The sequence below is a fragment of the Pseudomonas sp. GW821-FHT02A08 genome, from assembly GCF_059422045.1.
The window spans coordinates 124,101-180,667 of the sequence record NZ_JBWKWD010000003.1; the positions used below are offsets into that span (position 1 = coordinate 124,101).

The 56,567-nt window shown below is 59.3% G+C and carries 54 protein-coding genes, 1 tRNA gene and 1 pseudogene (2 of these 56 cut by a window edge); 29 read left to right on the forward strand and 27 right to left on the reverse strand.

The genetic code is table 11. From position 1 onward, the window contains the following. From AC07W4_RS03795 to AC07W4_RS03825, 7 genes are all read right to left on the reverse strand, one after another. On the reverse strand, positions 1–934 hold the 5' portion of the coding sequence (locus AC07W4_RS03795) for an ABC transporter substrate-binding protein (protein WP_495031541.1). The gene continues 473 nt to the left of window position 1, outside the view; the window shows 934 of its 1,407 coding nt (coding positions 1–934); the start codon lies at positions 932–934; its stop codon lies beyond the left edge, outside the window. Positions 935–1,171: 237 nt separating this feature from the next. Continuing rightward, positions 1,172–1,417: a 4Fe-4S dicluster domain-containing protein gene (locus AC07W4_RS03800; protein ID WP_008050632.1), complete on the reverse strand. Its 246-nt coding sequence runs from the start codon at positions 1,415–1,417 to the stop codon at positions 1,172–1,174. 26 nt (positions 1,418–1,443) lie between these two features. Next, complete coding sequence (locus AC07W4_RS03805) at positions 1,444–3,174, reverse strand: fumarate reductase/succinate dehydrogenase flavoprotein subunit (RefSeq protein WP_495031542.1); 1,731 nt, start codon at positions 3,172–3,174, stop codon at positions 1,444–1,446. Beyond that, complete coding sequence (locus tag AC07W4_RS03810) at positions 3,171–3,923, reverse strand: GntR family transcriptional regulator (RefSeq protein ID WP_008050630.1); 753 nt, start codon at positions 3,921–3,923, stop codon at positions 3,171–3,173. The genes AC07W4_RS03805 and AC07W4_RS03810 overlap by 4 nt, the downstream gene beginning before the upstream one ends. A 220-nt stretch (positions 3,924–4,143) precedes the next feature. Next, entirely contained in the window at positions 4,144–5,112 is a 969-nt protein-coding gene (locus AC07W4_RS03815; RefSeq protein WP_495031543.1) for a Gfo/Idh/MocA family protein, read from the reverse strand. Positions 5,113–5,128: 16 nt separating this feature from the next. Next, positions 5,129–6,016: a Dyp-type peroxidase gene (locus AC07W4_RS03820; protein ID WP_008050628.1), complete on the reverse strand. Its 888-nt coding sequence runs from the start codon at positions 6,014–6,016 to the stop codon at positions 5,129–5,131. Between the two features lie 108 nt (positions 6,017–6,124). Continuing rightward, entirely contained in the window at positions 6,125–7,165 is a 1,041-nt protein-coding gene (locus AC07W4_RS03825) for an AraC family transcriptional regulator (RefSeq protein WP_495031544.1), read from the reverse strand. 208 nt (positions 7,166–7,373) lie between these two features. Here AC07W4_RS03825 and AC07W4_RS03830 point away from each other — a divergent pair, with 208 nt between their 5' ends. Next, positions 7,374–8,318 carry a SphA family protein gene (locus AC07W4_RS03830; RefSeq protein WP_495031545.1) on the forward strand — a complete coding sequence of 315 codons (945 nt, stop codon included), beginning with the start codon at positions 7,374–7,376 and terminating at the stop codon, positions 8,316–8,318. 105 nt (positions 8,319–8,423) lie between these two features. On the opposite strand, the gene AC07W4_RS03835 is transcribed toward AC07W4_RS03830, so the two are convergent. The 3 genes from AC07W4_RS03835 to AC07W4_RS03845 all read right to left on the reverse strand — a co-directional run bounded on the left by AC07W4_RS03835 (position 8,424) and on the right by AC07W4_RS03845 (position 11,507). Next, positions 8,424–9,632, reverse strand: a complete 1,209-nt coding sequence (locus AC07W4_RS03835) for a DSD1 family PLP-dependent enzyme (protein WP_495031624.1) — start codon at positions 9,630–9,632, stop codon at positions 8,424–8,426. Positions 9,633–9,706: 74 nt separating this feature from the next. Then, the gene (locus AC07W4_RS03840) at positions 9,707–11,101 is read right to left on the reverse strand and encodes a D-arabinono-1,4-lactone oxidase (RefSeq protein WP_495031546.1); all 1,395 of its coding nucleotides are present in this window, start codon (positions 11,099–11,101) and stop codon (positions 9,707–9,709) included. A gap of 22 nt (positions 11,102–11,123) precedes the next feature. Continuing rightward, the gene (locus tag AC07W4_RS03845) at positions 11,124–11,507 is read right to left on the reverse strand and encodes a c-type cytochrome (protein WP_495031547.1); all 384 of its coding nucleotides are present in this window, start codon (positions 11,505–11,507) and stop codon (positions 11,124–11,126) included. A 265-nt stretch (positions 11,508–11,772) separates the two neighbouring features. On the opposite strand from AC07W4_RS03845, the gene AC07W4_RS03850 reads away from it, so the two are divergent. The 8 genes from AC07W4_RS03850 to AC07W4_RS03885 all read left to right on the forward strand — a co-directional run bounded on the left by AC07W4_RS03850 (position 11,773) and on the right by AC07W4_RS03885 (position 19,439). Next, the gene (locus tag AC07W4_RS03850; protein ID WP_495031548.1) at positions 11,773–13,398 is read left to right on the forward strand and encodes an NADP-dependent glyceraldehyde-3-phosphate dehydrogenase; all 1,626 of its coding nucleotides are present in this window, start codon (positions 11,773–11,775) and stop codon (positions 13,396–13,398) included. 166 nt (positions 13,399–13,564) lie between these two features. Beyond that, positions 13,565–14,788 carry a tyrosine-type recombinase/integrase gene (locus AC07W4_RS03855; RefSeq protein WP_495031549.1) on the forward strand — a complete coding sequence of 408 codons (1,224 nt, stop codon included), beginning with the start codon at positions 13,565–13,567 and terminating at the stop codon, positions 14,786–14,788. A gap of 634 nt (positions 14,789–15,422) precedes the next feature. Next, complete coding sequence (locus AC07W4_RS03860) at positions 15,423–15,731, forward strand: helix-turn-helix transcriptional regulator (protein ID WP_495031550.1); 309 nt, start codon at positions 15,423–15,425, stop codon at positions 15,729–15,731. An 83-nt stretch (positions 15,732–15,814) separates the two neighbouring features. Further along, positions 15,815–17,482, forward strand: a complete 1,668-nt coding sequence (locus AC07W4_RS03865; RefSeq protein ID WP_495031551.1) for a primase-helicase family protein — start codon at positions 15,815–15,817, stop codon at positions 17,480–17,482. After that, positions 17,475–17,945 (forward strand): hypothetical protein, encoded by a 471-nt coding sequence (locus AC07W4_RS03870; protein ID WP_495031552.1) that lies wholly within the window; start codon positions 17,475–17,477, stop codon positions 17,943–17,945. Before AC07W4_RS03865 ends, AC07W4_RS03870 begins: the two co-directional genes overlap by 8 nt. Next, complete coding sequence (locus AC07W4_RS03875) at positions 17,938–18,231, forward strand: hypothetical protein (RefSeq protein ID WP_495031553.1); 294 nt, start codon at positions 17,938–17,940, stop codon at positions 18,229–18,231. Before AC07W4_RS03870 ends, AC07W4_RS03875 begins: the two co-directional genes overlap by 8 nt. Further along, entirely contained in the window at positions 18,228–18,455 is a 228-nt protein-coding gene (locus tag AC07W4_RS03880; protein WP_495031554.1) for a hypothetical protein, read from the forward strand. Before AC07W4_RS03875 ends, AC07W4_RS03880 begins: the two co-directional genes overlap by 4 nt. A gap of 135 nt (positions 18,456–18,590) precedes the next feature. Then, on the forward strand, positions 18,591–19,439 hold the full coding sequence (locus AC07W4_RS03885) for a TIR domain-containing protein (protein ID WP_495031555.1): 849 nt from the start codon (positions 18,591–18,593) through the stop codon (positions 19,437–19,439). A 201-nt stretch (positions 19,440–19,640) separates the two neighbouring features. Here the strand turns inward: AC07W4_RS03885 and AC07W4_RS03890 are convergent, their stop codons facing one another. The 8 genes from AC07W4_RS03890 to AC07W4_RS03925 are packed head-to-tail and all read right to left on the reverse strand — an operon-like array spanning position 19,641 to position 26,571. After that, positions 19,641–19,880, reverse strand: coding sequence for a hypothetical protein (locus AC07W4_RS03890; RefSeq protein WP_495031556.1), 240 nt, complete (start codon positions 19,878–19,880; stop codon positions 19,641–19,643). Position 19,881: 1 nt separating this feature from the next. Next, on the reverse strand, positions 19,882–20,871 hold the full coding sequence (locus AC07W4_RS03895) for a hypothetical protein (RefSeq protein ID WP_495031557.1): 990 nt from the start codon (positions 20,869–20,871) through the stop codon (positions 19,882–19,884). Then, positions 20,871–21,431, reverse strand: a complete 561-nt coding sequence (locus AC07W4_RS03900) for a hypothetical protein (protein ID WP_495031558.1) — start codon at positions 21,429–21,431, stop codon at positions 20,871–20,873. The genes AC07W4_RS03895 and AC07W4_RS03900 overlap by 1 nt, the downstream gene beginning before the upstream one ends. Beyond that, the gene (locus AC07W4_RS03905; protein ID WP_495031559.1) at positions 21,428–21,682 is read right to left on the reverse strand and encodes a hypothetical protein; all 255 of its coding nucleotides are present in this window, start codon (positions 21,680–21,682) and stop codon (positions 21,428–21,430) included. Before AC07W4_RS03905 ends, AC07W4_RS03900 begins: the two co-directional genes overlap by 4 nt. Continuing rightward, a complete protein-coding gene (locus AC07W4_RS03910) occupies positions 21,679–25,044 on the reverse strand; it encodes a hypothetical protein (protein WP_495031560.1) in 3,366 nt (1,121 codons plus the stop codon). The genes AC07W4_RS03905 and AC07W4_RS03910 overlap by 4 nt, the downstream gene beginning before the upstream one ends. Continuing rightward, positions 25,044–26,039, reverse strand: a complete 996-nt coding sequence (locus AC07W4_RS03915) for a hypothetical protein (protein ID WP_495031561.1) — start codon at positions 26,037–26,039, stop codon at positions 25,044–25,046. The genes AC07W4_RS03910 and AC07W4_RS03915 overlap by 1 nt, the downstream gene beginning before the upstream one ends. A gap of 35 nt (positions 26,040–26,074) precedes the next feature. Continuing rightward, positions 26,075–26,299 (reverse strand): hypothetical protein, encoded by a 225-nt coding sequence (locus tag AC07W4_RS03920; protein WP_495031562.1) that lies wholly within the window; start codon positions 26,297–26,299, stop codon positions 26,075–26,077. After that, a complete protein-coding gene (locus tag AC07W4_RS03925; protein WP_495031563.1) occupies positions 26,296–26,571 on the reverse strand; it encodes a hypothetical protein in 276 nt (91 codons plus the stop codon). The genes AC07W4_RS03920 and AC07W4_RS03925 overlap by 4 nt, the downstream gene beginning before the upstream one ends. 584 nt (positions 26,572–27,155) lie before the next feature. On the opposite strand from AC07W4_RS03925, the gene AC07W4_RS03930 reads away from it, so the two are divergent. Further along, positions 27,156–28,196: an FUSC family protein gene (locus AC07W4_RS03930; protein ID WP_495031564.1), complete on the forward strand. Its 1,041-nt coding sequence runs from the start codon at positions 27,156–27,158 to the stop codon at positions 28,194–28,196. A 15-nt stretch (positions 28,197–28,211) separates the two neighbouring features. On the opposite strand, the gene AC07W4_RS03935 is transcribed toward AC07W4_RS03930, so the two are convergent. Next, positions 28,212–29,105 (reverse strand): DMT family transporter, encoded by an 894-nt coding sequence (locus tag AC07W4_RS03935; protein ID WP_495031565.1) that lies wholly within the window; start codon positions 29,103–29,105, stop codon positions 28,212–28,214. A gap of 136 nt (positions 29,106–29,241) precedes the next feature. On the opposite strand from AC07W4_RS03935, the gene AC07W4_RS03940 reads away from it, so the two are divergent. Together AC07W4_RS03940 and AC07W4_RS03945 are read left to right on the forward strand one after the other, a co-directional pair. Beyond that, complete coding sequence (locus tag AC07W4_RS03940) at positions 29,242–29,679, forward strand: Lrp/AsnC family transcriptional regulator (protein ID WP_007973356.1); 438 nt, start codon at positions 29,242–29,244, stop codon at positions 29,677–29,679. 56 nt (positions 29,680–29,735) lie between these two features. Next, positions 29,736–30,065, forward strand: a complete 330-nt coding sequence (locus tag AC07W4_RS03945) for a YceK/YidQ family lipoprotein (protein ID WP_495031566.1) — start codon at positions 29,736–29,738, stop codon at positions 30,063–30,065. Positions 30,066–30,125: 60 nt separating this feature from the next. Here AC07W4_RS03945 and AC07W4_RS03950 read toward each other — a convergent pair whose 3' ends face one another. Beyond that, complete coding sequence (locus AC07W4_RS03950; protein WP_008050608.1) at positions 30,126–30,797, reverse strand: Bax inhibitor-1/YccA family protein; 672 nt, start codon at positions 30,795–30,797, stop codon at positions 30,126–30,128. A gap of 123 nt (positions 30,798–30,920) precedes the next feature. Here AC07W4_RS03950 and AC07W4_RS03955 point away from each other — a divergent pair. From AC07W4_RS03955 to AC07W4_RS03980, 6 genes and pseudogenes are all read left to right on the forward strand, one after another. Next, a tRNA-Ser gene (locus AC07W4_RS03955) sits at positions 30,921–31,008 on the forward strand. Positions 31,009–31,215: 207 nt separating this feature from the next. Beyond that, complete coding sequence (locus AC07W4_RS03960) at positions 31,216–31,425, forward strand: hypothetical protein (protein WP_495031567.1); 210 nt, start codon at positions 31,216–31,218, stop codon at positions 31,423–31,425. A 794-nt stretch (positions 31,426–32,219) separates the two neighbouring features. Then, positions 32,220–32,952: pseudogene (dapF, locus tag AC07W4_RS03965) on the forward strand (diaminopimelate epimerase). A gap of 214 nt (positions 32,953–33,166) precedes the next feature. Continuing rightward, positions 33,167–34,579 carry an NAD(P)-binding protein gene (locus AC07W4_RS03970; RefSeq protein WP_495031568.1) on the forward strand — a complete coding sequence of 471 codons (1,413 nt, stop codon included), beginning with the start codon at positions 33,167–33,169 and terminating at the stop codon, positions 34,577–34,579. A gap of 16 nt (positions 34,580–34,595) precedes the next feature. After that, positions 34,596–35,567, forward strand: a complete 972-nt coding sequence (locus tag AC07W4_RS03975) for an alpha/beta fold hydrolase (protein ID WP_495031569.1) — start codon at positions 34,596–34,598, stop codon at positions 35,565–35,567. A 134-nt stretch (positions 35,568–35,701) separates the two neighbouring features. Continuing rightward, the gene (locus AC07W4_RS03980; protein WP_495031570.1) at positions 35,702–37,129 is read left to right on the forward strand and encodes a GGDEF domain-containing protein; all 1,428 of its coding nucleotides are present in this window, start codon (positions 35,702–35,704) and stop codon (positions 37,127–37,129) included. A gap of 212 nt (positions 37,130–37,341) precedes the next feature. On the opposite strand, the gene AC07W4_RS03985 is transcribed toward AC07W4_RS03980, so the two are convergent. Both AC07W4_RS03985 and AC07W4_RS03990 read right to left on the reverse strand, forming a co-directional pair. After that, complete coding sequence (locus tag AC07W4_RS03985) at positions 37,342–38,820, reverse strand: DASS family sodium-coupled anion symporter (RefSeq protein ID WP_495031571.1); 1,479 nt, start codon at positions 38,818–38,820, stop codon at positions 37,342–37,344. Between the two features lie 54 nt (positions 38,821–38,874). Beyond that, on the reverse strand, positions 38,875–39,822 hold the full coding sequence (locus AC07W4_RS03990) for a lactate/malate family dehydrogenase (RefSeq protein WP_495031572.1): 948 nt from the start codon (positions 39,820–39,822) through the stop codon (positions 38,875–38,877). Positions 39,823–40,374: 552 nt separating this feature from the next. On the opposite strand from AC07W4_RS03990, the gene AC07W4_RS03995 reads away from it, so the two are divergent. Continuing rightward, a complete protein-coding gene (locus AC07W4_RS03995; RefSeq protein ID WP_495031573.1) occupies positions 40,375–41,271 on the forward strand; it encodes a serine hydrolase domain-containing protein in 897 nt (298 codons plus the stop codon). 66 nt (positions 41,272–41,337) lie between these two features. Here the strand turns inward: AC07W4_RS03995 and AC07W4_RS04000 are convergent, their stop codons facing one another. From AC07W4_RS04000 to nirB, 4 genes are all read right to left on the reverse strand, one after another. Then, on the reverse strand, positions 41,338–41,859 hold the full coding sequence (locus AC07W4_RS04000) for a DUF3016 domain-containing protein (RefSeq protein WP_495031574.1): 522 nt from the start codon (positions 41,857–41,859) through the stop codon (positions 41,338–41,340). 86 nt (positions 41,860–41,945) lie between these two features. After that, the gene (locus AC07W4_RS04005; protein WP_495031575.1) at positions 41,946–42,386 is read right to left on the reverse strand and encodes a CBS domain-containing protein; all 441 of its coding nucleotides are present in this window, start codon (positions 42,384–42,386) and stop codon (positions 41,946–41,948) included. A 64-nt stretch (positions 42,387–42,450) separates the two neighbouring features. Next, on the reverse strand, positions 42,451–42,837 hold the full coding sequence (gene nirD / locus AC07W4_RS04010) for a nitrite reductase small subunit NirD (RefSeq protein ID WP_495031576.1): 387 nt from the start codon (positions 42,835–42,837) through the stop codon (positions 42,451–42,453). Then, entirely contained in the window at positions 42,837–45,398 is a 2,562-nt protein-coding gene (nirB, locus tag AC07W4_RS04015) for a nitrite reductase large subunit NirB (protein ID WP_495031577.1), read from the reverse strand. The genes nirD and nirB overlap by 1 nt, the downstream gene beginning before the upstream one ends. Positions 45,399–46,335: 937 nt before the next feature. On the opposite strand from nirB, the gene AC07W4_RS04020 reads away from it, so the two are divergent. The 10 genes from AC07W4_RS04020 (at position 46,336) to AC07W4_RS04065 (ending at position 56,186) form a co-directional block, all read left to right on the forward strand. Further along, positions 46,336–46,896: a lipid-binding SYLF domain-containing protein gene (locus AC07W4_RS04020; RefSeq protein WP_008050579.1), complete on the forward strand. Its 561-nt coding sequence runs from the start codon at positions 46,336–46,338 to the stop codon at positions 46,894–46,896. Between the two features lie 224 nt (positions 46,897–47,120). After that, positions 47,121–48,335: a sodium/glutamate symporter gene (gltS, locus tag AC07W4_RS04025; protein ID WP_495031578.1), complete on the forward strand. Its 1,215-nt coding sequence runs from the start codon at positions 47,121–47,123 to the stop codon at positions 48,333–48,335. Positions 48,336–48,501: 166 nt separating this feature from the next. Then, positions 48,502–48,813: a hypothetical protein gene (locus AC07W4_RS04030; protein ID WP_495031579.1), complete on the forward strand. Its 312-nt coding sequence runs from the start codon at positions 48,502–48,504 to the stop codon at positions 48,811–48,813. A 160-nt stretch (positions 48,814–48,973) separates the two neighbouring features. Further along, positions 48,974–50,713 (forward strand): dipeptidase, encoded by a 1,740-nt coding sequence (locus tag AC07W4_RS04035; RefSeq protein WP_495031580.1) that lies wholly within the window; start codon positions 48,974–48,976, stop codon positions 50,711–50,713. Between the two features lie 352 nt (positions 50,714–51,065). Beyond that, positions 51,066–51,557, forward strand: coding sequence for a (R)-mandelonitrile lyase (locus AC07W4_RS04040; protein WP_495031581.1), 492 nt, complete (start codon positions 51,066–51,068; stop codon positions 51,555–51,557). A gap of 75 nt (positions 51,558–51,632) precedes the next feature. Then, the gene (locus AC07W4_RS04045) at positions 51,633–52,418 is read left to right on the forward strand and encodes a carboxymuconolactone decarboxylase family protein (RefSeq protein WP_495031582.1); all 786 of its coding nucleotides are present in this window, start codon (positions 51,633–51,635) and stop codon (positions 52,416–52,418) included. A gap of 2 nt (positions 52,419–52,420) precedes the next feature. Then, entirely contained in the window at positions 52,421–53,491 is a 1,071-nt protein-coding gene (locus AC07W4_RS04050) for an alpha/beta hydrolase (protein WP_495031583.1), read from the forward strand. Positions 53,492–53,544: 53 nt separating this feature from the next. After that, positions 53,545–54,600 (forward strand): alpha/beta hydrolase, encoded by a 1,056-nt coding sequence (locus AC07W4_RS04055; protein ID WP_495031584.1) that lies wholly within the window; start codon positions 53,545–53,547, stop codon positions 54,598–54,600. Positions 54,601–54,682: 82 nt separating this feature from the next. Next, positions 54,683–55,576, forward strand: a complete 894-nt coding sequence (locus AC07W4_RS04060) for a LysR family transcriptional regulator (RefSeq protein WP_495031585.1) — start codon at positions 54,683–54,685, stop codon at positions 55,574–55,576. Between the two features lie 124 nt (positions 55,577–55,700). Further along, positions 55,701–56,186: a DUF6130 family protein gene (locus AC07W4_RS04065; RefSeq protein ID WP_495031586.1), complete on the forward strand. Its 486-nt coding sequence runs from the start codon at positions 55,701–55,703 to the stop codon at positions 56,184–56,186. Between the two features lie 79 nt (positions 56,187–56,265). On the opposite strand, the gene AC07W4_RS04070 is transcribed toward AC07W4_RS04065, so the two are convergent. Next, positions 56,266–56,567: the end of a LysR family transcriptional regulator gene (locus tag AC07W4_RS04070; RefSeq protein WP_495031625.1), read on the reverse strand. The gene runs 649 nt beyond the window's last position; 302 of the gene's 951 nt are visible here — the last part of the coding sequence; its start codon lies off the right edge, out of view — the gene reads right to left on this strand; its stop codon occupies positions 56,266–56,268.

Sequence of the window (56,567 nt, forward strand, 5' to 3'; positions counted from 1 at the left end):
ACTTGAGGGTATCGATGGCGGTGCCGACCGCCTGGCGATATTCCGGCTTCCAGCTCAGGTCGCGGGTCTGCACACCGAGGGGGCCATGGAACAGGTAATTGACCTCGGCGTCGACCCCGGTGACCTTGGCGATCAGCTCGCTGTATTTCTCCGGCTCAGCCGCCAGCAGCTGGTTCGCTTCGATACTCGCCCGCAGGTAAGCGACGACGATTTCCGGATATTTTTTCGCATAGGCCTGATCGACCAGCGCACCGTGGAAGGTCGGCGCATCGGCCTGGGAGCCGTCATAGATCTTGCGGGCGAAACCCCGGCTGGGGAACAGCTCGGCGAAGGGCACGAAGTCGGCGTGAGCATCGATCTTGCCGGCCTGCAACGCGGAACCGGCGACTTCCGGCGGCTGGGCGATGATGTTCACGTCCTTGAGCGGGTCCCAGCCCTGGGCCGCGACGGCGCGCAGCAACAGGCCATGGGCGGTGGAAGCGAACGGTACGGAGATGGTCTTGCCTTTGAGCTCTGCCAGCGACTGCACGCCCGATGCGCTTGGCACCACGATGCCGTTGCCGCTGCCCTTGGTGCTGCCCGATAGCACGCTGATGAACAGGCTATGCTTGCCTGCCGTTTCGAACGCCACGCCGTTGAACGCGCCGGGGAAATCGGCCATGGCGCCGAAGTCGAGTTTGCCGGCCACCATTTCGTTGGTCAGGGGAGCGCCGCTGGTGAAGTTTTTCCACTGTACGTCGTAGGTGGCGTCCTTGTAGGGGCCATCGTGGGGCAGGTATTTGTCCAGCAGCCCGAGTTCGCGAATCAACAATCCGCCGGCGGCGCAGTTGATGGTGGTGTCCTGGGTGCCGATGGCAATGCGGATGGTTTCGGCCGAGGCCGACAAGGTGAATGAAGCCAGTACCAGACCGGCCAATGCTGCACGCAACATCATGAGTGTTTCCCCTCGAATCATTTATAGGATGTTCGTCTCCGCCACGATCAGGGCGTGGTGGGAAACGAGGGGTGTTCTGGATCAGGCGTCCGGTGGTTGCCGGATGGCGTTTTGGGTTGTCAGGGCTGGCCTCATCGCTGGCAAGCCAGCTCCCACAGGTTTCTCTGGTGTCTGCAAAATCAAGGTTCACCACAAATCCCTGTGGGAGCTGGCTTGCCAGCGATGGCGTCCTTTCAATCAGCGCAATAAATAAGGGATCTCCACTTTCACGGCCCCGGTCGGGCAATCCTTTTCACAGGGCATGCAGTACCAGCATTCATCGAACGCCATGTAGGCCTTTTGCGTGGCCGGGTTGATCGCCAGCAGGTCCATCGGGCAAACGTCGACGCACACAGTGCAGCCTTTGTGGGCGATGCATTTGTCCTCGTCGACGGTGACGGGGGCGTTGGAACGAAAGAAGATTTCCTGGGCTTGATAGGCCATTTCACGGTCTCTCTCTTGGGTGATGCTCAGGCGGCATCCGCGCCGACCCGCAGCCGGTCGTAGGCCTGCATCTCGTCGGCATCCAGCGCGATGATGTAAGGCTCGACGGCTTTCTTGAAACTGCTCATCAAACCGTTTTCGTCTTTCTTCAGGTGGCAATGGCAGAACCAGTCGCGGTCGTTGCGTTGCGGGTGATCGACGCGGTGGTGGTAAAGCCCCCAGCGACTTTCGGCGCGGAACAATGAAGCCCGGGCAGCCATTTCGGCGCAGTCGCGGATCATGCTGACTTCCATGGCGCGCATCAGCTCGTGGGCGTTGTGGGCCTTGATCTGGTCGAGATCACGCTGGATGTCGCTGAAGCGTTGCAGACCGATCTGCATCTTCTTGGTCACTTTCGGCGGTTGCAGGTAGTCATTGACGAAGCGTCGCAGCTTGTATTCGACCTGGGCCGGTGGCAGGCCGTGTAAACGATCCAGCGGTGCGTAGACCCGTTGTTTTTCGGTTTCGATCTGCCGGGCATCCAGCGCTGAAAACTCGCGCCCGGCGACAAAATCCGCTGCGTTGTTGCCAGCGAACCAGCCGTAGGTGAACGCACCGAGCATGTAGTTGTGCGGCACCGCGGCCATGTCACCGGCCGAGTACAAGCCCTTGACCGAAGTTTCGGCCTTCTCGTTGACCCACACACCCGAGGCCGAATGCCCGCTGCAAAAGCCGATCTCGGAGATGTGCATTTCGACCATCTGCGTGCGGTAGTCGGTGCCGCGATTGGCGTGGAACTGGCCGCGACTCGGACGCTCGTTGCTGTGCAGGATCTCTTCGATGTTCTGGATGGTTTCCTCGGCCAGGTGATCGAGCTTGAGGAACACCGGGCCATTGCCGCTTTCCAGCTCCTGGTGGAACTCCCACATCATCTGCCCGCTCCAGTAGTCGCATTCGATGAAGCGTTCACCCTTGTTGTTGGCGGTGTAGCCGCCCAGCGGGCCGGTGACGTAAGCGCAGGCCGGGCCGTTGTAATCCTTGATCAGCGGGTTGATCTGGAAGCACTCCAGGTTCGCCAGCTCGGCCCCGGCGTGATAGGCCATCGAGTAGCCGTCGCCGGCATTGGTCGGGTTTTCGTAGGTGCCCATCAGGTAGCCCGAAGACGGCAATCCCAGGCGTCCGGCGGCACCGCAGGCGAGGATCACCGCCTTGGCCTTGATCACATGGAAGTCCGCCGTGCGGCAGTCGAAGCCCATCACGCCGTTGACTGTGCCCTCTTCATCGGTCAGCAGTCGGGTGCACACCAGGCGATTGGTGATGCTCACCCGCGCGCGCTTGAGCTGCCGGTACAAGACTTTCTTGATGTCATGCCCTTCCGGCATCGGCAACACATAAGCGCCCATGTGGTGGACCTTTTTCACCGCGTAGTCGCCGGTTTCGTCCTTCTCGAACTTCACGCCCCAGCGGTCCAGTTGCTCGATAGTCTCGAAGCTGTGGGTGGCATAGGCGTACACCGCCGCCTGGTTGACGATACCGTCGTTGGCGATGGTGATTTCCTTGGTGTATTGCTCCGGGGTCGAGTGGCCGGGAATGATCGCGTTGTTCAGGCCGTCCATGCCCATGCTGATCGCGCCGCTGCGCTTGACGTTGGCCTTGTCGATCAACAACACCCGCAGATCGCGGTTGCGTTCCTTGGCCTTGATCGCCGCCATGGGACCGGCCGTGCCGCCGCCAATGACAACGATGTCGTATTCCTGCTCCAACGTGCTGCGCGTCATGCCTGCTCCCCTTTTTGCCGGTCGATCCGCAGGCGGTACTGGAAGGCATCGCCACGGTAGTAAAGGTGTTCGAAGTCCAGCGGCCGACCCTCGATATCGTGGGTCAGGCGTTCGATGCGCATGATCGGCGAGCCGGGTTCGACGTTCAGCGCCCGAGTCAGGTCGCTGTCGGCCAGTACCGCATCGATGGCCAGGTCGGCGTGCCCCAGGGTCAGGCCGCAGTCGTTCTCCAGGATCTGGAAAATGTCGCGGGTGACCAGGTCGGCTTTTTCCAGGCGCTCTCCAACGGCCTTGGGCAGGTAAGTGATTTCCAGGGAAATCGGCTCGCGATTGATCAGGCGCACCCGTTTGATCTGCGCCACGATCTCGCCTTCGGCGACCTGCAAACGCTCGGCGACGAGCTTGTCGGCGGCAATGAACTTGTAGCTGCGCAGGCGGTTGATCACCTCATAGCCGCGACCGGTCATGGACTCGGCCAGGCCTTGCAGGGTGCTGACGTTCTGGAAGGTTTTGGGCTTGGCGACGAAGGTGCCCTTGCCGTGGATCTTGAAGATCAGCCCTTCTTTTTGAAGGTCGCCCAAGGCCTGGCGCACGGTGATGCGGCTGACCTTGAACAACGCGCCAAGCTCGCTTTCGGAAGGCATCTGGCTGTCTTGCGGGTATTCGCCGTCGAGGATACGGGCACGCAGCACATCTCGCAGCTGGGTGTGCAACGGGACGCTGCTCAGGGATAGAACGTTATCGGTCATGGCAGATCACTTGTTATAACGAGTTATGACGTGATCTTAGAGAGGTTATGACAGGCTTGAGAAATACCGAATGCGCATAAGGTTAGATGCGGACGCAAGAACAAATGTGGGAGCGGGCTTGCTCGCGAAGGCGGTGTGTCAAACAACATTGGCGTCGACTGACACTCCCTCTTCGCGAGCAAGCCCGCTCCCACAGGGGGATTGTGTGTGACCTGAGGGATCAGTGGCGCTTGAGGATCTGGTCCATCACCCAATCGGTCTTCAGCGCCTCTGCAGCCACCGCCGGATGCTGCGCCTCACCACGAATATGCGCATTCATGCCCAACACGTGGTGCCACTGAATGTGCGCGTGATGCTCGATAGTCAGGCTGAGGCGTTCATCGGCGTGCAACTCGACCGGATGCTCATCGAACACTGAAAAGCTGATCCGGCCTTGACTGCCAATCACTTCGACCCGGTCTTCGCGACGGTCTGCAACGAAGTTCCAGCAGCCCATGCCCAGTGCCCCGCTGGCAAACCGCCAAGTGGCGCTGACGGCATCTTCGGCCGCGTACAATCCGGCCTGCCGTGCGGTGAACCCGGCGACTTCGACGATATCGCCGAACAGGTACTGAAACAGGTCCAGGCCATGGCTGGCCAGATCGGCGAAGTAACCTCCACCGGCAATCGCCGGGTCGGTGCGCCAGTTATCGGTGCCGTTCCGGTCCGCTGACGACGGGGCTTTGGTGAGGGTCCAGGTCAGGTGTCGGACCTCGCCGATCCGCCCCTCCCCCAGCCATTGCCGCACTTGCCGAAAGCGTGGCAACGAACGCCGGTAATAGGACACGAACAGATGCAACCCGGCATCGGCAAACACCTGCTGCATCTCGCGACTTTGCCCGGCGTTGAGCGCCATCGGTTTCTCGACGCAGCAATGCTTGCCGGCGGCGGCCACCTGCAAGGCATAGGCATGATGGCTGTCGGGCGGTGTGGCGATGTATACGGCGTCGACCTCGGGATCGTTGATCAGCGCCTGCGCATCGGTGTAGACCCGTGCGATGCCGTGGCGCTCGGCGTAGTCGGTGACGGCTTCCAGGCGCCGGCCCATCACCGCCACCAACGCCGATCCGGGCGCCTTGTAGAAGGCCGGCGCGCTTTTGCGTTCAGCGACACTGCCACAACCGATCATGCCCCAGCGCACCACGTTCATTGGCTCTCCTTGCTGCTCAGCCGACGCGCAATGCGCGCAGGTCCAGTCGACCGTCCTTGAGCGGCGGGCACCAGTAGTAGCCACCGGTGACCGGACGGCTGATGCGGTACAGACCGTCGGTGATGCCGTCTTCCAGGCCACTCATGCGGCGCAGTTGGGCTTCGAAGGCATCGAGGGAAAAGCCGAAGGCCAGGAACATCAGCCCGGCGCGGTCGCCTTCGATCCACGGCATCGAACGGCGCACCACGAAGGCCTCGGGCGCGAAGCTTTCCTGGGCGGTGCGTTTGACGTGGGCGGAAACCGGCGCGTCGTCGATCTCTTCGTTATCGCTCAAGCGGCGGCCCATGATGTTGTCTTTTTCATCCGCCGACAGCCCATGGAAACCTTTCAGGTCATGCTGCCACTGCTGGATCGCGGCGAAGCTGCCACCCACCGTACCGTCCGCGCCCTCAGCCACCAGGGCGGCGGCCACGGCGGCTGCGTCGTGGGGATTCTCGGTACCATCTTCGAAGCCGGTCAGGTCATGCCCGGTCATATGGCGGAAGGTTTCGTTCATCTGCACCATTCGCAACGCCGGGGCCAGTGCCGCTGCGATGGCGTTGCTGCGGTTGAGCAGTTCGCCACGGTCTTCACCGTGCAGCCAGCACCAGAGCGCGTGCTGGGTCGACGGATTGTCGACGCCGACCCCAGCCAGTGCCGGAAAAGTGCGCAGGCCTTCGATCTGCCCATCCAGTGCCTTGACCAGGGATTCGCCGAAGCCGACGACCGCCGATTTCCCGTCCACCAGTTGCATCAAGTTGTCGAGTGCAGCCGGCAATGCTTCGGCGGATTCGAGGGCAAAGAACATATGGCGGGCTTGAGGCGGAACGGGGGTGGCGAGAATGCCCGGCTGGTAATGGCTCATATGAACTCCTTGAAAAAGAGCATGGAGTTTAACCGGAGTACGAGGGTTTGTGTGTCGTCAGAGGCCAGGAACCCGTGGCAAGGGGGCAGCCTGCTCACCGCAAAAAGATCAGACCGTGCTGGGGCTTTCGTTGCGGAACGCACTCGGGCTCATGCCGGTCCAGCGCTTGAACGCCCGGCGGAAGCTGCGCACGTCGCTGTAGCCGACTTCCTCGGTGATGCGTTCGATGAACATGTCCGGGTTGGCCAGCAGGCTCATGGTGCGGGCCTGGCGCACTTGCTCCAGCAGCGCTTCGAAGGTCAGCGCGTGTTCCGTGAGGCGGCGGCGCAAGGTACGGCTGCTCATGTTCAGGTCGCCGGCGATTTTCTCGATGTGGCTGCCCTCGGTCAGGTCCCGGGCAATCGCCCGTTCCACGGCCTGGATCAGATCCATTTTCTGGTGCACCTGCGCGGCTTCCAGCTCGAGTAACTTCACGGCCTGACGCAGGGCCAGGGAATGGTGATTGGGCAAGTGAACGCCCAGCCAGTGTGCCTCGATCACCATGCGGTTTTGCAGGCAACCGAAACGCACGTCCGGCCCCAGCAGGCGCGAATATTCGCCGAGATAGTCCGGCGCGGCATGCATGAACTCCACGGCCATCGGCTTGAAATCCGCCCCGACCAGCGCCCGGCCGTACACCAGCAGGCTGGCGAAAAACTCCTCGACCGCGAACAACTGCACGTCGGCGAACGGCAAGCGGCATTCAACGTCGATAAACACCCGATCCCCCGCCTCCTCCACACTCGACACGACAATGCCGCCAGAGGTGTGTTGATGACGGATGCCCAGCTCGAAGGCATCGCGCAGGGTCTTGCACAGCGACAACACATGCCCCAACAACCCCAGTGTACCGAGCACATTCTGCGCGCCGACCCACAGGCCCAGCCCCTGATTGGGCAAGGCCCTGAGCGCGCGCTGAATCATGGCCACGGCCTGGCGATAGGAAATGCGCTGCGCCGGGTCCTGCAGGTCCTCAAAGGTAAACCCCAAGCCTCGGCACAGGCTTTCGGGGTGGATGCCTTTTTGCTCGGCGACTTCGGCCAGGGTCTGCAGGAGAAACGGCGACACCAGCGCCAGTTCAAAGGTGGGATCGATCACTTTCATTTGCATGGGGCTCTACATTCCGGGTCGAGCTGCATTCTTATTTTTGTAACCGGTTATGTCGAAGAAAGTTAGCACAGGGTTCAAAGGCTGTCCGCAGAAGTCCCCCTAAATGGCCGCCAATACCCTGCCTTGCAGGGCGCAGACAGCTTATTTCTATGTTGCGGCCCTCGTATGGATGCCGGACAGCCCGCTAACAATAATAATGAGTACACCCATGATCCCGACCCGCACGACACTTCCCCTACTGGTCATTGGCCTGGCCGGCGTCTGCGCCCTGCAACCGGCGCTGGCCACCGAGGCCGGCGTGGACAACATCGGCACCGGCACCGACGGCTTTTTCATGTTGCCGCTTTCGCCCGACAGCCTTCCGGACAACATGGTTGCATTCAACCTCTACTACAACCACTACAAAGCCACGAAGCTCAATATCAGCTCCCTGGGCGGCAAAGTGCCGAACGTCGAGATCGAATCCACGGCCGTCATTCCGCGCCTGGATTACCTCAGCCCGGTACGGGTGTTTGGCGGCCGGCTGGCCGGCTACATCGCGCAGCCCTGGCTCAAGCAGGAAGTCTCGGTGTTCGGCTTGCAGGACACCCGCGAAGGCATGGGCGACACCACGGTCGCGCCGATCATTCTCTGGGACATGGGCCCAAGCCTGACCCTCGGCGCCGCCATCGAAGTCACCGTGCCGACCGGCGAGTACAGCGTTGATCGCCTGGCCAACACCAGCAACAACTTCTACACCTACAAACCGCTGTTCTCCTTCACCTGGCTGCCGACGGACAGAACCGAGGTGTCGATGAAGACCACCTACAGTTTCAACGGGAAAAACAAAGACACCGACTACAAGTCGGGGCAGATTTTCCACTTCGACTATTCGGCCAGTTTCAAGATCACCGACGACCTGATGCTCGGGTTGAACGGCTACTACCTCAAGCAAACCACCGACGACAAACAGTTCGGCCACACCGTGCAGTTCAATGGCCAGGACGTGAACGACGGGGTGCGCGGGCAAGTGTTTGCGATTGGTCCGGCACTGCACTGGACCTTTCTCGAATACGCCAGCGCGGAGATTCGCTGGGCCAAGGAGTTCGACGTGGAAAACCGGCCTGAAGGGGAAATGCTTTGGGCCAAGGTCAGTATCCCTTATGCGTTTTGACTGAGCTGACGCCTTCGCGGGCAAGCCCGCTCCCACAAGGACAACGCTGCACCCTGTGGGAGCGGGCTTGCCCGCGAAGGCGCCGGAACAGTCACCCAACAAACATCAGGAATACACCGGCCAGCTATCCACAATCTTCCCACCCCGAACCGCCAGCAGATCCCCGAACTGCAACAACACCGACTCCGTCTGGGTCGGGCGCAAGAACACCTGGTCCTCCACCGTCAGCCCCACCGCCGCCGAACCATTGACTATTTCCTGGTTCGAGCTACGGCCATACACGCCATTACTCTGCAACCCCGTTGGCGATTCGAACTCCGCCATCCAGTTACCGCCATAGATGAAATACGTCTCGCGCTGATTGGTGTCCCACCAGGAAAACAGCCCGGACTTGTCATCCAGCGCTGGAATATTCACCGCCCCGGTGCTTTTCAGGACTGGCGTGGCGATGTAGGCGGCGGGCACATGCTGCGCCAGTGACGGCAAATCATAATGAGTGGGCTTGAGCATCGCCGTCCCCACCGACACTTCGCTGCTGAGCTGTTCGTGCTCATGCATGCGATAGCTCGGGCTGCCGGCGGTATTGAGGGTCAGTCCTTCGCGCCACAAACCAGGGTATTGCTGACGGGTGAAATTGACACAGCGGTAGTAGATCACCATCACCTTCGCGAACAACTCCTCGGGCGAGCCCAGAATCCCCGGCACGCCCATGCCCACGAACGGGTCGTAGCCCATGAACCCGGCGAATTCCAGGTGCTGCGGGTGCTGGCTGATCAGCGCCAGCATCTGCCCGAGTACGCCAAGGTCACTGACGCCACCGCGATGCAGCCCGACATCCAGCTCGATGTTCACCCGCATTCGCGTGCCCAGCCCCTGGGCCAGGGCGAGGTATTGCTGCAGGCGCTGCGGTGTATCGAGCAACCATTGCAATTGCTTCGAAGGCTCGAAAGGCCCCTTGTGCGACTGATAGAACAACTGCGCCGAACGCACCGGCAGCGGCTTGCCCAACAGAATGTCGGCCTCGGCAAACTGCACGGCGTCATGATTGAGAAAGGGCTGGTGAAACGACATCAGGCGTTGGGTGCCGGCGCGCTGGGCAATGTAGGCCAGGAGCCCCGGCGCCGGCAGTGATTTTTCCACCAGGCGCAGGTGCTTGCCGGCGCGCTTGACCGATTGCATCACCACATCGATGTTGTGATCCAGCCGATCAAGGTCGATCAACATCACCGGTCGCATCGGGCCGTGGTCCTTGAGTTCACGGTTCAGGGTACGGAAGTAATCGCTGTACGGCGCGCCTCGGTCACCCGGCCGCAGCCATGCCCCGACACCCGCCAACAAGGCGCCGACGCCTGCGGTGCCCAGTAAAAAACTACGGCGATTGACGGCCATCAGCTCACCCCCAGAATCGATGACAAATGCGCATTGAGGAATTTGCCGCTGGGGTCGAGTGCCTGCCGCACCTGGATGAACTCCTGCCAGCGCGGGTACAGCGGCTGCAGGTTTTTCGCGTTCAGCGTGTGCAACTTGCCCCAGTGTGGCCGGCCGTTGTACTTCCAGAAAATCGGCTCGATGGCAGCGAAGAAGTTGTGATGATCCATCTGGTAATGCTGGTGGACCGAGATCGAACAGCTGTCGCGGCCTTCGAACATGCTCAGGGGAATGTCGTCGGCCTTGACGTACCGGTACTCGATCGGAAACCAGGTGCGCAGGTCCTTGTCCTGGATCAGCTTGAGGATCTCGCGCAAACAGGCCGGGCCGTATTCGGCCGGCACGGAATATTCCATTTCGTTGAAACGTACCGTGCGCACGTTGGCGTAGATGTCGAACGAGTCGCCCACCCGGTCATCGAAACTGGCCAGGTGGCGTAGGTTATTGAGCATCGTGCGGCGCAGGTCCGGGAAGTCGCTGGCGTACTTGTCGATCTTCTCGATCAAGGTGACAAACTCGTTGCCGCCCTCCTCATCCGCCGGGACCGGCGGTGTCGCCGGGTCGGTGGTTTCGTTCAGGGCGATCGACAAGGCGTAGTCGGAATGGGTGACCACGAGCATTTCCCAGTGCTGGTTTTCCCGGGTGTTCTTGTCCAGGTCTTCGAGCAACTCTTCGGTTTTGGCGATCCACTGCCGCTCCCGCAAGCGATACGCCGGGCGGTTTTGCAGGCGCACCCTGGTGGCCACGCCCAACGCCCCCAGGGACACCCGGGCTGCGCTGAACACTTCAGGATGGCGGTTGGCGTCGCACTCCAGCACGTCGCCGCTGGCGGTCACCAGCTGCATGCCGCAGACATGGGCCGAACAGGATTGAAAGTGTTTGCCGGTGCCGTGGGTGGAGGTCGAGATCGCGCCGGCCAGGGTCTGATAATCGATGTCGGCCATGTTTTGCAGGGCCTGGCCGATGTCCTTGAGCGGCGTGCCCATGCGTGACATCGGCGTGCCGGCGGCGAACTCGGCCTGCAGGGTTTTCGCATCGTGATCGAGCAATCCCGTGAAATAGCTCAGCGACAGCAAGGTGCCGTCGGTGGGCACCAGCGCGCTGAAGGAATGCGCCGAGCCCACCGGCCGAATCCTGCCGGGGGCCTGGCGCACCACTTGCGTCAACTCATCCAGGTTCTTGGGTGCCAGCCGCGCCGCCGGCAGGCAACTCTGGCCTCCCGACCAGTTGCGCCAGGGAATCAGGCGTGGCGCGCGCAGCAACTCAGCCAGTGCCGGCGTCGAGCCGAGCGCGGTAAAGGCGCCAATGACGCTCGCCCGTTGCAACAACTGACGCCGTGTCAGGTCCATCGTCATGAATCGCACCCTGCCGTTCTTGTTATTGGATTTGCTGGCCGGACATAAAGGCAATCAGCGCCAGGAACTGTTCCTGCGAACACTGCATGCACATGCCCATTGGCGGCATGCCGTTGTAGCCGTTGATCGCGTGATCGAGCAGCGTGTCGGCGCCCTGCAATACCCGTGGTTGCCAGGCCTTGATGTCGCCGGTCAGCGGCGACCCGGCCGCCGGATTGGCATGGCAAAGCTTGCAGCTGTTGTCGTAGACCTGCGCCAGCTCGGCGTCGGCGGGCCTCGCGGCATCTGCTTCGCTGCGGGTCGGCGGGTTGTTCGGCTCTTCTGTGCACCCTGCAAGCAACGCAAAGGCACACCCCGCCAAGGCCAAACAAAGGCTAGGCTTTTCAGTTAATCGGCTTGCCCGCATGGCTGTCCTCTCATTGGCTGCCCGGCGAGTCGGGCACAGCCTTTTTTGTTGTGATCAAGGAGAGTCAACATTAAGGCACCCTGCACGGGTGGGTTGAGGGCATTGGGGGCCAACAAGGGGAGCTTCTGAGGCCATGACGAAAGGTACCGATAAATCCCCGGACATCACGCTGTACGGAAAAACGCTGAGATGGGTCATGACAAGCGTTGCCGAGGTCTGCTAAAACGATTCATCAGTGCACCACCCAATCCAGAGGGGTAGCGACATGACCACAGCCAATATTCTCCAGAACCTGTTCCCAAGCCCCGCCGACATCCCGGAAAAGTACCGCCTCGACGGCCAGACGGAGCAGCGCGAGTACCTCGTCGATGGCCAATTGAGAACCTGGAGCGGGCCGCTGGCCCAGGTCCGCAGCCCGGTGTACCTGGCCGGCCCGAATGGCGACGAACAGGTGATCCTCGGCAGCACGCCGCTGCTGGATGCCGACACCGCGTTGACCGCCCTGGACGCCGCGGTCCGCGCCTACGATCGCGGTCAGGGCCTGTGGCCGACCATGCGGGTGGCCGAACGCATCCAGCACGTCGAAACCTTCCTGGGGCGCATGCGTGAGCAGCGCGACGCCGTGGTCAAGTTGCTGATGTGGGAAATCGGCAAGAACCTCAAGGACTCGGAAAAGGAATTCGACCGCACCTGCGACTACATCGTCGACACCATCAACGCCCTGAAGGAACTCGACCGCCGCTCCAGCCGTTTCGAACTGGAACAGGACACCCTCGGCCAGATCCGTCGCGTGCCGATGGGCGTGGCCTTGTGCATGGGGCCTTACAACTATCCGTTGAACGAAACCTTCACCACGCTGATCCCGGCGCTGATCATGGGCAATACCGTGGTGTTCAAGCCGGCCAAGCTCGGCGTGCTGCTGATTCGCCCGCTGCTGGAAGCCTTCCGCGACAGCTTCCCGACCGGGGTGATCAACGTCATCTACGGCAGCGGCCGCGAGACGGTCAGTGCGCTGATGGCCAGCGGCAAGATCGACATCTTTGCCTTCATTGGCACCAACAAGGCCGCCAGTGACCTGAAAAAACTCCATCCGAGACCCCACCGCTTGCGCGCGGCGCTGGGCCTGGATGCGAAAAACCCGGGCATCGTCCTGCCGCAAGTGGATCTGGACAACGCGGTCAGTGAAGCGGTGACCGGTTCGCTGTCGTTCAATGGCCAGCGCTGCACGGCCCTGAAGATCCTGTTTGTCCACGAAGACGTAGTCGACGCCTTCATCGACAAATTCAACGCCAGGCTTGCCAACCTCAAACCCGGCATGCCCTGGGAGAGTGGTGTATCCCTGACGCCACTGCCGGAATCGGGCAAGGTCGATTATCTGCATGCACTGGTGGCGGACGCCGAGAGCAAAGGCGCCAGGGTGGTCAACCCCAACGGTGGCGAGGTTCGTGCGTCGTTTTTCTACCCGGCGGTGCTGTACCCGGTCACGCCGCAGATGCGGGTTTATCAGGAAGAACAGTTCGGCCCGGTCATCCCCATCGTGCCGTACCGTCATCTGGATACCGTGATCGACTACGTGCTGGAGTCGGACTTCGGCCAGCAATTGAGCATCTTCGGCACCAACCCGGTGGCGGTCGGCCGGCTGGTGGACACCTTCGCCAACCAGGTCGGGCGCATCAACCTCAATGCCCAGTGCCAGCGCGGCCCGGACACCTATCCCTTCAATGGCCGCAAGAACTCGGCCGAAGGCACCTTGTCGGTACATGACGCACTGCGGGTGTTTTCGATCCGCACCCTGGTGGCCACCAAGTTCCAGGAGACCAACAAGGACCTGATCAGCGAGATCATCAGCGGCCGCAGTTCGAGCTTCCTGACCACCGACTACATCTTCTAATTAGTAATCTACGGAGACATGCGGGCTTACGACTACAACACCTAGTATTTACTTGGCATTGAGACTCCGCCGTTGTCCGGCGCTGTTCGTCGATGCCCCTTGTTATCCGTGATTATTGGGGGCATATTGAGTGGCATGCAACTCAATAGCACAGCTGGATGCCCCCATGGACAAGCTCACCGATGTGAAAATTCGATCACTGACGACTCCCGGAAAATACGCGGACGGCGTCGTTGGTGGTCTTTACATCGAGGTCACCAAGACAGGATCGAAGTTGTGGCGACTGAAGTACCGACTGAACGGGAAGGAAAACCGCTTCTCCATCGGCGGCTATCCCGATATCAGCATCAAGAAGGCACGCGAGGCCGCACAGGGGGCACGAGAGCTGATTGCCGGTGGTATCTCGCCACTGGCAGCCAAGGAAGCTGAAATCGCAGCACGAGCGGCTGCGGTGGCACGAACCTTCCAATCGGTCGCTGACGATTTCATGCAGCACAAGGGGCTGAACGCCCCGAAGCGTTTACCAGGGCATCTGGCACAGCGAACACTGCAAGGCTACGGCGGAGCGCTGGCAAACCACATACTCCCCATCCTCGGGAAACTGCCAGTGCAGGACATCACTCGGGAGAACATCAAGGACATGGTGCGCACCTTGAGCGAGTCGCCAGCGATGGCCGCTTATTCGGTGCGACTTACCAAGTCGATACTCGATAGGGCTATCGATGACGGGCACCTGACCGTGAATGTCGCGGCGGGTCGCGGAATACTGCCGAAGCACAAAGCCACAAGCTTTGCGGCCATCACCGAACCTGCCGACTTGCAGGAACTGCTCTTGCTGCTCGACGGGTATCGTGGACAGGATGCCGTGATGTCCGCGCTGAGGCTGCTCACGATGATCCCGGCGCGCCCTTCTGAAATGACTGCGATGAAGTGGAGCGATCTGGACTTGGACGCCGGAGAGTGGCGCTACACGGTCTCCAAGACAGGGAGCCCGCACATCGCAGCGCTACCAGCACAGGCTGTGGCACTGCTGCGGGAGCTGCAAGAGCGCCGGATACCCAGCAAGGGTGAAGGCTGGGTGTTCCCCTCCCCTAAAAACGTCGCCAACCCAATTGCAACACGGGCGCTGCTAGCGGGACTCGTCGACCGACTCGGTTATGCGCCGGGGTCAATCACAACGCATGGTTTCCGAAGCACGTTTCGGACTATCGCGCACGAGGTACTAAACATCGACTTTGTGGTTTTGGAACTGATGCTATCGCACCGCATGCCCGGACCATTGAGCGCTGTCTACGCAAGGGCACAGCTCCTTAACCAACGTAAGGCAGCGGCGCAGCAATGGGCTGATTATCTCGACTCTTTAAGGGCGAAAGCTGCGTCAGCGGCATGATGTAATTATGCCATCATATTAAATCCCCGATCCTATTAACGCTGAAAGCACCGGAATAGAGCGGTCGCCAATACCTTAATGGGTTTAATACCATTTCCAAAACTGCTCTATATATAGGTGTATATGTATAGAATATACCTTTGCCTTATAATATTATTCATCCTATTAAAGGTATTAAATATATTAAAAATAGTGTGCCGAACCCTCTACTCCGCGCCTCTCAACGATTAATAGGTTGCACTCTTACACCGCGCCAATCCTATTAACTGTGCCGCCAACCCTATTAAATCAACCTCCCGCAACCACCGAAAGGCTTAGATTCACAGTGACATTACGCTAAATTCCCCCGCTGCAATCGTGCCCAGTGCTAAAGGCCATCTTGTAATCCAATCGGACCACATTCTAATCCCGTTAAGCTAAATTTAACGCCCTGGTTCCGAACTAGGCGGTAACACACAAACACGCAACTACATTCCGACTATCAGCGCATACAGCTCGACGAACGGTCTGCCACAACTAAATACTCTATCCAGACGAATAGCCACCCGGCGCTCAAGTTCATCCCTATAATGGCAACCAACGGCGAACTACTGATAGCGCCGCCCCAGTCCGGCCAGCCTTGAGGTATTCCACCATGAACGAACCACGCCACGACGCAGATTACACCGACTTGGTGAACTACGACCCCCTCAGCAACTTCCTCCCGATAATTATTGTCGAGAGAATGGTCTCCATGCGCAGAACCAGCATATATAAAGGCATCGCGGACGGAACCTTTCCAGCACCAGTGCAACTGGGTGAGATGCGCGCCAGTGGCCGTGCCGCACGCGTGGCATGGGTTCGGTCGGAAATCGAAGCGTGGATTGCTGCCAAGATCGCAGCACCGCGTGCCGGTCATGTGCAAGTGCCCGAAAAGAATCCAGCGCTCGCGGCCATGCATTAACGGCCTGGGAAATAAACAGGCAAAGAAAAGCCCCGAACTATATGTGCGCCGCAAACGCAGTTCAGGGCTAGGGAGTACTTTCGATGAGCCTCAATAATACCATATCTGGCTGCGCAACAGCTAGAACTTCCTTTCCAACTTCGCTGATTGGCCTACCCACTTATCAGTTTGGCGAAAGTGCGCAGGAAGTTGAAGACGCGACTGTTGCGGCGATCCGTCGAGAGACTGCGCCAGTTAATAACCACACACCGCTGAAGTTGGTCGGCGGCTCGTCGATGAGTAGCCCGGTCGAACAAGCACTGTTGATGGCGATTGCCCATATCGGTGACGACAAGGTATTGCCCCCCACGGCAGAAACCGCACAGTGCCACAGCAGCGGCCTGACTCCAGAGTCTTGGAATACGCTGCGCGAAATATCCCGCGAGTTCGTCATGCTGTCCTGTAACCGTGGCTTCTGTGCCTATGAGCGCGCCACCGGGATCGAGCATTGCCTGGAGGGTTTTTGCCAACTGGTGTTGAGCAGATACGGGCATCTACGACCCAGCGACCCCACAGCCAAAGAGCAACAGCTATCCGCTGGCAAAACATGGTGGAACGCGCCTCTCTGGCACAAGCGGGTCGTTACCAGCGTGGTCATGGAACCGACCCGCAAATCACCAGCAGACGATGCCGCTGACAATCCCCACGCGTTGAACCGCTGGCATCTGCTGGCCAGGGGACGGGTCATGCCCAACATGAACGCCACTTTGGCGGATATTCAGATATTCACCGACCACCTGCACTACCTCGCGGGCGGCGAACAAGCGGCAGTGCAGCACTTCATGTGCTGGTTGGCGCAGCTGTATCAGTTCCCCGAGCACAAGCTGGGCACTGCCCAGTTCATGTTCTCCGAAAAGAACCACGTCGGTAAGTCGTTCATGATCCACCTGTTCAAGCGAGTGTTCGGCGGGTCACCACTGGTGGCTGAGTGCGAAGGCGCTTCCTTGGGGGACAAGTTCACCAGCCTGCTAGACGACGGGATACTTCGGCTCTACAACGAGCTGCCATCTGGGTTCGATAGATCGCGGGTCGAGGTACTGAAAACCCTTATCAGCGAAAAGACCCGGAAGTCTGAGCGCAAAGGCCGTGATGCCAAAGACATAAACAGCTACGTCAATCTGATCATCACGACGAACAAGGCAGACGCCCTTCCTTTGATGGATAACGACCCGAGGTTCAACGTGTTCCGGTGCCAGGCAGATCGCTTGTCCGATGGGTACTACGAACGCCTAATGGTTTGGTTCGAAGGTGAGGGTCCAGCGCTGCTGGCCGGTGTGTTGGCACAGTGGCAGTTCCCACCTGACTGGAACATCAAGCGCGGCGGTGCCCTTGCGCCACAAACCGCTGCGGCCATCGCCATGCAGCGTGAAAGCCGTGAAGACTTGGTCACCTTCATCGAAGGCTTGATCGCCGGACGTGAAGCACCGTTCGACAGAGATATTGGCCGATCCACCGCGCTGATAGCCCAACTGACCAATGCCTATCCTGCGCTGTTCCCGTTAACCATGAAACTCAACCCCAAAACCCTTGCTGCTGCGCTCCAGAAGCTGGGCGCCGTGAAGATCGGGTCGGGAACGGCTTCCAAGGATAACGCTTGGGCATGGCGGAACCATCATCCGTGGGCGGCTGCATCACTGAAAGACTGGAAAGCCTATCTCGACGATGGTGCCCCACGCCCATTCCAAGTCACAGAGGGTTCCGACCATGAGTAGCCAATCACCTAGCGCGCAGTTGATGCCTCTTGCGCCCACATTGACGCTGTACGGCACAACCGGCAAGCCCATAGGCCCGGACGACAAGCAAACAGCCCTCAGGCGGCGCGAGAAGGTCCGTCTCGACCTGCTCGCGATCCAGTACAGCGAGGAAGCTCTGCTTGCCCTGGTCACCACCATGCGCCAAACCAAGGACGAACGCCTGCGCCGGGATTGTGCCAACGACATTTTGAATCGTGGGCTCGGGCGCACCAAACCCACCACCGAGGATGGGCAGAAGGCTGGGACAGACGCACAGGGTTTGTTGGAGTTGCTGGCCGCGTCGTCAATCAACAACCTGGCCCGCGAACAAGCCCAGCGGACCCTAGGCCATACGAAAACCGAGCCCAAAGACGTAACGCCGGATGTTATCGAGCACGACGCGGAAGCGTTCCTGAGAGATTTGGAGAACGATCATGACTAGCGTATTCAACAGCACCTATCGTATGCCCTACGGCGTAGGCGGGTACAACCATGTACGTAGCTCATCCGCGAGTTCGACGTGCCAAACCATCTACCGGCTTGCCCATGCACAACGGCTCGCAGACCACGATGCACTGTACGCAAAGTACCCGGTGGAGCAGATCAAGTCGATGCGGCGTACGTTGCGTTCGCACCGGTATGAGCGCATCAGCGACGCACAGGTGCTGGCTGCCCTGGACAAGTTAAGCCGGATCGTTGAGGACGGCAGCGGGGAGACTCAATCATGAACGAAGTCATGAAGAACCTGATTGGCCTTGCCGTGTTCATCGGTGTGCTGGTTGTCCTCGCCTACGGCGGCAATGAACGCTGTGACCGCGCTGACGCCCTCGTGGCGCGCATTGATGCGATGTACGACCAACCCCTGAGCCAAGCCATGGAAAAGCAGGTGGACGCGCTCAGGAAGGACGCTGAAGCACAGGTGTGCGAGGAACCGGAGTGGAAGGACTACTGAGGGCCAAACTGGCAGCACATGGTGGACACGGTGATGGCGAGTCGGTAGCGTTTCCAGCTTGCGCTAATCTGTGCTGCGGCTGAGATTGTCGCGATCCTTGCCGCCTAAGGGCACCACCGAGAATGGACACGCTTGATGAGCCTACAATATTTAGAGAGCCGTTTTGACAAGGTCAGCTATTTACAAAACTTGCTGATCGCTCACGCCACAGGGAAGCCTGCTGAGTCGGTCGAGTATCAGCAACTTCGCCAGGAGTTGCTCAACGATAACGAAATAGCAAGCCGGCTCCCGTCATGGCTGAAGCACCACAGAGACCTTGAATCCTTTTGGGGTTTTATCCAGCCTAAATTTGGCACGTACGCCGAGCGAAGGACATACCTGTCTCAACAGTTTACCGCGCTGCTTGATGAGCTCGAGTTCGGCACTTCTGCGACGTCGAACCAATCACCCACTATGGTTAACGTCCCACCACCGCCATTTCCACCCACTCCCAGCGCTTCGCTTTTCAACAAACCTGCGAGCGCACCGGTCGCGAGAAACAAGAGAAACATTTTCATCGTTCACGGTCGAGACAACGAAGCCAAACAGGAAGTAAGTCGTTTCGTTGACAGTCTTGGGCTGAAGTCGATCATCCTTCACGAGCAAGCAAGTGGCGGTAGGACGATTATCGAAAAAATCGAGCACTACTCTGGCGAGGCTGACTTTGCCATTGTGCTCTATACGCCGTGCGATCAAGGCCGTGGGCACCACGAGAAACACGTGGTGGGGCCGAGAGACCGAGCACGACAAAACGTCGTCTTCGAGCACGGTTACCTGATGGCAAAGCTTGGTCGGGAAAACGTTTGTGCATTGGTAAAAGGCGATGTCGAGACCCCCAACGACATCAATGGCGTGGTCTATGTAGGTTTGGACCCAATTGGGGCTTGGAAGGCGGCTGTCGTGAAAGAACTCAGGGAGTGCGGGTACGTTGTAACTGGGTGGTAGCCCTAACGCTGTACCCGGAAAACACAAGGGGCCAATCAAGGCCCCTTTTCCATGTGCACATGATCATTTGCCGTTTGATGGTTTGCCTGGACCCTTGTCCTTCGCCAGCCCTGGCCAGCAGTCTGATGTGGGTATAGGCCGCTTCTCGGTCTTCGCTGGTTTGGTTTTCGGTGGTGCGATTTTGATAGGCATTTTACATCCTCACATGATGGGCGGCTTCGCCCGGAATAGTTCGTCTCTGAATTCGCGCTCTATTACGCTGACGGGGACACGGGTATTGAACACCCACGTTGCCAGCCGCATTCCACGCAAAACCTGACGGCGCGCACGCTTGACCGCCTCATTGGTCCCACTCTCGATCTCGGCTTGCAGGTCAGCTAGCAGTGCTTCCAGGCGCATTTCGCGAGTAGGCGGCCCCCTGCGGGTTTTTTCGTCGTGCATGTCAGTCTCCAAACGCGAGCGCGTTGTTGCCGTTGGCCACTTTCATCGATTCGAACATTTCGTTGAAGGTGGCGTCGTCCATCCGTGACAGCTGATCCTCATCAACTTGCACACGTTGTCTTGGCGTTGCGGGTTTCATCGCCTGCTTGAACTGCTTGTCGCTCATGTTCGCCAACTGTTCCATGGTCGCTGGCTGGCGTTGCTGGCTGTGCGGCACACGACCGTTGGCACGGTATCCAAGCTCACGCGCCCTGCCATAGACGTACTCAGCGGGGTTGACGCCCTGGTCAGAACAATTTTTCAAGAAGGCCATGGCAGCCATAGACCTCATGGTTGCGTAACCCTGTTCGTCGAGACCTGGATACTGCTGTTTAATCTGCTGGTCAGCGTGTGCAAAAAGGTGGTCGAAGGCACCCCGGTATGCGGCCTCATCGCCATTCAGATGCTCGGCGATATACTCGGCTTCGATACCACCAACTACGGGAGCAACCTCGGCAGCGTGCCGGGAGAACTCTTGGGTCTGGCGCTGGAACTGCTGACGGTACTGTTCGGCCTGCTGTGCTTCCTGCTGACGCAACTGCTCAAGGGCAAACCTCCCGTTAATGTTCCCTTCCGGATCTTCTTCAAACGCTGGAATCTGCGCTTCAAGTTGTGCCCACCGCTGCTGTTCAAGTTGTGCTCGTTGCAGTTGTAACTGCTGCATTTGCACAGCCGCCATGTGCTGGCGCTGGGCTTCAAGCTGCTGGGATTGTTCGTCCAACTGCTGGCGCTGCTGCTGCAACGCCTCAGACGGCACAGGTTGTTGCCCCGGCTCATAGTCGGGTTGAAGGTGTGCATCCCGGCGCGCTACTTGGTCATCGAAGGCCTCAAGGTCATCAGCAACATCATGCGGGAGCATGCCCTGGTCGTTATCGAGGTCGTCGTCGCTGAACCCGGTAGTGCCGGTTAATTCAGCGGCGAGCCCTTGCGAAATATCGTCTTCGAATTCCATCACTTGGTTCCTCTTTTACGGGGTGCATTCAGGGCAGGACCATCGACAGGCGCTGCACAGGTGGTAGCAGCGGCGATGCCATACCGTTCACTAAGCTGTGCAGCGGCCACCTTCGCCGCCTTGGCGCGTTCTTTCGCAGCAATGGCACTGCCCAACTCGATGCGCAGTTTTTCAAGCTGATTCGCACTGTTGCGGCGGTTGGTGTAGCGGTCGATTTCGTCCTGGGTGAGCGGGGTCCGTGCGATGTCGACCGGGCTCATGCCGCACGTGAACATGCGAACCGTGCGCCTCTCCGCGCGCTGGATTTTGACCAGCCAGGACAGGTATTCACCCTCAGCGATGGCGGCATGCCTCGCTTCCACAACGGTCGGCACCGCTGGCAAGATCGCGCTGACGTCGAACAGCGGCGCAGCTAGCTTCACTCGATAGGCGCCGCCTTCGGTGGCAACAATCTGGCCACGGGTATAGTCAATGTGGTGTAGCTCAGCGTCATCGCGTAGTTGCTTGAGACGGCCACCGTCAAAGATGGTAGGTCGCTCTCTATCTGCTTCGTATTTCATGATTCTCCCCCCTTCAAGGTTGCGATTTGTGCCTCGAGCGATGCGATTTCAGCAGCATTCGCAGCGCCAACAAGATCAAGCTTTAACCGTGCTTGCCGGACCTTGGCCTTCGCCCTGGCCAGTGGCAGCTCATGTGCTGCCAAGGCCCGCTCGGCACAGGTAACTGCATCTGCCAGCCGGTTGTGCTCAGCCTCGACGGCGAGCAATTCATGCTTCGCGATTTCGAGGGCCTGTCGATTTACGTCAGTCATTTCTGTGGCCCTCCAAGGGCGGTGTGGAGTCGGTCGAGCGCAGCACGGTTGCCGGTGCTGATGAGTGGGAGCATTGCCATACGGACGGCGGCGCGTGCCTTCTTGGCTATGTTGTCGAGCAGGTCGCGTTTCTGGTCGTCGCCGAGCGTTTTCCAGCCCGGAGCGGACATGGCACGTTGCGCACCGGCATGGATCATCTGCCCGACCAGCTGCTGCATTTCGTGTTGCTGCGCAGGTGAGAAGGCCACCTTCTGGTGACGTACGGTGACGTAATTACGGGCTTCGCCTGGGGACCATCCCAAGCGTGCAGCCTCCAGCCGTACAGGGTCGGTCGACTCTTTCGACTGTGCTATCGGCGCAGCGATGGAGAGCGGGCCACCGGGGTAGGTGCGGTTCGGCACAGGGGTGCCAAAGGCGTCGAGCTTTTCGGGCAGGGTTTCGCGGAGCCCAGGCACCCGGTATTGGATGGCGTCGAGCACAGAGTTGCCTTCACGGGCGTAGGGGTCGCGTTCGCTGGCGATGTTGGAGAGCAAGGTGACTGGCTGGGCGAGCGTTCCGCCCATCTGGCGCAGATACCATGGCCCGTTGCGTTTTGGGTCTTGTAAGAACTCGACAAAGTTACTCAAGCCCTGCATGTAGGTCTTGTTCACAGTGTTGTTTACGACCGAACCAAGCACATTGGCGGCAACGTCGCCCGCGCCTTTGTCCTGGTAATCCATGGTCGCCATGTCAGCGGCCAGCCCGAGCCACTGACTGAACGGGTCGAGCCGACTGTATTCGTGATAGGTGTCGCCGACCTTGATCGAGTAGGGGCGCCAGCCGGTGGCGAGCAGTGCGGCCTTTTCCTTCTTGTCGTCGGGTCCGGCACCGGTAACGTACCCGGCGTTCGCGGCCATGCCAGCGGCTACCATGACGCTGCTGCCCCATAGCATTCTGGCGACTGCGCGCTCTTGCTTGGCTCCGCCCGCCATCAGGTCGGCGCGGACATCTTCGAACAAAGGCGCAACCGGGGTTCGCTTCAGACCGAACTTGACGATGTTGGCGGGGGTCCGCACAAAGGGGACGATCAGGTTAAGCCATGGCTGTTTGGCCTTGGCCGACATGATGGCTTGGGCAAAGGCGCCCGCTTGATTGTTGAAGGTCTGCGTACGTGCGTGCTCGCCTGCCGACTCGATCATGCTGGGCGTGGGGTCTTGCACCAGCTGTTCGATGCGCTGGCTCAGTTTGGCGCCTGCTGGAAGCTGGCCGAGTTTCTTTTCGGCCAATGCGGTCTGCCGTGCAAGAGTGCGCAACTCACCCTCATAGTTCAGCGTGGCGAAGAAAGCGTCTTCAGCACCAAGTGCGCGATATGGCACAGACGCCAGCTTGTCCGCCGCCCACCCTGCCGTGGCGAGTACGCCGGATGGACGGGGCGCATTCATGCTGCTACCGATTGCGCCAGTTTCCTGCTTACCACCACCGAGCATGGGAGAGTCACCCGTGCGGAAAGCATCATAGGCAGCGGTGCCAGCCTTGGCCGAACCCTTGGCCATGCCCATCAGCAAATCGAGCGGTTCGGCGAATACGGTTTGCCCGGACTTGCCACCGGTAAGGGCTCGCTTGGCACCGCCGATGCCAGCGGCGATGCCGCGTTCGATAATCTCGTTGCCGAGGGTCATAGCATTGGACGTGATGTTCACGGCGTGTGTGCGAACGCCAGACAACAACGCGGCTCTGTAGTAGTAGCCGAACAGCCGAGACATCTTGCCTTCGGGCTGGCTGATGAGTTTGGCGGCATTGGTCAGGCCCCCACTCTGGATTGCCTTGCCCAGCGCCTTGGCTGCATCGTCAGCACCGCCGATACCACCGACCGCCTCCAGCACATTCTTGGCTTGGCTGTAGTCCATGGCTTGGCGTTTGTACGCGGACAATGCCCGACCCGCTTCGGCGCGTGCCCCGGAAAGGTCGGCAAAGGTACTGCGCAGTTGTCCCAGCGATTGCACGAAGGACGCCCGGTCGATGTCGGTAGCGTTTCCCGAAGCAATGCGCGATTGCAGGTCGAGCACATCCTTCAAGTTGTCTTGCACATGCGAAGTCAGGGCGACGGTCTGTTCCGCGTTGAGAGCTTCACCGATCTTGCGGTTGAACACCTGCGCATCGGAGCCCTGCAGGCCAATCAGGGTGGCCAGCCGATCACGTTCGGCAATGGATTGCACACCACGGCGGGCGTCTTCGACGTTCAACTCAACGGGCTTGAGCAAGTCCATCGTCTGGGTACGTTGTTCACCCTGAAGGTTGAGCCGATCCAACAGCGGGTTGATGTCCTGGCTACCCGCATACGGCAGGGCTTCGGGCTTGGGCGCGACGGCCAGCGTGGGCATCTCTGGTGCGATCTGGGGGGCGCTGGGCACAGGGTGAGGCGCTGGCATGCCCTGTTGCTGCTGGGCTTGCTGTTCCTGCACCAGCGGATCGGGTGTCGGGGTGCTCCGCGCACCCGGTGCGTGGCCCATGGCGCCTGCCAATACTGAACCCATCGCACCGTTAACCAATGCGTCTTGCACATTGAACGGCTGCTGCATGTTTTCGGGCAGAGTCATATTGCGTAGTTGGCGTGAAGCTTCACCAGTCAAGGCGCCGAGTGGCGCACCAGTGGCCGCACGAGTAAGGAGGTTGCCCGGTGCCGACATGGGCAACAAGCCCATCCCGACGTTCGCCGCGCCGGAAGCGATGGCGGCTTTCATTGCGTCGGTCAGGTCGCCAGTTTCAGCGGCAACGTCATGACCCGTATTGATTGCGTCGGTCAGTGCAGGGACGGCCATGGTGCGCGCTGCCTGGCCGACTTGATTAGCTACGCCGGGTAACGCACTGGTGGCGGCTTCGGCGAGCGCTGGGGCGCGTGAAAGTCCACCTGTTGCGGCCATCGCGGCGAGGTTTCCAGCGAAGCCGCCACCGGCATTCAACAGCTTGTTGGCAAACGAAGCATCAGGCTGCGGGGTCAGCGAGTCGGCGCGCTGTTGCAGCGGAGTCAGCACATGTTGATTGAGCGCATCCTGCGCGGCGGTGGTCGGCTGATCGCTGAACATCGAGCGCAATTTATCGAAGGCAGTCGCGGCGGGAATACCGAGAATGCGACCGGCAGCCAGACCCATGTTGTCGACGGATCGAGCGGCACCGTAGTAAAGCTGCATCGGGTCGACGCCATCCTGCACAGGTTTTTGTGGTGCGGTGCGATCCGCGACCCAATCGCCCATCGTGCTGGGTTGTGTTGGATGGGCCTGCTGATCGGCCTGGGCGTAGTCCGCCCATGGCGGTGCCTCGTCCGGTGTAGCGGCAGCAGCCTGCGGCGGGTCAGCCGCGTAGTCTTCCCACGGCATACCGGCCATTAGATTTTGCTCCAGCTTGCAGCACTGGCAGGGTTGCCGCCGTTATAGCGATGCCCCTTCACAATGGCACCGACTGCGGGTGCGTTCGGGTACTGCTGCGCGTTATTGGCAGACGGTGCCGCTGCTTGCGCCAAGGCTTCCACGCTGTTCGGGTTGGGTTGGCGTTGTGGCACAGCACCGCCCATGACCATCGGCGCAGGTGGCCGTGGTGCATAGCTTTGCAGTGGTGCGGTTCCAGGCAGTGCCGGGTTCGGTGGGGTCTGTGGTGCAGGCGTGGCCGCTGTCGCGTCAGCACCGTCACCAGCCAGATCGGCCCACGGATCGCTCTTTGGTGCGAATCGCTGGTAAGGCGCGCCATACGGTTTGTACTGGCCCGTCGCGGCATCAAACATGTGCTTTTGCACACGACCATCGGGCAGTGGTTCTTCGATGATCTGGTGGGGCATAGGCGCTTTCGGCTCTTTCGAACCACCACCGCCGCCACCTTGGGCCAAACGCGCTTCGAACTGTGCCTGCGACTGATCCATGCGCTGCTGTTGCAGTGCCTGACTGGCTTCGAAACGCTGCTGGGTATTGTCCTGGCTCGTAGCACGCAGCAGCTCTGACGGGTCAATGCCGAGTGCAGCAAACTGCCGGGCAGTAGGAGATAATTTGCTAAGAAAATCAGGATCTTGCAACGCGGCTTGGTAGCGCTGCTGTTGCTCAAGCTTTTGCTGTGCGGCCTGCTGTAGCTGATGCTGTCTGGCTTGTTCGGTCGCGATCTGGTCACGGCGGTACTGCTGCAATGCCTGCTGTTGCTGCATCTGGCTCATGCCCTGTAGCGCCAGACCAAGCCGTTCACCCATGCCCGCATTGTCGGCACGGTAGCCACTGTTCGCCAGCATCTGCACACCGAACTGGCCGAGCGGTGTGCTGGTCAGGTTGCCGATGCCTTGGTTCAAACCGGTGCCGAGTTTGGCGAGGTTGTCGGCTGAAAAAAGGTCGCTGAAAGCCATGGTCGTTCTCCACTCGGCGCCTATGCACCGCGCTATCAATGCAAGGTGTATGCACCGCTCTCGCGCTGCTGCATGGCGAACGCGATCAGGGCTTCGGTTGGGTCGAGGTAGTCCGCCAGGGTTCGGGCGTCGAAGCCGGGTTCGTCCCGCAGGCTTGTGGTCGGCACAGGGGGCAGCTCGACGATGGACAGGTTGGGGGTTTGCTGCACCCGCTGGCCAAAGGTCATAAGTGGCGGGAACTGGAGGACTGTCGCGCTCATGACTGTTCACCATGGGGACGGGGTTTGCGGCACTTGGCACTGAGCGCACAACGCAGGCGGCACTCGGCATCGGTCAGGTGGGCCGTGGCCGTCAGCACAAATTCAGCGAGGTCGTCGAGGTCGTAGACCGGCGCAGGTCGGCCAGCGGTTGGCACAGTGGCGCAAGGCTTGACCAGTTCGTCGCGGTGCAGTCTGAAGAAAGATCCATCCAGATCGGCTAGGTCGGCCAGTGTGGCTTGGCTGATGTGGGTGACTGTTTCGACTTCGTTCATGGCTGGGCCCCTTGGGGTTTTGTGGAAATTCCCGGATAGCCATATTCTAGGGCGGAATAAAAACAGCATCTATATGTGTATTCTAGATATAAGCTGAGTAATAGACGAACGGTATGTATCGTTGTAATTCGAGTGACATTGATAGGGTGGGTATATGCGGGGAAATTTTTATGGCGGGGATTTTTTATGGCGGGGATTTTTTATGGCGGGGATTTTTTATGGCGGGGATTTTTTATGGCGGGGATTTTTTATGGGCGTGTCACTGTTTTTCAGTGGGTCTGGACTGCGAATTTAGGTATCGGGGGTTCACTGGTAGATATGTAGTGAGAGCGACGCGCAAAGGACGGCACCCCCGCCCCCCTACCCCCTCCGACTCAGCTACCCTATTTCCCAGGCAGACTGGCTTGGGGGCAGCTTCGCTAGGTGACGCTGGCCGAGGGGCATAACTGGGGGCATATCTTCGTAATTCGAAGCCACATCACCCTTCAATGCATTGTGCTAGAGCCTTCAACCACAAATACGACCGACTACATCTTCTGAGGAGAGCCAGCCTGAGTACATCCAGAGCCCACGGGCTGCCACCTTTGCTGCGCCGACTGCTGCGTCCGTTGCTGGACCCGTACCGGCGCTACCGCCATGCCCGGGTGATCCACGCGGTGCGGGTGTCGCTCGGGTTGCTGGCGACGATCCTGCTGACCACCGGGATCCATCTGCCCCACGGTGAGTGGGCGTCGGTGACCATGCTGGTGGTGATCGGCGGCTTGCAACACCACGGCAACATCGGCAAGAAAGCCGCCGAGCGCGCCATCGGCACCTTGATCGGTGCCGGTGTCGGCCTGGTGCTGGTGGCACAACAGGCCTGGCTCGGGATGCCCTGGCTGACCTATTTCGCGATGTCGGTGGTCTGCGGGTTTTTCTCGTATCACGCCATCGGCAAGGGCGGCTACACGGCGCTGCTGTCGGCGATTACCGTGTTCATCGTCGCCGGGCACGGCGACAACCCGGTCACCGATGGCTTGTGGCGCGGGGTGGATATCCTGATCGGCATTGCCCTGGCCCTGGCGTTTTCCTTCGCCCTGCCGCTGTACGCGGTTTATTCCTGGCGCTACAACCTGGCAGATGCCTTGCGAGATTGCGCGAAAATCTACGGGCGCATCATTGACGGCCAGGCCATCACCGCCGACGAACACCTCAAGCTCATGACCCGCCTGAACGCGGCGATGGTGCAACTTCGCTCACTGATGCCTTCGGTGTCCAAGGAAGTGAAGATTTCCATGACCGAACTCGATGCCCTCCAGCGCAACCTGCGCATGTGCGTCAGCACCCTGGAAATCCTCGGCAATACCCGACCGGATGTCAGTGACCCCGAGGCGATGTCGCTGATGCAAACGGCATTGAAAGCCGAGCATCGGCAGATTCGCGTGCAATTGATCGGTATGGCCCGGGCGTTGAAATCAGGCGCCGCCCAGCGGCTCGATCGGCCCGTGGATGTGCCGCTTGTCAGTCTCGATGCGCCGGTCTACAACACCCTGGACGGGTATCGCTTGCTGACTCAACAACTGGCCGCCAATGTCGGCGAGATGCGCCAGCGCCTGGCCCGGAACGCGCAGCGCTGGAACATCTGACGCCTGGGTCATGGGTTACGGTGTCACCGTGCGCCGAAACTTCAGCGACCAGCCTTGTTGCATGCCGGCAGCCGCCAGCAAAATCGCCGCGACGCCGATCCATTGCAGTGGCTCCAGGCGATGGCCGAAAGCAAACCAGTCGACGAAAATCGCCGCGATCGGGTAGATGAAGGACAGCGCCCCCGTCAGCGCCGTCGGCAGTTTTTGAATCGCGCCGTACAGCAACACGTACATCACGCCGGTGTGCACCATGCCCAGCGTCACCAGGCTGGCCCAAGCACTCGGTGCCTGCGGCAATACGGAAAGATTCGCGAATGGCGCAAGCAACAACACGCCGGTGCTGACCTGGATCAGCGCGATCAAATGCGGCGGGGTTCCCGTCAAACGCTTGATGATCAACGCGGCAATTGCATAGAGAAACGCCGCACCCAAGGCCAAGGCAATGCCCGTCAGGTAATCGCTGCCGCTCTCGCCCTGACTGCCATGGGCGCTGACGATTGCCAGCATCCCGAGAAACGACACGCCCAGCCAGGCTAGTTTCTGTGTAGTGATTTTTTCGTTGAGGAACAGCGCCGCCAGCCCGACCAGCATGAACGGCTGGACGTTATAGACGGCGGTGCCGATGGCAATCGACGCCCGGGAATAGGACGCGAACAACAACACCCAGTTGCCGACAATCGCCACACCGCTGAGCACCGCGAGCAAGAACGTGGTTCGGGTCAGAATGCCGGGGCGCAGAAAGCCGAAAGCCGCGCAAATCAGCAGCAAGGTGCCGGCACCGAACAGGCAGCGCCAGAACACCACATCCAGCACCGGTTGCCCGGACACCAGCACGAACCAACCGATGGTGCCGGAGATCAGCATGGCGGCCGTCATTTCGAACGAACCGCGGCGTAGGTTATTGTCCATCATCAGACTCCTGTGTTTGAGGCCAAAGTATGCCAATGCACCACAGCGCTACTCCATAGCAAAAAGCAGGCTAAACTCTGAATCGGCCTTTTTTATGAAGGCAGTTTTTAAAAAATGCCTAACAGAGGGTTTCGCCATGACCGATGACATCGACCAGGTGCTGATCACGGCCCTGATGGAAGATTCGCGACGTTCGCTCAAGGCTCTGGCGCAAATCAGCGGCCTGTCCTCCCCCAGCGTCGCCGAGCGCCTGCGCCGCCTGGAAGAGCGTGGCGTGCTCAAGGGCTACACCGTTGAAATCGACCCGAAAAGCTTCGGTTATCAACTCCAGGCCATCGTGCGCATTCGCCCGTTGCCGGGCCAGTTGCAAGAGGTGGAACGGCAAATCATGGCCATTCCCGAATTCACCGAGTGCGACAAGGTGACCGGCGACGACTGTTTCATCGCACGCCTGCACGTGCGCTCGATGGAACAACTGGACACCCTGCTCGACCGCCTCAACACCCACGCTGAAACCAATACGGCCATCGTCAAGAAAACCCCGGTCAAACGCCGGTTACCGCCCATGGCGTGAGTGATATTTGTTTCAGACTGAAGTAGATTGATGGTTTCCGGCGAAGGATTGACGGCATGAAAACTCAGGCAATGCTACTGGTGGCAATGATGCTAGCGGGTTGCGGCACGATTCAGACGGTTGTGCGCAGTGACGAAGCGGCCGCAAAAAGCCTCAAGGACCACAAGAGTTATTGCGGCGCGGTACCACGAATCTACAGCGGCGTGACCTACGACTTCTGCTACCTGAACGCGGCCCTCGAAGACGGCCGGGATGCGCAGGTACATGGCCCCGCCCCCGCTATCGTGCTGGTCGACGTGGTCGTGTCCGGCGCGATGGACACCTTGCTGCTGCCCTACACCATCTACCGCCAGCAAGCTGACGGCAGCATTGTCATTACGGAGTAACCCTGGATTCCACGCAATAAAAAACCCGCCTGAGCGGGTTTTTTACTTCAAGGCCGACGATCAGTCATCACGGCCCATGATGCCGAACAGCTGCAACAGGCTGACGAACAGGTTGTAGATCGATACATACAGGCTGATGGTGGCCATGATGTAGTTGCGCTCGCCGCCGTGAATGATGGCGCTGGTCTGGAACAGAATGCAGACAGAGGAGAACAGCACGAAACCTGCGCTGATCGCCAGTTGCAAACCGCTGATCTGGAAGAACAGGCTCGCCAGCGTCGCACCCAGCAGCACGAAGAAGCCTGCCGTGATGAAACCGCCGAGGAAGCTCATGTCCTTGCGGGTAATCAACACATAGGCCGACAGGCCGCCGAACACCAGCGCGGTCATCGCGAAGGCCGAGCTGACCACTTCAGCGCCGCCCTGCATACCCAGGTAACGGTTGAGGATCGGGCCGAGCAGGAAACCCATGAAACCGGTCAGGGCAAATGCCGACACCAGGCCCCAGGCCGAATCACGGAGTTTGTTGGTGAGGAAGAAAAGACCGTAGAAGCCGATCAGCACCACGAAGATATTCGGGTAGCCAACACGCATCTGCTGGGCAACGTAGGCCGTCACACCGCTGAATGCGAGGGTCAGGGCGAGCAAGCCGTATGTGTTGCGCAGGACGCGGCTAACCTCTAGCTGCTCAGCCTGCACGCTGTTATTAACTGCGTAATCCTGTTCGCGCATGGCGACACTCCTGTTGGTTTGAAACGTTCAGTCGCAAAGATCATAACAGACGCTCTGTAACTAGCTATGCAGAGAGTTTGACAGTGTGTTTCATTCAGGTATTATGGCGCCCGCAACGCAAACGGAGGTGTGGCCGAGTGGTTTAAGGCAACGGTCTTGAAAACCGTCGACTGTAACAGGTCCATGAGTTCGAATCCCATCGCCTCCGCCATCTTTATACGACAAAGCCCTGATTATTCAGGGCTTTGTCGTTTCTGGGGTTTGGCGAAAATCCGACCACATCCAAAGCGTTACAAAACTTTTAGGGTGTCGTTACAAAACTATCCCGTTTTCCCCGCCCTCCCGCATCTTGCCCCCCCCCCCGATCTCCATCCGAGAAATCCTGCTGCTACGCTGAAAACTCCACTGAGGATTCGCGATGCCAAATTCTGATCTGCTCCCTTCACTGCTGTTCAAAATCAATGAAAACCAGCTCGGCCTGAAAGCCGCCATCATGGAGCTTTCGAATTGGGCCGAGCAGCGCGGCGCCGTTTACGTAGCCGAGAATGTCCGCGGCGCCTTGGACACCATTGATAAAAACGAAGAGTTCATCAAATTGACGCTCGCCGTGCTGATGACGCCAGAATGACCTCGATCGGCCAAAAGCTGCCGGTTGGACCGAGCAATGGCGGATGAGCGGCTACGCTCGACATGCCCCCTGATTTTTTTAAAGCTTGCCCCCCCTCAAGTGGAGGACATATGGACGTCACCACAATCACTGCTGCATATCAGAGCCTGAAGAGCGTCAAGGATCTTCTTGCTGCTGCCTTCGAAGCAAAGGTCGATGCAGAAAGCCAAGCCAAAGATTCTCGAGGCTCACGCACGGCTTGGGGAGGTCCAGGACACTCTATTTGCGCTCCGTGAGCAACTTTTCCAGTTACAGGAGGAGCGGAATCAACTCAAGTCGGCGTTGGCCTCCTCGGAGGCTTGGCTGACAAAGCTCAATCAGTACGAGCTCTCCCAGGCATCCGGTGGAGGCATCGTATATCGCTATAAAGAGGAGCCCACTCACTTTGCCTGCCCCAGCTGTATAAATAAGCGGGAGATCCATATCCTTCAAGACAATCGAACCATGAGCGGCAAATACCGATGCACAGGCTGCAATAGTGAATTTCCGATTGAACCCAGGCAGAAGGTTGAACCTCTCCTCACTCAGCACCACTGGCCAAGTGAAGGTTAGCCTGGCAACTTTACAGAACGCACGCAGCTAGGAGCTGCTGACCGTTATCGACAGGTCAACCGCGGAACAGGGCGACCAACTAATTAAAAGAAATAAATTAGCGTGAAAGACCAAAAAATAATCAAGGCGGGCAAGGAGTTACCCTTAGGGATAGATCGCTTTAAAACGTCAATTCATCACATGCCTCGCCGCCAGGTCTATTTATGCCGCTGAGCTTTCATAAAATGCACGCCAATGGCGATGACTTCGTTATCGTGGACTCGCGAAACTCACCCAATCCAATCACAAGCAACATGGCTCGGCGAATGGGTGATCGGAACCGGGGGGTCGGCTTCAATCAACTCGCGGTGGTGCTCGATTGCGATGATGCAGATGCGCGAATCCAGTATGAATTCGGTAGCACTGCGAACCAACCGTGGCTTGCTGACTTGCGAACGAACTTCAACCGGCAGCATTTCTGTAAACATGGGAAAGCCGCTGTTTGGCTGGTCGGATATTCCTCTGGCTCAGGAAATGGATACTTCAATGTTGCCACTTGCCGGTGACCCAACAGCATGCAGTATGGGAAATCCGCACTGCACCTTTTTTGTGGATGATCTGTCAGCAGTTGAGATTGCGACGATTGGACCGACCATTGAATCCGATCCCTTGTTTCCCCTCAGGACGAACGTGCACTTCGTCCAGATCATCGACCGACAGCACATCCGGTTGCGTATTTGGGAGCGCGGGGGTGGTATTGCGCTGGGTTCAGGCACCTGTTCTTGTGGCGCCGCGGTTAACGGAATTCGTCGTGGTTTGTTAGACAATTGCGTTGATGTTGAATGTGACGGCGGAGTTGTAACGGCTCAATGGGATGGCGCGGGATCAGTCTTTCTCACAGGGCCGGTAGAGACGACTTTTTCAGGAATAGTCGCGGATACTCTGTTGAAAGCTTGACTTTCTACCACGCGCTCATTGACTTGCGGTTAACTGAAATCCAGGCCGCGTAGCTGGATGTTTCTTCGCGCAAACGGCGCTTTCGCATGGACATTCAGGCTGCGGCCATTAATTCCATTGGTTATGTGGGTGAGGAGCATTCGTTCTATTGCGCGCGACATAGATGTCTAATCTACGGAGGTTGAGGGGGCTACCTTCAGGAAGGTGCAACCATATGGACGAAAATCCGATCGAAACCGACTACCTGATCATCGGGGCTGGCGCGACGGCCATGGCTTTCGTCGATACGCTACTCAAGGAAACGAATGCACGCATCGTGATGGTGGATCGACACGAACGACCTGGCGGGCACTGGAATGATGCCTATCCGTTCGTACGGTTGCACCAGCCCTCGACCTGCTATGGCGTCAACTCCCGGGAACTGGGCAGTGGAACGAAAGACACGACGGCGCTGAACGAGGGCCTGTATGAGCTGGCCTCCGGCGCCGAGGTGGTGAGCTACTTCGACCAGGTGATGAATCAGCAGTTTCTGCCGTCAGGTCGAGTCCGCTACTTCCCCATGTGCAACTACACCGGCGACCGCATTGACGACCACCGGTTTACCTCGCTCGTCAGCGGCGAAAACCATCAGGTCCGGGTGTACAAAAAGGTGGTGGACGCCACCCATGCCCAGACGGCTGTGCCCTCGACCCACCCGCCCAGGTACAGGGTGGAACCCGGCGTGCAATGCGTGCCACTGAACGATTTGCCGAAAATCCGGCACCCATACTCCAGCTACGTAGTGGTAGGCTCGGGCAAGACCGGGATCGACGCTTGCCTGTGGTTGCTGCAAAACGGTGTTGCGCCCACAACAATCTGCTGGATCATCCCGAACGATCCGTGGTTGATCGACCGGGCCAACATGCAACCGGGCCTTGACAGCTTCGAACGAACAATCGGCGGCCTCACTGCACAGTTCGAGGCCATCGCAGCCGCGGACTCGATCCCGGACCTGTTCTCCAGGCTTGAGGCGGCGGGCCAGCTCTTGCGCATAGATACGTCCGTCGAACCCACTGCTTACCGCTGCGCCACCGTCACTCAAGCGGAATTACGCGAGCTTCGACGCATCGACAACATTGTGCGCCTGGGGCGGGTGCGCGTTATCGGGCCATCGCGCATCGTACTCGAACAGGGTTGCATCGCCACGAGCCCAAATGCTCTGCACATTGATTGCAGCGCCAGTGCCATCCCGACACTCCCTGAAATGAAGGTGTTCGACGGCGGCAAGATCAACCTGTTGATGGTAAGCGGCTGCCAACCCGTGTTCAGCGCGGCCTTGATCGCCTATGTGGAAAGCCACCTGAACGATCAAGCACAAATGAACGCGCTTTGCACAATGGTCCCCCCGCCTCACGTCCCCACGGACTGGATCAGAATCTGGGCAGTCTACCTGGGTAACCAACAACGCTGGGGAGAGCATGAAGGTTTGTCCCGCTGGACCAAGCAGTCGCGTTTGTACTTTATGACGTCGGTGGTCAGGGGTTTGCAAGAAACCGACACCGAAAAACTGGCACAGCTGCATCGACTCTCTGTCAGCAGACAGCAGGCTTTGGCGAGTCTGCCACGGCTGCTGGAGTCCATCGCTTGAAACGCAGGAAGCGCATATGAACGAGCCACACCTCGAACTGCTCGACATCAATGGCATCCGCATGCAGATAGCAACGCAAGGTTGCGGCCCGCTGGTCTTGCTATGCCACGGCTTTCCGGAGCTGTGGTACTCGTGGCGCAACCAGCTTGCTGCGCTGGCGGCCGCCGGCTACAGAGCGGTAGCGCCCGACATGCGCGGCTATGGCGGCACAGATGCGCCGGCCGAACCCGACGCCTACACCACGCTCCACCTGGTAGGCGACATGGTCGAGTTGGTCAACGCACTCGGCGAACAGCAAGCCGTGATCGTCGGCCATGATTGGGGCGCGCAGGTGGCCTGGAGCGCAGCATTGATGCGGCCCGATCTGTTTCGCGCAGTGGTCGGCATGAGCGTTCCCTTCTCGCCACCGGGGCGCGTAGAGCTCCTGAGCGCGCTTGCCTCGCTGGGTATCAGCGACTTCTACATCCAGTACTTCCAGACGCCTGGCGTGGCCGAGGCCGAGCTGGAAAGGGACGTCGAGTCGTCGATCCGGCGCATCTACTTCAGTGCCTCGGGTGACGGACCCGATTGGCCGGTGTTCGGCCAACTGCAGCCGGGCCAGGGCTTCCTGGGCCCGATGATCGAGCCCGAAAACCTGCCAGACTGGCTAAGCCTCGAGGATATTGCCTACTACACCCACGAATTCACCCGCAGCGGATTTCGCGGCGGCTTGAACTGGTACCGCAACATGACGCGCTCATGGGCACTGCTGGCACCTTGGCGCGGTTGCAAAATCCTGCAGCCGTCGATGTTCATTGCCGGGAGCCGCGACGGCGTGCTGAAGTTTCCGAGCTCCCCGCGGCAGATCGAAGCCTTCGCGCAGACACTGCCGGAACTGCGCGGGTGTCATATCCTCGAAGGTGCCGGTCACTGGATACAGCAAGAGCGCGCGACAGAGGTCAATGAACTGCTACTGGACTTCCTGAAAAAACTCTCATCTGAAGGTTGAATCTTTATCCATAATTGAAATGCCAAAGAACGGTCCATCCCGTATTTGCCTGGTGATGCAAGTGACCGTTGGCATGCAGGCGGCGCCAACACCGGGCCGGTGTTGGCTGTATGGATTCAAGACTGGAGGGAACCATGAGCAATCTCATCGCCACCGACGAGCCACCTGAAGCCGTTCGCCTCATGGTCAAGGTTTACGCCTGCTTGCTGCTCGCAGGATTTGCGTTTGTTCCGGCCTATCTGATTGGCTACTTGTACTTTTTTCAGGACCCCACGCTTTTATTCGAGAATCACCTATTCCATATCATTGCGATCATGACAGCCACCTTGGCAGGCTCGTTTGTTACTTGCGTAACGTGGCGCTGCTATCAGTCATCGGGAGATCCGCTGCTGCGATGGATGACGCTTGGATTTCTCGGCTTTGTACTAATCTACGCGTTGCATGGTGCGTTCACCGGGCTTGCACACCACAATATCTGGCTCTTCCTGCTTTATGGACCCGCCTCTCGACTGGTCATGTCGATTCTGCTGTTAGTCGGATTGCTGTCATACCACCGCCCACCCGATGCCGCGGACCAACGAATGAAGGCCCGCCCGTGGTTGACCTGGATAGGACTGTTCCTGGCGGTTGACGTGGCAGTGGCGTACGTCGCGAATTCGCCGATCGCCGGCAATCTCGCGGTGCGCCTCTCGATGGAGGGTGGTGCCCTCGTTCTTTCCACATTGACCGTGACAATACTCCTGCTGCGCCGTATCCGTTCGCCGCTGATGACAATTTTCATCATCTCGGTCACCGCGTTCGCGCTGTCCTCTCTTGCCTTCATCCTTGCACGTCCGTGGAACCATATGTGGTGGCTCGCTCACGCGATCTTCGCCGGTGGATTCTTCATGCTGAGCTATGGGGTCGTGCAAGCGTTCCTCACCACGCGATCGTTTTCAAAGATTTACAGCCAAGAGGAGTTGATGGTGCGTCTTGCCGAAGCGATGGCGTATACCGAAAGCGCCCTGCAGGAACTCCAGCGCACCAACCAGGAACTCGGGCACCTTGCGGCGACCGACCCACTGACTGGCGCTGATAACCGGCGTCGGTTCATGGAGCGGGTCGAAGCCGAAATTGGCCGGACCAAACGCGGTGGTGCACCGTTCTCCGTGTTGGCACTCGATCTGGATAATTTCAAGTCCATCAACGATCGCTTCGGGCATCAGGTTGGGGATGTCATCCTGAAGAGTTTCGTGGAGAAATGCCTCGATTCGATCCGGCCGTATGACGGTGTAGCCCGAGTGGGCGGGGAAGAATTCATGATACTGCTGCCCAAGACTTCACTTGAAGGCGCGCACGAAATCGCCGAGCGTCTGCGAAGCACCGTTGCCAATAGTTCTTTTCATGGCCTGCAGCGCTCAACCGTGGTCACAGTGAGCATCGGCGTATCGCAATCCGGTCGCGATGGCGACACCATCGAGGCAATTCTGCGTACAGCCGATCAACGCCTGTATCACGCTAAACACGAAGGCCGTAACCGTGTGATCACTACCTTCAAAACCAGCCTGCAACCTCTGCCCTGACCATCGTCTCGAAGTCGCTCAAAGCCTTGGCACCGATTCCCGGATTTGCGCAACGGTATTGGGCGTTATTCGATCTCCACATTCGGAGCACTACCTTCACAACCGCACTTACTGTGAAAGTTGCCGATGCTGAGCGGCAGTGTCGGGGCGGTTGCAGCCCGTCGCGACAGACAACAACAGGTGGCAGGCTACTTCTATTCTCCGGTGCCGTCTCAAACATGTCCAAGCAACTGCCACCAAAGCGGGCCGACGACCAGCCAGATAACCATGTAGACGAGGCTCATCAAGAAACCGGTCTTCCACCATTCCCCCTGGGTGACGTAACCGGCACCGAACATGACCGGCCCGGAACCGATGCCGTATTGGGTCAGACAACCGTTGACGCTGCTCAGGATGCCGAGAGCGACCGCTGCAGTGAATGGCGGGATGCCGGCAGCGACCATAAGCGCCATGCAGAGAGGAAACAGAGCACTGATATGTGCCGTGGCGCTAGCAAAGAAATAATGGATGTAGCAATAGATCGCCGCCACCAGCATATAGACAGCCAGCCTCGGGAAACCCTCCAGGTGTGCCCCGAACTCCTTGCCGAACCACGAAACCATGCCGTACTCATTGAGTTTGGAGGCCAGCATGATCAGCAGGCCGATCCAGATCATGGTGTCCCAGGCGGATTTCTCATTAAGGGCATCCTGCCAGGTCAGTACGCCGGTGATGAACAGCAACGAGACACCGAGAGCCGCCGCCAGCGTCGCTCCGATTTTCAGATCCTCACCGAAAATCCAAAGCACCAGCAAGCCAACGAAGATCACCGCCATGATGATTTCCTTGGCCGAGATGGGCCCCATTGCCACGAGTTCTCTCTGTGCCAGGGCCTTCGCATCGGGTGTCTGGCGAATCTGCGGCCGGACAATCCACAGCAAGGCTACCGGAATGAGGGCAAGGCACAGCAAACCGGGAACTGATGCTGCCACCGCCCATTCGAGCCAACTGATTGAGACGCCTTGGTCTGCGGCCATCTTGACCGCCAGGGGATTTCCCGCCATCGCCGTGATGAACATGCCTGCGGTGATGATGTTGGCGTGGAAGGCACAGAGGATCAGATAGTTCCCCACCTTGCCGCGCGATTCAGGGTCATCGGCATGGCTGCCGAGGACCTCCGACATCGCCCGGGTAATCGGCAGCATCACCCCACCGGCGCGAGCGGTGATGCTGGGCATGGCGGGCGAGATAAGGAGTTCAGTCATGACCAGTCCATAACCCAGCCCCAGGGTTCGCTTGCCCAGCAGCCGCATGAACAGGAGCGCGATGCGGTGCCCCAGTCCTGTCTTGATCACGCCTCGGGAGATAAAGAAGGCGAGCATCACCAGCCAGACGAGGTCCGTCCCCGTGGATTTGGTGACGTCGGCAAAGGACACGACGCCAACCAGCACGCCCACCGTGGCGCTGATAATGGCTACCGCCGACATCGGAAGAGGGGCGGTCATGATGCCGGCGATGGTGGCGACGAACACGGCGAACATGTGCCACGCCTTCACGTCGAGGCCTGCCGGCGCCGGCAGGAACCAGAGGACGATACCTATGCCCACCGGGACGAGAAATTTCCAGACATTACTGAGATGCCCTTCCGATGGCGCCGGTTTCGTCGTGGCCGGGCTTGCAGGTTGCGAATCCTTTGCGGGTAATACAGCCATGATATAAACCTCTTGGCGGCACTGTTCGGTGTATTCAGCGCGTGCGCAATTTCCCTAACGGGCGAGAAGCACGCTGTCGGTTGCCTCTTTGACGATGCACGCACTGCGCTGCAAGGCCTCGCGCTCGATGGGGCCGAGTTCCGGATAAGCCAGTAACTGCGCACCTCTGCCATTGACCACCATCGGCAGCGACAAACACACCTCCGGTACGCCTTCGACTTCAGCATGCACGACAGCGACCGGCAGAATGAGATCGGTGTTATGTACGATGGCCTGGCAAATTCGCCCAATCGCACTGGCGACGCCATAGTGGGTGGCGCCCTTGCCTTCCTTGATGAGCGTGGCTGCCTCGTGCACGGAGCGCAGGATCAGATCGCGGCTGGCAGGCCCCAACTCTTTACCGCTCCTGGCCAGGAACATATCGAGGGGCATTCCGGAGACCGTCGCGCCGGACCAGTCGATCACCGCGGATTCGCCGTGTTCGCCGAGAACGTAGGCGTGAATCGCAGGCGCCACGACGCCCAGCCGCTCGGAGAGCAGCGATCGCAGTCGCCCGGTATCGAGGGAGGTGCCGGTGCTGATAACGCGCTCGCGTGCGCAACGCAGGCGGTCAAAAACGACACTGGTCAACACATCGCAGGGGTTGGTCGCGATTACGTAGATCGCATCTGGGGCCAACGGTGCAGTGCGATCCACAACTTGCGCTGCAATGGCCGCATTGGTTCTGGCCAAGTCCAGACGAGTCTGCCCCTGCTTCAGACCGACACCAGCGGTGATTACGATGATGTCCGCGTCGCGTGCGTTCTCGTAATCACCGGCATAGAAGCGATTGTGCCCCCAGAATGCTGCTGCGTGGGTGAGGTCCAGCGTCTGCCCTTCGGCTCGTATTCGCGCGACATCGATGATGACGATCTCGGCGCTCGGAATAGCCACGGCCGCAAACAGGGCTGCTGATCCGCCAACCAATCCTGCACCGACGATTACGATCTTGGGTTGCCGCATCGCATGCCTCCCATCGCGCCAGGAGAATTGGACACCTGAACCAGGCATCCGCCAGTGGACAGTCAACCTTGAAGTGGCGCGAAACCTACATGAGCCGAAAGCCTGACTACCAGGGCCGGCTCTCAATCGATTTCGTTACACACATCTATTACGTAATTATTGAACAGCGCACTCGCCCCCAGGGGGGTGTCCTTCAAGGCGAGCGAGCCAAAAAAACGGAAAATTTTCAACAGGCTTTGTTAACGGCTAGCCGCACATGGCGCAAGAAAAGAGTAGCTCAACATCGACTGGGTGCATGCCCGTAAATTTGGGAATAATCACACGCCAGGCTTTTCCGGGTAATCGTAACGATCACGGTAGGGATGGTGATCAGGCAAGCGTGAAGCCCAATCGGAACAGGCGGGCTTGTATATCGAGCAGTTTTTCGGGGTAGTTGTATGCCATGCGATCCCTCCAGGATTCTCTGAGTACAACAGGCCCAACAGTCACAGGATAAAGTTGAATGGGATATCTTGTTGAGCTATCGATCCGTTCAAAATTCCAGGGAAGTCAATGCTGAGTACACTTGTATCGAATGGTCAGTCACTAACGGCTGACCGATCGGAACTGATGGCCCCATGGTGGAGCTTTACGAAAACAGCCTTGGCCGCGACCGCCCTGTCATTGGTGCGGGATGGGTTGGTCGCACTGGATGACCCGATCCTTGACCAACCTTTCACGTTGCGCCAGCTACTGCGGCATGAGGCAGGCCTCGCCGATTATGGCGAACTTGCGGATTATCACGCCGCCGTCGCTAACAACGAGGCAGCTTGGTCGGCAGCTGAAATGATGCAACGCCTTGATGGTGCCCGGCTTCGATATAGCCCCGGAACCGGATGGCGTTACTCGAATGTTGGTTACTTTCTCATAGGCAGGTTTATTGAACGGGTGACTGATCTGGCGCTTGAAGAGGCAGTGAGTCGACGCGCACTGATGCCTTTGGGTCTGTCGAGCGTTCGCTTCGCTAAAACGCGAGCTGACTTACAAGATTCCCACCTTGGAAACACATCAAATTATGACCCCGCCTGGGTATATCACGGCTTGCTGATCGGCCCGATTTCGCAAGCAGCGCTATTGCTGGATCGACTTCTCGCCGGACACCTCCTCCCCCAAGGCTTGCTTCAGGAAATGCAGACAGCAAAAACATTGGGCGGCCCGATTCCAGGACGCCCATGGATTACACCGGGATATGGCCTTGGTTTGATGCAGGGCTCGATTGAAGGTGGCTTTACCCTATGCGGACACACAGGCTGCGGGCCTGGCAGTGTCATTGCCGTTTACCGTATCTGCGATGGCAACGCATCAGCTTGTTGCGCTGGTTTTGAGACGGGCGCCAGTGAAGGCGCTGTCGAAGCCCACGTCGTTCGAAGATTGATGCAAGCCTTGCAAGTGGGTGCTGAAGGCGCCTGAGTCCTGTCAGGGCTTGCCTGATGCTTTTTCAAGTGACCGCTTTGGGAGGCTGCCTTTCGCGAGGGTTCACTTCAACCCGCTCTGATGTTGCCCGGCAAATTGTCTGTGGAACCAGTCCGAAAGCATGGCTTTCTCGGAGTAGAGCCTGTCACTTCTGTTGGCGCGCCCCGGGCGCTGGAGGTAGAGCTGATCGATGATCCTGGCGTCGGCCTGGCTTACGATCTGGCCGTTTTGTTTGAGCACGTAATGTAGATCGATGCTCGGCCAGGTGATGTCGCGCATAAAGCGCACCTCATAGGCATTGAGCCTCCAGGGTTCAAAGCGACCGGCCAGGTCGATGTTGCGTATTTCAATCTGCAGCTGCTGACCGGGTGGCAGGTACCGCTCGCCAAGTTTCTGGATGTAGCTACGCAGCTCTTTCATGACATAAGGATCGGCACCACGTTCATAGCCCGGACTATCAAGGCTGGCATCGCTGAATTTTTCGGGGTTCTTGAAGACGACTTCGACCGAAGTCGCTGCGGTGGCAAGTGGCACCATAAATAGCACCAGCAGTGTGATCGAGGTGTAAACGGTCATTGAGCGCATGGCTCACCTCCACGTGCAGCGTTTTTCAATGCATGCTGCACCGTGTTTATTTTACACCTGAGGTGATCCACCCTGCCCCGGTCGTTTTAATGGCCGCGAATGTAATGTTCCAGTTGCCGAATCAGCTCGGTCTGCTCGACGATGGCTTCTTTGACCAGATCACCAATCGACAACAGGCCGATCAGTAGGTCGCCCTCCACCACCGGTAGATGGCGCAGATGACTGTCGGTCATGACCGCCATGCAACGCTCGATGCTCTGCTGACTGTCTGCTGTCACGACCGGCGCGCTCATGATGGCCCGGACCGGCGTACCGACCGAGGAGCGCCCCTGCAGAACGACCTTGCGCGCATAGTCGCGTTCGCTGATAACGCCGACCACCTGCCCCTCCTCCATGACCGGTAGGGCACCGACATTTTTTTCCGCCATCATTCTCAACGCTTCAAGCACCGTCTGGTCTGGCGCGATGCTATGCACCCGACGGTTCTGTACGGCCTTGAGCTTGAGCAGCTGCGCAGCTGTTTTCATGCAAGCCTCCGATACTGTTTGTCATTGATTGAATGAGCGTTCAGACCCCGTCAAATCCATGTGGTCAGGCCAGCGCGACCTCCACCTGGCCTCCATTGAGCCGCACCGGCCAGACCCGCAGGCGCTGCTGCGGGTACTCCAGGCAACTGCCGTCCTCAAGGCGGAAATGCTGTTTGTAGAGTGGCGAGGCAATCACCAGATCGCCCTTGATGCTGCCGATCAGCCCGCGACCGATGACATTCGCCCCGGATTGCGGGTCATGATTATCGATGGCATAGAGGGTCTTGCCCTCGGCAGCCGGCAGGTAGAACAGCGCCACTTGTGCGCCGTCGAGCCAGACGACGACACCGGAGTTACTCACCAGATCCTCCTGGCTGCACACCGCTTGCCAGGCATCGGGATTGACCAGGGACGAACTGCAATAGGCGCGCTGGGTATCGGACTGGCTCATCAGACAATCTCCTCATTGACAGGGATAAGGTGGAGTTCAGAGGCCATGATCGGCCGCCGCTGACCGCGTTCCTGGACAAAATGGATGTCCGGATCCGGGCGTTGATCGTTGACGAAGGTGCGGAAGCGCTTGAGCTTTTCCGGGTCTTTCAGGGCGTTGGCCCATTCGCATTCGTAGCGATTGACCACCAGTTGCATCTGCGATTCGAGTTCAAGGCCAAGCCCCAGGCTGTCGTTGATGACCACGTCCTTGAGGTAATCCAGGCCACCCTCCAGGCTCTCGCGCCAGACCGAGGTGCGCTGCAACTTGTCGGCGGTGCGGATGTAGAACATCAGGAACCGGTCGATGTAGCGAATCAGGGTGGCGTCATCGAGGTCGGTGGCGAACAGTTCGGCGTGGCGCGGGCGCATGCCGCCGTTACCGCACACATAGAGGTTCCAGCCTTTCTCGGTGGCGATCACGCCCACGTCCTTGCTCTGCGCCTCGGCGCACTCACGGGTGCACCCGGAGACCGCGAACTTGAGCTTGTGCGGCGAGCGCAGGCCCTTGTAGCGATCCTCAAGGGTCAGGGCCATTTGCACGCTGTCCTGTACGCCGTATCGGCACCAGGTGCTGCCGACGCAGGACTTCACCGTGCGGGTCGATTTGCCATAGGCGTGTCCGGTTTCGAAACCCGCTGCAATCAGCTCGGCCCAGATGTCCGGCAACTGATGCAATTGAGCGCCGAACAGGTCAATGCGCTGCCCGCCGGTGATTTTGGTGTAGAGGTCATATTTCTTTGCCACCACGCCAATCGCGATCAGCTTGTCGGCGGTGATCTCGCCCCCGGCGATGCGTGGCACCACCGAGTAGGTGCCGTTTTTCTGCATGTTGGCCATGAAGGTGTCGTTGGTGTCCTGCAACGGCACCAGCGACGTGTCCATGATCGGCTGGTTCCAGCACGACGCGAGGATCGAGCCCACCGCCGGTTTGCAGACGTCGCAACCGGTGTGGCCACGGCCATGCCTGGCCAGCAGCTCGTCGAAGGTGATCACGCCCTCTACACGTACCAGCGCATAAAGCTCCTGGCGGGTGTAGGCGAAGTGTTCGCACAGGCTCTTGTCGACACTGACGCCACGGGCAATCAGCTCATGCTCGAACACTTGCTTGAGCAGGCCGGCGCAACCGCCGCAGCCTGTGCAGGCCTTGGTCTGCGACTTGAGTTGGCCCAGGTCGGTGCAGCCGCCGTCGATGGCCGAACAGATGGAACCCTTGGTGACGTTATGACAGGAGCACACCGTGGCCGACTCGGGCAGCGCCCCCGGGCCCAGGGTCGGCGCGCCTTCGGAGGACGGCAGAATCAGGCTGGCGGGTTCTGCTGGCAAGGCGATGCCGTTCTGCATGTATTGCAGCAAGGTGTCGTAGTAGCTGTTGTCACCGACCAGCACTGCACCGAGTACGTGTTTGCCACCTGCATCCACCACCAGGCGGCGATAGCTGGCGCTGGATTCGTCGATGAATTGATAGCTGCGCGCGCCCGGGGTGTTGCCGTGGGCGTCGCCGATGGAGCCGACATCCACCCCCAGCAGCTTGAGCTTGGTCGACATGTCGGCACCGGTGAACGGCTCGGCGACTTCGTTGCACAGACGGGCCGCGACGCTGCGCGCCATCTGGTAGCCCGGCGCGACCAGGCCGAACAGGCTGCCGTTCCATGAAGCGCACTCACCGATGGCGTAGATGTTCGGGTCGCAACTGAGGCACGTGTCGTCGATCACCACGCCACCGCGCGGACCGATCTCCAGCGCGCATTGGCGAGCCAGCGCGTCCTGAGCGCGGATACCGGCGGAAAACACGATCAGGTCGGTTTCGAGGAATTCGTCATTGGCGAAATTCATGCGATAGCGGTACTGCTCGCCCGCACTGATCGATTGAGTGGCGCGGGACAGGTGTACACCGACGCCCAATCGTTCGATCTGCGCCTTGAGCGCCTGGCCACCGAGGTCATCGAGTTGTACCGGCATCAAGCGCGGCGCGAATTCCACCACGTGGGCTTCAAGGCCCAGGCTCTTCAACGCGTTCGCCGCTTCCAGACCCAGCAAGCCACCGCCGACCACCACGCCGCGCCGGGCATTGGTCGCGGCTGCCCGAATGGCATCGAGGTCTTCCAGGGTGCGATAGACCAGGCGCGATTCACCTTCGGCGCCTTCGATTGGCGGAACGAACGGATAAGACCCGGTGGCCAGGACCAATTTGTCATACGTGACGCAACCTTGCGAAGTGACCACCTGGCGACGGACGCGGTCGATCTCCAATACCGGCACACCCAAATGCAGCGTAACGCCGGGCGTCTGGTACAGCGACGCATCGGACAGCGCCAGCGACTCGGCATCACGACCGCAGAAGTACTCGGAAAGATGCACGCGGTCATAGGCACGCATCGGCTCCTCACTGAAGACGTGCAGCCGGTATTGGTCAAGCGCCCCCCGCTCGATCAACTGTTCGACACAATGATGTCCGACCATGCCATTACCGATCACGATCAGCGTTTGCATCTTGTTCAACGTGGCAACATTGGAATTCATAGAAAGCACCCAGCCCGAGCCCATCACGGTTTTGAAAGCAAAAAAAAACGCCTGAAACCTTGCGGTTCCAGGCGTCTTTGCCTGTTCTTTTGCGGTGTTGAAACCAGGCATCCATGCCTGATCCACCGATGTTGCCCACGACCTGTCCGGCCAATCGATCGTCGTTGACCGAGGGGGCTGTCCACACAAATGCGTTCCAGGTGGACCTGATGTCAACCTTGCAGCCTTTGTGCCAGCCTGCGACAGAGAGACTTCAACTATCTGGAAACACTGACTCTTGAGCCTGGGAGGATTGTCACGACGCTGGAACTGACGCAGGCGAAAGCGTTTTGCGGCGCTTCCGACTGGTGCACGTTGTTGCCCATGGCGCTTTATAAAAGTGCATGGACCGTTCGATTCCACAGCTCGTTGGAACTCAAGCCTGTTGCTGACAGCGATCCGTTTTTCCTGCCAGCCCTGTCATGTCGTCGTCACATCTACCCATCACAATGGGATCAGCCAAAAGGATTTGGCCCATCTACAGAGAGTCCGACGGACGCCAGGCTTTTTTCATTGCTACGACATGCTTTTCACGAAACGCTCACAAGTCGGGGCGCAGATTGGAAGCACAAAAGGATTTGACCCCAAACAGAAGGCCCGCCATTGCGCGGGCCTTTTGCTGCCTGCATTGAGCGCGTGAGGAACCCATTTCAATCCTTCGCAAGATGAAACTGGCGGGCAGAAGCAGAACTGACAGCGAACCCGGTCATTGCGCCGTGGTCACAACAGCTGATGGCAGCGCAATTGATCAGTGGCCCAGTGGCCGGTTTCACTCACAAGCGATGCCTGCAATTCACACATTTCAGGGTGCGTCGGATAACCTCAGTGGGTTCGATTCCTGCCTGATGCAGGCACTTGCCGCTGCTCTCATCCCATGCTCCCTCAGCGGAGTACGCAAATGACTCAATCAATGCGCTTCTTCCTCTCGTTCTTCCTCGCGATTGCAACATTGGCATCGGCCGGTTTCCTGAACAATGCCGCAGCGGCCACCGCCGAGGATCTGAATACCGACGCTCGACAAGCGTTGCAAACGCTCTACAAGACCCATCCATTTTCCGAAACCATCTCGCACCAAGCCAAGGCTGTGCTGGTTTTCCCGAACATCATCAAGGCGGGACTTGTGTTCGGCGGCAGCTATGGTGAAGGCGTCTTGATGAAGGGCACGAAAGTCGAGAACTACTACAACTCCGTCAGCGGTTCATGGGGGCTGCAGGCCGGCGCCCAGTCGTACGGCTATGCGGTTTTCCTGATGACCGACAAAGCCGTGGACTATGTCGCCAAAACCAAGGGCTGGGAAATCGGTGTGGGGCCAACGGTTGTCGTGGTGGATGAAGGGGTTGCGAAGAACCTGTCCAGCTCGACGCTCAAAGACGACGCCTACGCATTCATCTTCGACCAGCAAGGATTAATGGCGGGGATCAGTATCGAGGGAACGAAGATTTCTCTGATCAAGCGCTGAAGTCACCGTCTGACTGGCCATCGGGAGCGTGATGGCGGCCTGTGCTAAACCGGATGGGCTTTCCCGTTTAGGCTAGGCTGTCCTCACCCCTGGCGCACAGACGCACCTGATGATTGGGAAGCCATCTGGACGAGCAAGGCTGTTTCGACCGTTCATTGATACAAGTCAAAACATTGAAAGACCGAATCCTGATAATGATTTTTCAATATTTAGGCGGGCCTTAAATGACTTCACAGCTCTTCCAGGTTCACGGCCTCGTGAGTTTTACACTCGCCATCCTCCTGCTATTCCTCGGCAAGACCCTCGTCCAGCACAACACCTTTCTGCGTCAATACTGTATCCCCGAATCGGTGGTCGGCGGCTTCGTCTGTGCGGCGGTGACGTCCTTGCTGTACTTCGGCCTGAATATCCAGATCGAATTCAATCTGCAAGTTCGCGACACCCTGCTGCTCTATTTCTTTGCCGGCATTGGCTTGAAGTCGGACATGCGCCAATTGCTCAAGGGTGGGCGCCCGCTGCTGATCCTGCTGTTGCTCGCCGCCGTGTTCATCCTGTTGCAGAACTCCCTGGGCATGGGCGTGGCCCAGGCGTTTGGACTTGATCCCAAGGCGGGCTTGATGGTGGGCTCCATTTCCCTCACCGGTGGGGTGGGCACCACCCTGGCCTGGGCACCGCTTTTCGTCGAAAAACTGGGCATCGGTAACGCCCACGAACTGGGTATCGCCAGCAACACCGTCGGCCTGATTGCCGCTTGCGTCATCGGCGGCCCTATCGCCAACCAGCTGATACGCCGTTATCAACTGACGCCGTCCGGGGATGCGGAGCTGGAAGTCGGCATTCTCGAGCAACAACCGGGCAAGACGCTGGACTACTACGACGTGCTCTGGGCCTGGATGTGGCTCAACCTGACCCTGATGCTCGGCTATGGACTCAACCTGCTGCTGGTCGATGCCGGCATCACCCTGCCCAAATTTGTCAGCTGCCTGTTCGCGGGCATCGTCATCCACCACCTCGTCCTGGCCTTTGTCGGTGACCAGCGACTGAAAACCTGGAGCGGTGCCAGCCTGGGCCTGTCGCTGATCTCCGATATCTGCCTGGGCATGTTCTTGACCATGGCCCTGATGGGGCTTCAGCTATGGCAACTCAGCGGCGCGTTGATGTTCATTCTGTGCGCATTGACCCTGCAAATCCTGCTGACGGTCGCCTATACGTATTTTGTGGTCTTCCGCTTTATGGGGCGCAACTACGAAGCCAGCGTGATCGCTTCCGGGTTCGGCGGGATCGCCCTCGGCTCCACGGCGACGGCCATCGTCAACATGTCGACCGTGACGCAAAAGTACGGCGCGGCGCACCAGGCCTTCCTGATCGTGCCGCTGGTGTGCGGCTTTTTCATTGACCTGGTCAATGCCGTGATCATCAGCATGTTCAGTGGTCTGTAGCGACCTCGGCCCGACTGTCGGACGCCAGACACACTGAACTCAGGAAAGCGGACGAAAGGAGCAGCAGGATCGATGCCGCAAGGATAGGCTCAGAGTAAGAGTGTGCCTCAGCCCTGATCCGGCCAGGTACGATCTCAAATGCGCCTCTTGCTACAGGGGAACCGGGATGACGGGACACACTGCGCGCCCATGGTCGTCATGGATCCTGCTATCGCTGCTCGTCGTCGATCTGGCGCTGATAGCCGGCTGTTCAGGCAAAGCCGGCACGGCCCGGTATTCACCCCCCGACACCGGCACCGGCACCGGCTCGGTCTGCTATGCAAAAGCCCTACCCACTGTCGGCGAAGGTGGCCTCGCCTGGGGCGACACCCTGGACATGGCTCGCCAGAAATCCCTGAGTAATTGCATACGCTATTCCGGCCGATCCGGCGGCACGCCAAGTACCTGCAAAGTGGTGATGGCGGAATGCAAGCATTGATAGAGCGGTTTTTCATTTCTGCGCCGCTTTTACATTTCTGTGCGACAGATCCCACTTCAGGGGCTCCCGTTTCACACGCTCGCGGTGTTAGTTTTGAAAACTTTCTGATCGACCGATCAGATATTTCCTACAAACCGTCTGCAAAGGAATGCCCCCAACAATGGATTTTTCCCTCAAGCACCTGGCTGCGACTACTTTGATGCTCGCGAGCCTTTCGTCGTTCACCACCGCAGCCCACGCCAACATCACCCCGCAACAGAGCGCGATCATCCTCAAGACCTTCAGTGATGCGTCGGTCAAGGATTTCAGGCAGTTCCTGGGAAGCCTGGCCAAGAGCGATATCGCCAGGACCGACGACCTCCGTCCGGCCATCAGCGCCTTCCTCGACAACAAGACGCTTACCGCTGAGCAACAAAACGAAATCCATCGTTTGCTTGGCCTCTATGCCCGGGTGAAATACGGCAGCGCGGCCACCGAAACCTTGAAGGAGCTGGTGGCCATTCCTACCGTGAACGTGGACGGTGTGGCCCAGCACGACAACCCCGAATTCATCAAGATTGCCGAGAAGATCAAGGGCCTGGCCCAGGCGTTCAACCTGAACTTTCGCAACGTCGACAACCGCGTCTACGAGATCTCCCTGGAAGGCAGCGGCGATGAAGTCGTGGGCATCCACGCCCATGCCGATGTGGTGCCGGTGACGCCGGAAAACTGGGTGCTGCAGGACGGCACCCGCCTCGACCCGTTCAAGGTCACCCTGATCGGCGATCGCATGTATGGCCGTGGCACCGAGGATGACAAGAACGGCATCGTGGTGGCGCTCTACGCCATGAAGATCATCAAGGAAGAGAAGCTGCCGCTGGCCCGCAACTTCAAGCTGCTGGTCGACACCACCGAAGAGACCACGGGCGACGCCATCCCCTACTACTTCGAACGCAACCCCACTCCCAACTACAACCTGGCGCTGGATGGCGGCTACCCGGTGGTGATCGCCGAGAAAGGCTACGGCACGGTCATGGCCAGCTTCGCCAAGCGCGCCGCGCAAGGCAAAGGTGCAGAAATCACCTCGATGACCGGCGGCCTGGCCACCAACCAGATTCCGTCGACATCGGTCGCGACCCTGGTGACCGACAAGCCCGCCGAACTGGCCGCCAGCCTGCAAAAGGCCGGCACCGAATATGTCACGCGTAACGGTGGCAACTTCGAGGTCGCCGCCAAGGTCGACGGCAAGGACGTCAAACTGACGGTCACCGGTGTGTCCGCCCACTCCTCCGAGCCCGAGTCCGGCGTCAACCCGGTGGCCAGGATGCTCGACTTCATCAATGGCCTGGACGGCAAGGTCGCGCTCAAGCACAACCAGATCACAGACGCCGCCCGCTACGCCGCCGACAACTGGGGGCTCGACTACCTGGGTGGCAAGTTGGGGGTCGGCTTTGCCGATGAGTTCATGGGCCCGCTGACCACGTCCCTGACCTATGTCGGGATGGATGACAAGGTCTTCAAGCTCGCGGTCAACCTGCGCGTGCCGAAGGGCAAGACACCGCAAGTGCTCAAGTCCGAAATCTCCGCAAAACTGGACGCCTGGAGCAAGAAGACCCGAATCACACCGACCTTCGACCTGTCGATTGCCGAACCGATGTACCGCAACCCCGAGGGTGAATGGGTCAAGGCCCTGCTTGCGGTGGCCAGCGAAAACCTCGGCATGGAACACAAGTTCGGCACCTCCGCCGGCGCCACCTCCGTGCATGAACTGCCCAACGGCGTGCAGTTCGGCCTGGCCATGCCGAACGTCAAATACACCGGTCACAACGACAACGAGTTCAAGACCACAGAGCAGTTCCTGCTGGACTTGCAGATCGTGACCGAAATGATGGGCCGCATCGGGCAATTGCCGAAACTGTGATCCCCCTTCGGACCCGCCGCCCTGGCGGGTCCTTTGCCTTCACTCCCACTCTCCAATCACATGCCGGCCCTTGCAGGAGCGAGCTTGCTCGCGAAAAGCCAGAGGACGCCGCGACAAGTCTGGTTTCCCGCATCATCGTTGACCTCCATCGCGAGCAAGCTCGCTCCTACACAGATTGATGAGCATACCTCATGAACCCTTGCCGATTTACCCATCTAGTGCTCATCCGTTAGCTCGCTTACTGTTTCCCCAGCGGTCCTGCACCCAGCCGACATCACTGACGTGCAGCCTGACCATCAAAAGCGGGAATTTTGGGTGAAACCGCGCCTCCCGTCGTGTAGGAGCAACATTGATGAATCCCTTGATCGCCCCATTGGTGGCCTTATCGCTCATGGCCGGGGAAGCCTGCGCCCAGTCCTCCAATGAGATCCGCATCACCCACGCCGGCTCCCAGCCCTCCGTCACGGGCGCTGCAGAAAACTTCACCGGTACGGTTCGGGTTGATGGCCTGTTCAAGGGTGATTCCCCTGCCCGCATCGGCGGTGGCACGGTGACCTTCGAGCCTTTCGCGCGCACGGCGTGGCATACCCATCCGCTGGGGCAAACGCTGATCGTCACTGCCGGGGTCGGCTATGTGCAGCAAGAGAATGGTCCACGTCAGGAAATCCGTCCGGGCGACATTGTCTGGATCCCGCCGCAAACACGTCACTGGCATGGCGCGACGGCCACCAACGCAATGACTCACATCGCCATCGCCGAAGCCGTGGACGGCAAGGCTGTCACCTGGGCGGAAAAGGTTTCGGATGCGCAATACGAAGGTCAATCGCCCGCGCAGGGCATGTAGCTGTTTGTTGTAGATCAAACCTCACCCGAACACCGCCCGCAAGGCAGTGATGAGCAATGGATGGAGCCTTCCACAATGACCACTGACACACCGATCGCACATCGCAAGACCGACCCCCTCCCCGCGCTCATAGCCCTGTGCCTGGGCCTTGGGTTGGTGTCGGATGTTGCCACCCGCAAAGCCGAGGCATCGCAACCCATGACCAGCACACAACCTGCAGCCCAAACGCTGTCGGCCAGGCAACAGGCCATTCCACTGATCGCAGCGTTCATGGCGACCAGTGACATGCCCAGGCTCAACGCTGCCTTGAACCAAGGCCTGGACGCCGGCCTGACGGTCAGCGAGACCAAGGAAACCCTGGTGCAGCTCTACGCCTATGTCGGCTTCCCCCGCAGCCTCAATGCGTTGAATGAACTGATGACGGTGGTGCAAGCGCGCCAACAACGTGGCATCCAGGATGCGCCTGGACGTGAACCCAGCCGTGCCATTGCAACCGGCGAGGCGTTGCTCGCGGCGGGAACGGCCAATCAAACCCGTATCTCGGGTGGCCCGGTCAAGGGGCCGGTGTTCGATTTCGCCCCGGTCATCAACCAGTTTCTGCAAACCCACCTGTTCGGCGACATCTTCGAGCGCGACAACCTCGACTGGCAAAGCCGGGAGCTGGCGACCGTCGGCGCGCTGGCCGCAACGCCGGGTGTGGAATCGCAATTGCGCTCGCACATGCGGGCGAGCCTGCGGGTTGGGTTGAGCGTGGAGCAATTGCGCAAGGTCATCGAGGTACTGGACACGCACGGCGATGAACAATCCGCCAAACGTGCAGACACAGCCCTGGCACAGGCACTTGCTGCCTCGGGAGGTTGAACATGAAGACTGGAAAAAACCTGCTGGGCGTTGCCCTGCTGAGCGCGCTTGCCGCTGCTGCAAGCCATGCCAATGCCGCTGCTCCCTTGATGATTCAGGAGCAAGGCAGCTTCGCCGCCGGCGGGACGATGACCACCGCACCGGGATCGTTCAACCCACGCAAGCCCATGACACCCGATGGACAGACCTACCACGGCGACCATGCCTACACCTTCTACCAGATCCCGGTCGATGCGCGAAAACTGCCCATCGTCATGTGGCACGGCGCAGGCCAGTTCTCCAAGACCTGGGAAACCACCGCGGATGGCCGCGAAGGCTTCCAGAACATCTTTCTGCGTCGCCAGTACGGCGTGTATCTGATCGACCAGCCGCGTCGTGGCAATGCCGGGCGCAGCATGGTCGAGGCAACGGTCAAGCCTGTCCCGGACGAGCAGCTGTGGTTCAACCAGTTCCGCATCGGCCTGTGGCCCGACTATTTCGAGGGTGTGCAGGTTGCCCGGGATGCGCAAACCCGCGACCAGTTCTTCCGTGCGATGACGCCGAACACCGGGCCGTTCGACATGGGCGTGGTCTCCAATGGCGTGTCGGCGGTGTTCGACAAAATCGGCCCCGGCGTCCTGTTCACTCACTCGCAGGGTGGCGGACCGGGCTGGTTGACGGCGATCAAGAACAACAAGGTAAAGGCCATCGTGGCTTTCGAGCCGGGCAGCAGCTTCGTCTTCGCGCAGGGTGAAGTACCCGCGCCGATTCCCAGCGCGTTCGACACCGTGCAAGGCGCAGCGGTGCCGATGGATCAGTTCATGGCGCTCACGCGCATTCCGATCCTGATCCTCTACGGCGACAACATCCCGGAGCAGGCCGTCGACCTGCCCGCCCAGGACAGTTGGCGCGCCCGCCTCACCATGGCTCGGCTTTGGCGTGACGCCGTCAACCGGCACGGCGGTGACGTGAGGCTGATTCACTTGCCGGAGATTGGCATCAAGGGCAACACCCACTTCCCCATGTCGGACTTGAACAACGTGCAGATTGCGGACCTGGTGTCCGGGTTTCTGACAGAAAAACATCTGGATTGACGGCTACAGAACACTTTTTCAAACGCCTCCTTTTCAATGCTCCGGAGACTCTGATGAGAAACCCCCTTCTGAAAGCCTCGCTGATGGCCGCCATGGTCGGTATGTCTGCCGGCGAAGCCGGTGCCGCCGACTACAAAAAGAACCCGTTCACCCTGGCTTACGACGGTGCAATTACCAAGAACGAGCCCGGCAAGGTCAACATCCACCCGGTCAGCTACAAGCTCAATGGCCTGGACATCGCTGCCAACGTCTACACCCCTGCCAACTACGATGCGAAGAAGGTCTACCCGACGGTGGTAGTGGCGCACCCGAACGGCGGCGTGAAAGAGCAAGTCGCCGGTCTTTATGCCCAGCGACTGGCTGAACAAGGCTACATCACGATCACCGCCGATGCCGCGTATCAAGGCGCAAGTGGCGGACAACCGCGCAACATCGACAAGCCGGCGTATCGTATCGAGGATATCCACGGCATGGCGGACTTCATCACTCAGTATGCTGGCGTCGACGACAAGCGTCTGGGCTTGCTCGGCATCTGCGGTGGCGGTGGCTACTCGTTGGCTGCCGCGCAAACCGACAAGCGATTCAAGTCGGTGGCGACCGTGAGCATGTTCAACTCAGGCCGAGTGCGTCGCAACGGCTACAACGACTCGCAACTGGACACTATCGAGCAACGCCTGCAACAGGCTTCCGCTGCCCGCGCCCAGGAAGCGGCCGGCGGCGAGGTGCTCTATTCCGGTGATGCCAACCTCACCGACGAGCAGATCGCCAAACTGCCGTTCGCCTTGTATCGCCAGGGTTACGAGTACTACTGGAAGACGCACGCGCACCCTGACTCGACCTTCAAATACACCACCAGCAGCCTGCTGGACCTGATGCGTTTCGACGCCAACCACCAGATCGAATTGATCAATCAGCCGTTGCTGATGATCGCCGGCAGCAAGGCCGACAGCCTGTACATGACCCAGGATGCGTTCCCCAAGGCCACCGGCACGAAAGACAAGGAGTTGTTCATCATCGACGGCGCAACGCACATCGAAACCTACTGGGTGCCCAAGTATGTGGACGCAGCTCTCGGCAAGTTGACGCCGTTCTACGCCAGAACCTTGTGACTGGCTCGTTGGAGGATCGCGCATCCATGCGGAACCTGATTACATGGAATAATCCCGCGCTCCGCATGAGAGGTTTTCATCAATGTCCCGCGCCAACCTCAACGATCTGCAAGCCTTCGTGGTCATCACCCGCGAAGGCAGCTTCACTCGCGCTGCCGCACAGCTAGGCGTCTCGCAGTCCGCGCTGAGCCACACTATGCGCGCCCTCGAAACCAGGCTCGGCGTTCGCCTGCTGACCCGAACCACCCGCAGCGTATCCCCTACCGAGGCCGGTCAACGGCTGTACCAGTCCATGGCGCCGCGCTTCGACGAAATCGAGCTTGAACTGGCCGCGGTCAGCGCGTTTCGCGATACCCCGGCAGGCAACGTGCGGATTCAAGCATCCGAACACGCGGCGAACAACATCCTTTGGCCCAAGCTGTTGAAGGTGCTTCCCGACTACCCGGACATCAAGGTCGAAATCACCGTCGACTACGCCCTCTCCGACATCGTCGCCCAGCGTTACGACGCAGGCGTGCGCCTGGGCGACCAGGTGGCCAAGGACATGATCGCCGTGCCGATCGGCCCCCCGTTGCGCATCGCCGTAGTGGGGTCTCCCGAATACTTCAAACAGCGGCCAATTCCGAAAGAACCAAGGGATCTGGCCACCCAGAACTGCATCAATTTGCGCCTGCCCACCCACGGGAACCTGATGCAATGGGATTTCGAAAAGGACGGTCACGAACTCAAGGCGCGTGTCGAAGGACAATGGACGTTCAACAGCAGCGTGCCGATCCTGCGCGCCGCCGTCGCGGGATGCGGCTTGGGTTTTCTGCCAGAAGATATGGTCGCCAGGGAGCTTGCCGACGCAAGCCTTGTGCGGGTACTCGAAGACTGGTGCCAACCTTTTGCCGGTTACCACCTTTACTACCCCAATCGCCGTGAGCATTCTTCAGCGTTCGGCGTAGTGGTGGACGCGCTGCGTTACAAGCGCTGAGTCGTCCATGGTCAACATGCCTGGATGGCACGAATGAAATACGTGAGTGATTTCGAATTCAAATAAACACTGGAAGATACTCGGTTTGATCTAGGCTTGAATGAAATCACGCGGAAAAAAAACCATGTCCCTCGCTCCCGGAAATCTATTGGCCCTGGCTTTGGGTGTCTTCTTTTGCACAGCCGTGTGCGGACAAGGGGTAGCAGACACCGATTCCCCTCCGGCAATACTTCCATTGGAATCCGAGACTGCGCCAACACTCATTGCCTACCCGCCGCTTGCCGAGCCACTCGCCCGCGGTGTTGTCATTATCCAGTACCGGGCAGAACACGCCAGGATCATGCCGGTATTTGGCAAAGCAGCTGTTGAAGTGTCACCACGTCTCGGTCACCTTCACGTGACCGTCGATGACTGGAAAGGTACATGGGCGCACACCAGCGAAGACCCGATCATCCTGGTTGGATTGACGCCCGGCACTCACAAGGTTCTTCTTGAAGTGGCCGACCCGACTCACAAGATCCTCACCCGTACGACTGTGAGTTTTATAGTTCCGCAGAAGAAACCGGCGGACGTTCCCCAAATCGACGATGATCACGCAGCAAAACCATAGCGGTTGAGTGTTCATGGCTGTTTTCAAGTCTTTTCGCCAACCGGCACTTCGCTTTACTTCTGGCTGCACAACTCCCCCCTCAGGGTGACGGCAGATAGCCCATCACACGTGACTCGCCCATCAGCAGCGGACGATTCAGTTGCGCACAAGCACGCAGGTACTCGGCCACCAGAGTGATCCGCTTCAGCTTGCGCAGATCTTCGCTGTAGTACATCCAGAATTGTCGCGTGATCTCCACTTCACCGGGCAGCACTTCGCACAGGCGGGGATCGGGGCCGGCGAGGAAGCAAGGCAGGATCGCCAGCGCCCGCCCTTCCAGGGCTGCGTGGTAATGGGCCACCACGCTGGTGCTGCGCAGGCGGCTGTTGGCGCCGGGCATCA

What these genes read in the sequence shown, in the direction of transcription:
- AC07W4_RS03970 (WP_495031568.1), top strand. Translation starts at nt 33,167, where the DNA reads ATGGACGAAAATCCGATCGAAACCGACTACCTGATCATCGGGGCTGGC.
- AC07W4_RS03990 (WP_495031572.1), bottom strand. Translation starts at nt 39,822, where the DNA reads ATGCGGCAACCCAAGATCGTAATCGTCGGTGCAGGATTGGTTGGCGGA.
- AC07W4_RS03850 (WP_495031548.1), top strand. Translation starts at nt 11,773, where the DNA reads ATGACCACAGCCAATATTCTCCAGAACCTGTTCCCAAGCCCCGCCGAC.
- AC07W4_RS04000 (WP_495031574.1), bottom strand. Translation starts at nt 41,859, where the DNA reads ATGCGCTCAATGACCGTTTACACCTCGATCACACTGCTGGTGCTATTT.
- AC07W4_RS03975 (WP_495031569.1), top strand. Translation starts at nt 34,596, where the DNA reads ATGAACGAGCCACACCTCGAACTGCTCGACATCAATGGCATCCGCATG.
- AC07W4_RS04050 (WP_495031583.1), top strand. Translation starts at nt 52,421, where the DNA reads ATGAAGACTGGAAAAAACCTGCTGGGCGTTGCCCTGCTGAGCGCGCTT.
- AC07W4_RS03830 (WP_495031545.1), top strand. Translation starts at nt 7,374, where the DNA reads ATGATCCCGACCCGCACGACACTTCCCCTACTGGTCATTGGCCTGGCC.
- AC07W4_RS04020 (WP_008050579.1), top strand. Translation starts at nt 46,336, where the DNA reads ATGACTCAATCAATGCGCTTCTTCCTCTCGTTCTTCCTCGCGATTGCA.
- AC07W4_RS03920 (WP_495031562.1), bottom strand. Translation starts at nt 26,299, where the DNA reads ATGAGCGCGACAGTCCTCCAGTTCCCGCCACTTATGACCTTTGGCCAG.
- AC07W4_RS03960 (WP_495031567.1), top strand. Translation starts at nt 31,216, where the DNA reads ATGCCAAATTCTGATCTGCTCCCTTCACTGCTGTTCAAAATCAATGAA.
- AC07W4_RS04030 (WP_495031579.1), top strand. Translation starts at nt 48,502, where the DNA reads ATGACGGGACACACTGCGCGCCCATGGTCGTCATGGATCCTGCTATCG.
- AC07W4_RS03865 (WP_495031551.1), top strand. Translation starts at nt 15,815, where the DNA reads ATGAGCCTCAATAATACCATATCTGGCTGCGCAACAGCTAGAACTTCC.
- AC07W4_RS03945 (WP_495031566.1), top strand. Translation starts at nt 29,736, where the DNA reads ATGAAAACTCAGGCAATGCTACTGGTGGCAATGATGCTAGCGGGTTGC.
- AC07W4_RS03950 (WP_008050608.1), bottom strand. Translation starts at nt 30,797, where the DNA reads ATGCGCGAACAGGATTACGCAGTTAATAACAGCGTGCAGGCTGAGCAG.
- AC07W4_RS03925 (WP_495031563.1), bottom strand. Translation starts at nt 26,571, where the DNA reads ATGAACGAAGTCGAAACAGTCACCCACATCAGCCAAGCCACACTGGCC.
- AC07W4_RS03980 (WP_495031570.1), top strand. Translation starts at nt 35,702, where the DNA reads ATGAGCAATCTCATCGCCACCGACGAGCCACCTGAAGCCGTTCGCCTC.
- AC07W4_RS04035 (WP_495031580.1), top strand. Translation starts at nt 48,974, where the DNA reads ATGGATTTTTCCCTCAAGCACCTGGCTGCGACTACTTTGATGCTCGCG.
- AC07W4_RS04040 (WP_495031581.1), top strand. Translation starts at nt 51,066, where the DNA reads ATGAATCCCTTGATCGCCCCATTGGTGGCCTTATCGCTCATGGCCGGG.
- AC07W4_RS03935 (WP_495031565.1), bottom strand. Translation starts at nt 29,105, where the DNA reads ATGGACAATAACCTACGCCGCGGTTCGTTCGAAATGACGGCCGCCATG.
- nirB (WP_495031577.1), bottom strand. Translation starts at nt 45,398, where the DNA reads ATGAATTCCAATGTTGCCACGTTGAACAAGATGCAAACGCTGATCGTG.
- AC07W4_RS03875 (WP_495031553.1), top strand. Translation starts at nt 17,938, where the DNA reads ATGACTAGCGTATTCAACAGCACCTATCGTATGCCCTACGGCGTAGGC.
- nirD (WP_495031576.1), bottom strand. Translation starts at nt 42,837, where the DNA reads ATGAGCCAGTCCGATACCCAGCGCGCCTATTGCAGTTCGTCCCTGGTC.
- AC07W4_RS03910 (WP_495031560.1), bottom strand. Translation starts at nt 25,044, where the DNA reads ATGGCCGGTATGCCGTGGGAAGACTACGCGGCTGACCCGCCGCAGGCT.
- AC07W4_RS04005 (WP_495031575.1), bottom strand. Translation starts at nt 42,386, where the DNA reads ATGAAAACAGCTGCGCAGCTGCTCAAGCTCAAGGCCGTACAGAACCGT.
- AC07W4_RS04055 (WP_495031584.1), top strand. Translation starts at nt 53,545, where the DNA reads ATGAGAAACCCCCTTCTGAAAGCCTCGCTGATGGCCGCCATGGTCGGT.
- AC07W4_RS03810 (WP_008050630.1), bottom strand. Translation starts at nt 3,923, where the DNA reads ATGACCGATAACGTTCTATCCCTGAGCAGCGTCCCGTTGCACACCCAG.
- AC07W4_RS03855 (WP_495031549.1), top strand. Translation starts at nt 13,565, where the DNA reads ATGGACAAGCTCACCGATGTGAAAATTCGATCACTGACGACTCCCGGA.
- AC07W4_RS03915 (WP_495031561.1), bottom strand. Translation starts at nt 26,039, where the DNA reads ATGGCTTTCAGCGACCTTTTTTCAGCCGACAACCTCGCCAAACTCGGC.
- AC07W4_RS03985 (WP_495031571.1), bottom strand. Translation starts at nt 38,820, where the DNA reads ATGGCTGTATTACCCGCAAAGGATTCGCAACCTGCAAGCCCGGCCACG.
- AC07W4_RS03840 (WP_495031546.1), bottom strand. Translation starts at nt 11,101, where the DNA reads ATGACGATGGACCTGACACGGCGTCAGTTGTTGCAACGGGCGAGCGTC.
- AC07W4_RS03800 (WP_008050632.1), bottom strand. Translation starts at nt 1,417, where the DNA reads ATGGCCTATCAAGCCCAGGAAATCTTCTTTCGTTCCAACGCCCCCGTC.
- AC07W4_RS03820 (WP_008050628.1), bottom strand. Translation starts at nt 6,016, where the DNA reads ATGAGCCATTACCAGCCGGGCATTCTCGCCACCCCCGTTCCGCCTCAA.
- AC07W4_RS04045 (WP_495031582.1), top strand. Translation starts at nt 51,633, where the DNA reads ATGACCACTGACACACCGATCGCACATCGCAAGACCGACCCCCTCCCC.
- AC07W4_RS03845 (WP_495031547.1), bottom strand. Translation starts at nt 11,507, where the DNA reads ATGCGGGCAAGCCGATTAACTGAAAAGCCTAGCCTTTGTTTGGCCTTG.
- AC07W4_RS03805 (WP_495031542.1), bottom strand. Translation starts at nt 3,174, where the DNA reads ATGACGCGCAGCACGTTGGAGCAGGAATACGACATCGTTGTCATTGGC.
- AC07W4_RS03940 (WP_007973356.1), top strand. Translation starts at nt 29,242, where the DNA reads ATGACCGATGACATCGACCAGGTGCTGATCACGGCCCTGATGGAAGAT.
- AC07W4_RS03895 (WP_495031557.1), bottom strand. Translation starts at nt 20,871, where the DNA reads ATGGAATTCGAAGACGATATTTCGCAAGGGCTCGCCGCTGAATTAACC.
- AC07W4_RS03905 (WP_495031559.1), bottom strand. Translation starts at nt 21,682, where the DNA reads ATGACTGACGTAAATCGACAGGCCCTCGAAATCGCGAAGCATGAATTG.
- AC07W4_RS03870 (WP_495031552.1), top strand. Translation starts at nt 17,475, where the DNA reads ATGAGTAGCCAATCACCTAGCGCGCAGTTGATGCCTCTTGCGCCCACA.
- AC07W4_RS04060 (WP_495031585.1), top strand. Translation starts at nt 54,683, where the DNA reads ATGTCCCGCGCCAACCTCAACGATCTGCAAGCCTTCGTGGTCATCACC.
- AC07W4_RS03900 (WP_495031558.1), bottom strand. Translation starts at nt 21,431, where the DNA reads ATGAAATACGAAGCAGATAGAGAGCGACCTACCATCTTTGACGGTGGC.
- AC07W4_RS03890 (WP_495031556.1), bottom strand. Translation starts at nt 19,880, where the DNA reads ATGCACGACGAAAAAACCCGCAGGGGGCCGCCTACTCGCGAAATGCGC.
- AC07W4_RS03860 (WP_495031550.1), top strand. Translation starts at nt 15,423, where the DNA reads ATGAACGAACCACGCCACGACGCAGATTACACCGACTTGGTGAACTAC.
- AC07W4_RS03995 (WP_495031573.1), top strand. Translation starts at nt 40,375, where the DNA reads ATGCTGAGTACACTTGTATCGAATGGTCAGTCACTAACGGCTGACCGA.
- AC07W4_RS04065 (WP_495031586.1), top strand. Translation starts at nt 55,701, where the DNA reads ATGTCCCTCGCTCCCGGAAATCTATTGGCCCTGGCTTTGGGTGTCTTC.
- gltS (WP_495031578.1), top strand. Translation starts at nt 47,121, where the DNA reads ATGACTTCACAGCTCTTCCAGGTTCACGGCCTCGTGAGTTTTACACTC.
- AC07W4_RS03880 (WP_495031554.1), top strand. Translation starts at nt 18,228, where the DNA reads ATGAACGAAGTCATGAAGAACCTGATTGGCCTTGCCGTGTTCATCGGT.
- AC07W4_RS03885 (WP_495031555.1), top strand. Translation starts at nt 18,591, where the DNA reads ATGAGCCTACAATATTTAGAGAGCCGTTTTGACAAGGTCAGCTATTTA.
- AC07W4_RS03825 (WP_495031544.1), bottom strand. Translation starts at nt 7,165, where the DNA reads ATGCAAATGAAAGTGATCGATCCCACCTTTGAACTGGCGCTGGTGTCG.
- AC07W4_RS03815 (WP_495031543.1), bottom strand. Translation starts at nt 5,112, where the DNA reads ATGAACGTGGTGCGCTGGGGCATGATCGGTTGTGGCAGTGTCGCTGAA.